Source organism: Streptomyces sp. NPDC086077, assembly GCF_040686175.1.
Classification (GTDB): Bacteria; Actinomycetota; Actinomycetes; order Streptomycetales; family Streptomycetaceae; genus Streptomyces.
Map to the genome: position 1 here is coordinate 1 of NZ_JBFBJT010000025.1, position 56,953 is coordinate 56,953.

Annotated in this window: 47 protein-coding genes and 3 pseudogenes (1 of these 50 cut by a window edge); 23 read left to right on the forward strand and 27 right to left on the reverse strand. The window is 72.4% G+C overall.

All coding sequences use genetic code 11. From position 1 onward, the window contains the following. Positions 1 to 285: pseudogene (locus tag AB0O67_RS10270) on the forward strand (ribosome biogenesis GTPase Der); the annotation flags it as partial. Between the two features lie 38 nt (positions 286 to 323). Here the strand turns inward: AB0O67_RS10270 and AB0O67_RS10275 are convergent. Together AB0O67_RS10275 and AB0O67_RS10280 are read right to left on the reverse strand one after the other, a co-directional pair. Beyond that, on the reverse strand, positions 324 to 701 hold the full coding sequence (locus tag AB0O67_RS10275) for a hypothetical protein (protein ID WP_365448225.1): 378 nt from the start codon (positions 699 to 701) through the stop codon (positions 324 to 326). A 132-nt stretch (positions 702 to 833) separates the two neighbouring features. Beyond that, positions 834 to 1,616: a hypothetical protein gene (locus AB0O67_RS10280; protein ID WP_365448227.1), complete on the reverse strand. Its 783-nt coding sequence runs from the start codon at positions 1,614 to 1,616 to the stop codon at positions 834 to 836. Between the two features lie 546 nt (positions 1,617 to 2,162). On the opposite strand from AB0O67_RS10280, the gene AB0O67_RS10285 reads away from it, so the two are divergent. The 4 genes from AB0O67_RS10285 (at position 2,163) to AB0O67_RS10300 (ending at position 7,054) form a co-directional block, all read left to right on the forward strand. Then, positions 2,163 to 2,810, forward strand: coding sequence for a transglycosylase family protein (locus AB0O67_RS10285; protein WP_365448229.1), 648 nt, complete (start codon positions 2,163 to 2,165; stop codon positions 2,808 to 2,810). 165 nt (positions 2,811 to 2,975) lie between these two features. Next, positions 2,976 to 3,578 carry a transglycosylase family protein gene (locus AB0O67_RS10290; protein ID WP_365448231.1) on the forward strand — a complete coding sequence of 201 codons (603 nt, stop codon included), beginning with the start codon at positions 2,976 to 2,978 and terminating at the stop codon, positions 3,576 to 3,578. Positions 3,579 to 3,842: 264 nt separating this feature from the next. Next, complete coding sequence (locus AB0O67_RS10295; protein WP_365448331.1) at positions 3,843 to 5,999, forward strand: acyltransferase family protein; 2,157 nt, start codon at positions 3,843 to 3,845, stop codon at positions 5,997 to 5,999. Between the two features lie 11 nt (positions 6,000 to 6,010). Continuing rightward, positions 6,011 to 7,054, forward strand: coding sequence for a YafY family protein (locus AB0O67_RS10300; RefSeq protein ID WP_365448233.1), 1,044 nt, complete (start codon positions 6,011 to 6,013; stop codon positions 7,052 to 7,054). Here the strand turns inward: AB0O67_RS10300 and AB0O67_RS10305 are convergent. Then, positions 6,996 to 8,006 (reverse strand): annotated as a pseudogene (locus AB0O67_RS10305) (cbb3-type cytochrome c oxidase subunit I); the annotation flags it as partial. The gene AB0O67_RS10300 and the pseudogene AB0O67_RS10305 overlap by 59 nt on opposite strands. A 486-nt stretch (positions 8,007 to 8,492) precedes the next feature. Here AB0O67_RS10305 and AB0O67_RS10310 point away from each other — a divergent pair. Next, the gene (locus tag AB0O67_RS10310; RefSeq protein WP_365448235.1) at positions 8,493 to 8,702 is read left to right on the forward strand and encodes an I78 family peptidase inhibitor; all 210 of its coding nucleotides are present in this window, start codon (positions 8,493 to 8,495) and stop codon (positions 8,700 to 8,702) included. A gap of 90 nt (positions 8,703 to 8,792) precedes the next feature. On the opposite strand, the gene AB0O67_RS10315 is transcribed toward AB0O67_RS10310, so the two are convergent. Together AB0O67_RS10315 and AB0O67_RS10320 are read right to left on the reverse strand one after the other, a co-directional pair. Then, a complete protein-coding gene (locus AB0O67_RS10315) occupies positions 8,793 to 9,833 on the reverse strand; it encodes a phosphatase PAP2 family protein (RefSeq protein ID WP_365448236.1) in 1,041 nt (346 codons plus the stop codon). A gap of 240 nt (positions 9,834 to 10,073) precedes the next feature. Beyond that, positions 10,074 to 11,315 carry a hypothetical protein gene (locus AB0O67_RS10320; protein WP_365448238.1) on the reverse strand — a complete coding sequence of 414 codons (1,242 nt, stop codon included), beginning with the start codon at positions 11,313 to 11,315 and terminating at the stop codon, positions 10,074 to 10,076. 262 nt (positions 11,316 to 11,577) lie between these two features. Between AB0O67_RS10320 and AB0O67_RS10325 the strand changes: the two genes are divergently transcribed. Continuing rightward, entirely contained in the window at positions 11,578 to 13,224 is a 1,647-nt protein-coding gene (locus AB0O67_RS10325; protein ID WP_365448240.1) for an MFS transporter, read from the forward strand. Positions 13,225 to 13,324: 100 nt separating this feature from the next. Next, the gene (locus tag AB0O67_RS10330; protein WP_365448242.1) at positions 13,325 to 14,515 is read left to right on the forward strand and encodes an acyl-CoA dehydrogenase family protein; all 1,191 of its coding nucleotides are present in this window, start codon (positions 13,325 to 13,327) and stop codon (positions 14,513 to 14,515) included. A gap of 35 nt (positions 14,516 to 14,550) precedes the next feature. Here AB0O67_RS10330 and AB0O67_RS10335 read toward each other — a convergent pair whose 3' ends face one another. Beyond that, complete coding sequence (locus tag AB0O67_RS10335; RefSeq protein ID WP_365448244.1) at positions 14,551 to 14,988, reverse strand: cell division protein SepF; 438 nt, start codon at positions 14,986 to 14,988, stop codon at positions 14,551 to 14,553. A gap of 335 nt (positions 14,989 to 15,323) precedes the next feature. Here AB0O67_RS10335 and AB0O67_RS10340 point away from each other — a divergent pair, with 335 nt between their 5' ends. The 3 genes from AB0O67_RS10340 (at position 15,324) to AB0O67_RS10350 (ending at position 19,523) form a co-directional block, all read left to right on the forward strand. Further along, the gene (locus AB0O67_RS10340) at positions 15,324 to 16,478 is read left to right on the forward strand and encodes a DUF5685 family protein (protein ID WP_365448246.1); all 1,155 of its coding nucleotides are present in this window, start codon (positions 15,324 to 15,326) and stop codon (positions 16,476 to 16,478) included. Positions 16,479 to 17,095: 617 nt separating this feature from the next. Continuing rightward, positions 17,096 to 18,001, forward strand: a complete 906-nt coding sequence (locus AB0O67_RS10345; RefSeq protein WP_365448248.1) for a S1 family peptidase — start codon at positions 17,096 to 17,098, stop codon at positions 17,999 to 18,001. A gap of 439 nt (positions 18,002 to 18,440) precedes the next feature. Then, complete coding sequence (locus tag AB0O67_RS10350; protein ID WP_365448250.1) at positions 18,441 to 19,523, forward strand: S1 family peptidase; 1,083 nt, start codon at positions 18,441 to 18,443, stop codon at positions 19,521 to 19,523. A 73-nt stretch (positions 19,524 to 19,596) separates the two neighbouring features. Here the strand turns inward: AB0O67_RS10350 and AB0O67_RS10355 are convergent, their stop codons facing one another. Continuing rightward, complete coding sequence (locus tag AB0O67_RS10355; protein ID WP_365448252.1) at positions 19,597 to 20,052, reverse strand: AAA family ATPase; 456 nt, start codon at positions 20,050 to 20,052, stop codon at positions 19,597 to 19,599. 392 nt (positions 20,053 to 20,444) lie between these two features. Between AB0O67_RS10355 and AB0O67_RS10360 the strand changes: the two genes are divergently transcribed. The 4 genes and pseudogenes from AB0O67_RS10360 to AB0O67_RS10375 all read left to right on the forward strand — a co-directional run bounded on the left by AB0O67_RS10360 (position 20,445) and on the right by AB0O67_RS10375 (position 26,297). Continuing rightward, positions 20,445 to 24,044, forward strand: coding sequence for a DNA polymerase III subunit alpha (locus AB0O67_RS10360; protein WP_365448254.1), 3,600 nt, complete (start codon positions 20,445 to 20,447; stop codon positions 24,042 to 24,044). Beyond that, positions 24,041 to 25,015 carry a hypothetical protein gene (locus tag AB0O67_RS10365; protein ID WP_365448256.1) on the forward strand — a complete coding sequence of 325 codons (975 nt, stop codon included), beginning with the start codon at positions 24,041 to 24,043 and terminating at the stop codon, positions 25,013 to 25,015. The genes AB0O67_RS10360 and AB0O67_RS10365 overlap by 4 nt, the downstream gene beginning before the upstream one ends. 74 nt (positions 25,016 to 25,089) lie before the next feature. Further along, positions 25,090 to 25,287 (forward strand): annotated as a pseudogene (locus AB0O67_RS10370) (MarR family transcriptional regulator); the annotation flags it as partial. A 146-nt stretch (positions 25,288 to 25,433) separates the two neighbouring features. Next, positions 25,434 to 26,297, forward strand: coding sequence for an alpha/beta fold hydrolase (locus tag AB0O67_RS10375; RefSeq protein WP_365448258.1), 864 nt, complete (start codon positions 25,434 to 25,436; stop codon positions 26,295 to 26,297). A gap of 64 nt (positions 26,298 to 26,361) precedes the next feature. Here AB0O67_RS10375 and AB0O67_RS10380 read toward each other — a convergent pair whose 3' ends face one another. Continuing rightward, the gene (locus AB0O67_RS10380; RefSeq protein ID WP_365448260.1) at positions 26,362 to 27,423 is read right to left on the reverse strand and encodes a lytic polysaccharide monooxygenase; all 1,062 of its coding nucleotides are present in this window, start codon (positions 27,421 to 27,423) and stop codon (positions 26,362 to 26,364) included. A 190-nt stretch (positions 27,424 to 27,613) separates the two neighbouring features. Continuing rightward, complete coding sequence (locus AB0O67_RS10385) at positions 27,614 to 27,751, reverse strand: hypothetical protein (RefSeq protein ID WP_365448262.1); 138 nt, start codon at positions 27,749 to 27,751, stop codon at positions 27,614 to 27,616. Positions 27,752 to 27,890: 139 nt separating this feature from the next. On the opposite strand from AB0O67_RS10385, the gene AB0O67_RS10390 reads away from it, so the two are divergent. Then, positions 27,891 to 28,520, forward strand: a complete 630-nt coding sequence (locus AB0O67_RS10390; protein ID WP_365448264.1) for a class I SAM-dependent methyltransferase — start codon at positions 27,891 to 27,893, stop codon at positions 28,518 to 28,520. A 3-nt stretch (positions 28,521 to 28,523) separates the two neighbouring features. Here the strand turns inward: AB0O67_RS10390 and AB0O67_RS10395 are convergent, their stop codons facing one another. Both AB0O67_RS10395 and AB0O67_RS10400 read right to left on the reverse strand, forming a co-directional pair. After that, a complete protein-coding gene (locus AB0O67_RS10395; protein ID WP_365448266.1) occupies positions 28,524 to 29,039 on the reverse strand; it encodes a DUF402 domain-containing protein in 516 nt (171 codons plus the stop codon). Further along, positions 29,020 to 29,946, reverse strand: a complete 927-nt coding sequence (locus AB0O67_RS10400) for a GNAT family N-acetyltransferase (protein ID WP_365448268.1) — start codon at positions 29,944 to 29,946, stop codon at positions 29,020 to 29,022. Before AB0O67_RS10400 ends, AB0O67_RS10395 begins: the two co-directional genes overlap by 20 nt. An 85-nt stretch (positions 29,947 to 30,031) precedes the next feature. Here AB0O67_RS10400 and AB0O67_RS10405 point away from each other — a divergent pair, with 85 nt between their 5' ends. Continuing rightward, the gene (locus tag AB0O67_RS10405; protein WP_365448270.1) at positions 30,032 to 30,421 is read left to right on the forward strand and encodes a GntR family transcriptional regulator; all 390 of its coding nucleotides are present in this window, start codon (positions 30,032 to 30,034) and stop codon (positions 30,419 to 30,421) included. Positions 30,422 to 30,454: 33 nt separating this feature from the next. Here the strand turns inward: AB0O67_RS10405 and AB0O67_RS10410 are convergent, their stop codons facing one another. Both AB0O67_RS10410 and AB0O67_RS10415 read right to left on the reverse strand, forming a co-directional pair. Beyond that, a complete protein-coding gene (locus AB0O67_RS10410) occupies positions 30,455 to 31,228 on the reverse strand; it encodes a DUF72 domain-containing protein (protein ID WP_365448272.1) in 774 nt (257 codons plus the stop codon). Between the two features lie 37 nt (positions 31,229 to 31,265). Beyond that, on the reverse strand, positions 31,266 to 32,360 hold the full coding sequence (locus AB0O67_RS10415; RefSeq protein WP_365448274.1) for a DUF5925 domain-containing protein: 1,095 nt from the start codon (positions 32,358 to 32,360) through the stop codon (positions 31,266 to 31,268). A gap of 168 nt (positions 32,361 to 32,528) precedes the next feature. Here AB0O67_RS10415 and AB0O67_RS10420 point away from each other — a divergent pair, with 168 nt between their 5' ends. Beyond that, complete coding sequence (locus AB0O67_RS10420; RefSeq protein ID WP_365448275.1) at positions 32,529 to 33,941, forward strand: xylan 1,4-beta-xylosidase; 1,413 nt, start codon at positions 32,529 to 32,531, stop codon at positions 33,939 to 33,941. A 4-nt stretch (positions 33,942 to 33,945) separates the two neighbouring features. Here AB0O67_RS10420 and AB0O67_RS10425 read toward each other — a convergent pair whose 3' ends face one another. The 6 genes from AB0O67_RS10425 to AB0O67_RS10450 form a co-directional block, all read right to left on the reverse strand. After that, positions 33,946 to 37,611: a lipopolysaccharide biosynthesis protein gene (locus AB0O67_RS10425; RefSeq protein WP_365448277.1), complete on the reverse strand. Its 3,666-nt coding sequence runs from the start codon at positions 37,609 to 37,611 to the stop codon at positions 33,946 to 33,948. Continuing rightward, positions 37,604 to 38,404 carry a polysaccharide deacetylase family protein gene (locus AB0O67_RS10430; RefSeq protein WP_365448279.1) on the reverse strand — a complete coding sequence of 267 codons (801 nt, stop codon included), beginning with the start codon at positions 38,402 to 38,404 and terminating at the stop codon, positions 37,604 to 37,606. The genes AB0O67_RS10425 and AB0O67_RS10430 overlap by 8 nt, the downstream gene beginning before the upstream one ends. Beyond that, positions 38,397 to 39,395: a glycosyltransferase family 2 protein gene (locus tag AB0O67_RS10435; RefSeq protein ID WP_365448281.1), complete on the reverse strand. Its 999-nt coding sequence runs from the start codon at positions 39,393 to 39,395 to the stop codon at positions 38,397 to 38,399. The genes AB0O67_RS10430 and AB0O67_RS10435 overlap by 8 nt, the downstream gene beginning before the upstream one ends. After that, positions 39,392 to 40,213, reverse strand: a complete 822-nt coding sequence (locus tag AB0O67_RS10440) for a glycosyltransferase family 2 protein (protein WP_365448283.1) — start codon at positions 40,211 to 40,213, stop codon at positions 39,392 to 39,394. Before AB0O67_RS10440 ends, AB0O67_RS10435 begins: the two co-directional genes overlap by 4 nt. Positions 40,214 to 40,539: 326 nt before the next feature. Next, the gene (locus tag AB0O67_RS10445; protein ID WP_365448285.1) at positions 40,540 to 41,637 is read right to left on the reverse strand and encodes a GNAT family N-acetyltransferase; all 1,098 of its coding nucleotides are present in this window, start codon (positions 41,635 to 41,637) and stop codon (positions 40,540 to 40,542) included. 1 nt (position 41,638) lies between these two features. After that, complete coding sequence (locus AB0O67_RS10450) at positions 41,639 to 42,073, reverse strand: hypothetical protein (protein WP_365448287.1); 435 nt, start codon at positions 42,071 to 42,073, stop codon at positions 41,639 to 41,641. A 257-nt stretch (positions 42,074 to 42,330) separates the two neighbouring features. Between AB0O67_RS10450 and AB0O67_RS10455 the strand changes: the two genes are divergently transcribed. Then, positions 42,331 to 43,134: an SGNH/GDSL hydrolase family protein gene (locus AB0O67_RS10455; protein ID WP_365448289.1), complete on the forward strand. Its 804-nt coding sequence runs from the start codon at positions 42,331 to 42,333 to the stop codon at positions 43,132 to 43,134. A gap of 3 nt (positions 43,135 to 43,137) precedes the next feature. Here AB0O67_RS10455 and AB0O67_RS10460 read toward each other — a convergent pair whose 3' ends face one another. The 4 genes from AB0O67_RS10460 to AB0O67_RS10475 all read right to left on the reverse strand — a co-directional run bounded on the left by AB0O67_RS10460 (position 43,138) and on the right by AB0O67_RS10475 (position 49,558). Then, positions 43,138 to 44,760: a serine/threonine-protein kinase gene (locus AB0O67_RS10460; RefSeq protein WP_365448291.1), complete on the reverse strand. Its 1,623-nt coding sequence runs from the start codon at positions 44,758 to 44,760 to the stop codon at positions 43,138 to 43,140. 58 nt (positions 44,761 to 44,818) lie between these two features. Continuing rightward, positions 44,819 to 46,432, reverse strand: coding sequence for a nickel transporter (locus tag AB0O67_RS10465; protein ID WP_365448293.1), 1,614 nt, complete (start codon positions 46,430 to 46,432; stop codon positions 44,819 to 44,821). Then, a complete protein-coding gene (locus AB0O67_RS10470; RefSeq protein WP_365448295.1) occupies positions 46,429 to 47,934 on the reverse strand; it encodes a tetratricopeptide repeat protein in 1,506 nt (501 codons plus the stop codon). The genes AB0O67_RS10465 and AB0O67_RS10470 overlap by 4 nt, the downstream gene beginning before the upstream one ends. 100 nt (positions 47,935 to 48,034) lie before the next feature. After that, positions 48,035 to 49,558, reverse strand: coding sequence for a DUF4331 domain-containing protein (locus AB0O67_RS10475; protein ID WP_365448297.1), 1,524 nt, complete (start codon positions 49,556 to 49,558; stop codon positions 48,035 to 48,037). A 204-nt stretch (positions 49,559 to 49,762) separates the two neighbouring features. Here AB0O67_RS10475 and AB0O67_RS10480 point away from each other — a divergent pair, with 204 nt between their 5' ends. The 3 genes from AB0O67_RS10480 (at position 49,763) to AB0O67_RS10490 (ending at position 51,551) form a co-directional block, all read left to right on the forward strand. Continuing rightward, positions 49,763 to 50,305, forward strand: coding sequence for a sigma-70 family RNA polymerase sigma factor (locus AB0O67_RS10480; protein ID WP_365448299.1), 543 nt, complete (start codon positions 49,763 to 49,765; stop codon positions 50,303 to 50,305). Between the two features lie 43 nt (positions 50,306 to 50,348). Next, positions 50,349 to 51,155 (forward strand): anti-sigma factor, encoded by an 807-nt coding sequence (locus AB0O67_RS10485; protein WP_365448301.1) that lies wholly within the window; start codon positions 50,349 to 50,351, stop codon positions 51,153 to 51,155. Between the two features lie 126 nt (positions 51,156 to 51,281). Then, on the forward strand, positions 51,282 to 51,551 hold the full coding sequence (locus AB0O67_RS10490; RefSeq protein WP_365448303.1) for a hypothetical protein: 270 nt from the start codon (positions 51,282 to 51,284) through the stop codon (positions 51,549 to 51,551). 42 nt (positions 51,552 to 51,593) lie between these two features. Here the strand turns inward: AB0O67_RS10490 and AB0O67_RS10495 are convergent, their stop codons facing one another. The 4 genes from AB0O67_RS10495 to hmgA all read right to left on the reverse strand — a co-directional run bounded on the left by AB0O67_RS10495 (position 51,594) and on the right by hmgA (position 56,440). Next, positions 51,594 to 52,790, reverse strand: a complete 1,197-nt coding sequence (locus AB0O67_RS10495; protein WP_365448305.1) for a CaiB/BaiF CoA-transferase family protein — start codon at positions 52,788 to 52,790, stop codon at positions 51,594 to 51,596. Positions 52,791 to 53,114: 324 nt separating this feature from the next. Beyond that, positions 53,115 to 54,260, reverse strand: a complete 1,146-nt coding sequence (locus AB0O67_RS10500) for a type ISP restriction/modification enzyme (protein WP_365448307.1) — start codon at positions 54,258 to 54,260, stop codon at positions 53,115 to 53,117. A gap of 26 nt (positions 54,261 to 54,286) precedes the next feature. Beyond that, positions 54,287 to 55,036 (reverse strand): GntR family transcriptional regulator, encoded by a 750-nt coding sequence (locus AB0O67_RS10505; RefSeq protein ID WP_365448309.1) that lies wholly within the window; start codon positions 55,034 to 55,036, stop codon positions 54,287 to 54,289. A 27-nt stretch (positions 55,037 to 55,063) separates the two neighbouring features. Then, positions 55,064 to 56,440, reverse strand: coding sequence for a homogentisate 1,2-dioxygenase (hmgA, locus tag AB0O67_RS10510; RefSeq protein WP_365448311.1), 1,377 nt, complete (start codon positions 56,438 to 56,440; stop codon positions 55,064 to 55,066). Positions 56,441 to 56,605: 165 nt separating this feature from the next. Here hmgA and AB0O67_RS10515 point away from each other — a divergent pair, with 165 nt between their 5' ends. After that, positions 56,606 to 56,953, forward strand: the 5' portion of a protein-coding gene (locus AB0O67_RS10515; RefSeq protein WP_365448313.1) for a hypothetical protein. It continues 240 nt past the right edge of the window; 348 of the gene's 588 nt are visible here — the first part of the coding sequence; its start codon is at positions 56,606 to 56,608; the stop codon falls past the right edge of the window.

Below are 56,953 nucleotides of genomic sequence, written 5' to 3' on the forward strand. Positions count from 1 at the left end.
GCGGGCTGGGAGACGCGCGTCCCGACGGGCCGGCTGAACGCCTTCCTCGGTGAGCTGGTCTCCGCCCATCCGCACCCGGTCCGGGGCGGCAAGCAGCCGCGCATCCTGTTCGGCACGCAGGCCGGCACGAAGCCCCCGCGGTTCGTCCTCTTCGCCTCCGGCTTCATCGAGGCGGGCTACCGGCGCTTCATCGAGCGCCGGCTGCGTGAGGAGTTCAGCTTCGAGGGCACGCCGATCCACATCTCGGTGCGGGTGCGCGAGAAGCGCGGCGCGAAGAAGAAGTAGGAACAGCAGGAGGGCGGCCCCCGTCGGGGGCCGCCCTCTCAGATTCCCCGGCGGGGGCCTGGTGGCAGCGCGGGGATGTGATGCGTTCCTGTGGAGTACTGCTGCCCGAGCGTGCCGACCCGCTGCCAGGTCGGCTGCTGCCCACCGCTGTGCCGGGTGGTCTGCGCGCCCGCGCTGTAGGCGCCGTACGAGCCGCTGTGCGCGTCCGAGCCCTGCGGGAGGATCCCGAACGCGGTGAACCCCAGGTGCTCCTCGCCGCGCCGGTCGCCCGGCAGCGCACGGAAGGACTTGACGTACTCGGCGTAGAGCGCGTCGTAGATCGGCGTGGCCGATGGCCCGCAGGAATGATCCTGACCGGACCGAGCGGACGGAATCGGCTGCAAGGACTGGCGGCGGGAAACGTCGTATGCGTGCACGTATGTCCAAACGACCCCGAGCGGGAAGGGATGCGGTCGCGGCACCGCCTCACGGGGCGCGGCGAACGGCGCGCCCGGCCACGGACGACCCGCACCCGGCGACGCTCCTCACCGCCCGGACGAAGCCGGGTGTCAGGTCCCCGCGAGCGGCAGCACGCTCGCGACCAGCTTGCCGCCCGCCGCGGCCTTGTCCAGCGCGTCCCGCAGCAGGTCCTCGCGGGGCTGCCGTCCGATGGAGCCGACCGGCGCGGCGAACATCAGCACCTGCTGGTGCTTGTTCGCGGCCGCCCGCCAGCCCTCGGTGACCTGCAGCGGCTGGTGCGCCTGCCACCATGCCACCGGCTGCCCGCCGTTCATCCCGGGCTGGAGCACCGCGTGCAGCTGCCCCATGGCGAGCAGCACGGACCAGCCGTGCAGCACCGGCGGTACGGAGTTCAGCTCGGTCACCGGCATGAAGCCCTGCTCGATCAGCAGCGGCAGGAAGTCGTCCCCGGCGGCGGTGGAGCCGGGGCGCACGATGGGGCCGGTGGGCTCGACGACCAGGGCCGGGTGCAACTCACCGGCGATCAGGACGAGGCCGCTGGTCACGCCGAGCACCGCCTGCTCGGGTACGAGCTTCGCGGGCTCCAGGTCGGCGGAGTTGCCGCTGATGGACCTCACGGCGCCCTGCAGCTGCTCCTCGGTGACCTGGACGACCTGCGAGGGCAGGCAGCCGGCGTGGGCGAAGGCGAGCACGGCGGTCTCGTCGCCGATGAACAGGACGGTGCTGGTGCGCTCGTGCTCGGAGTCGCCCGGGGTGCGGCAGGACGTGCAGTCGTAACTGCCCGGGGCGTTGTCTCCGGCGAGCAGCCGGTCGGCTTCTTCGTCGCCGATCTCGGCGCGTACCTCGTCGCTGACGTCGAGCATGCGCGGCACGGGTGGCTCCCTCGGGATGCGGTGCGTGGCGAGGCCGGGTGGCTCCCGGCCTGTGGGCCGGGGTGCGTCCCCGGCTCATGAAGAAGACAACGGCCGAGCTGTGGCGGTAGTCACGCTGCTGGGCGAACGGAATCGAACCATCCACCGCACACGGTCACGACCGGCATGAAATCGAACACACTGCGTCAAGTGGTCGTCACCGTAAGGGACTTGAGTCGGTGAGGTGGGTCACAGTGTAGAGGTGGCCGTGGTCGACAAATCCTGAAATCGGCGAATGAAATAGGTGGCCGAAAGTATCCGCTACCTCGGGTAACTGTGAACTGGCCTGGAGCGACGGGCAGTTGGTTGAACCCGGCTCGGCATGCTCCGTACATTCCTGCGCCGTGTGCATCGAGCACCGCTCGGGTACGTCCACCGGCCCGGGCCGGCCGCGTCAGGCCGGTCCGCAGCATCACCTCCGGCGGACGGGGCCGGCGCGACCACCACGCCCTCGCGTGGGAAGCGCGCCCGACCTGGGGGACCCCGGGTACGTGGAGAGGGAATCACATGTCCGAATGTGCCGATACCACCCGCAACGTTCGTAAGGCGCGTACGACGGCGGTTCTCGCCGGGGCGGCCCTGCTGGCACCGCTCGGGCTGCTGGCCGCGAGCGGCACCGCCACGGCGGCGGACGGCGGAGTGTGGGACCGCATCGCCCAGTGCGAGAGCGGCGGCGACTGGCACATCAACACCGGCAACGGCTACTACGGCGGACTCCAGTTCTCCGCCGACACCTGGCGCGCCTACGGCGGCACCGCGTACGCCGCGACCGCCGACCAGGCGTCCAGGGAGCAGCAGATCGCCGTGGCCACCAAGGTCCAGGGTGCCCAGGGCTGGGGCGCCTGGCCGACCTGCTCGACGCGCGCCGGGGCGTACGGCGGAGCGCCGGCCGCACCCGAGGCGTCCGGCGGGAACTCGGCCCCGACGCAGTCCCGGCCGTCCCGGTCGTCGCAGCCCGCGCAGGAGCCGGTGCGCGAGTCGGGGCACACCGACCGGGACGCGTCCCGCGGTGACCACACCGTCCGCCAGGGCGACACGCTGAGCGCCATCGCGGCCCGCAACGGCACCACCTGGCAGCGGCTCTTCGCCGCCAACAAGGACGTCATCGGCGGTGATCCCGACGTGATCGTGCCCGGGCAGCGCCTCGTCCTCTGAGCCGCCCGCCTGACCGTGGCACGGGGCGACGCCCGCGAACGCGGCACGACGCTCCGCCCTTGAACGCAGCACGGGGCTCCGCCCGGTCCGCCGACCGGGTGGGGCCCTGGCGCGTACCGGGCGCGGCTCGGCCGGCCCGCGCGGCACGCCGCCTAGCGTGATCCGATGAACAGAAAATCACTCACGCTCGGCCTCGCCGCCGCCCTGCTCACCGTCCTCGCCCCCGTCGCCGCCCAGGCGGCACCCCCGGCGTCCCCGGCGACCGGGCCGACCACCCTGCGCTCGTCCCTCGCGTGCGCCGACGACCAGTGGCCCTGGGGCTGCGTCGCCAAGTGCGAGAGCGGCGGACGCTGGAAGCTCAACACCGGGAACGGCTACTACGGGGGCCTGCAGTTCTCCCAGCCCACCTGGAAGGCGTTCGGTGGCCTGAAGTACGCCCCGCGCGCCGACCTCGCCACCAGGGCGGAGCAGATCGCCGTCGCGCGGGAAGTGGTCGCCGAGCAGGGATGGCAGGCCTGGCCGGTCTGCGCGCAGCGCTACGGCCTCAAGGGCCGCTGGTACACCGTCAAGCGCGGGGACACGCTGTCCTCGATCGCCGCCGAGTACCGCATCGGGGGCGGCTGGAAAGCCCTCTACGACGCCAATGAACAGACCATCGGGCCTAGTCCCGGGCGGATCGAGGCCGGCATCACTTTGATCATCCCGGGCAGCGCGGCCCGTACGCAGGACGCCCCCGCGGTGTTCGGCCCGCCGCTGCCCGTTCGCTGAGAAGGACCGGTTCTCGAAGCCCTGGTCGCCGGGCGGCGAACCGCGGACGTGCCTCAACTGGTCCGCAAGGCCTAAGGTGTCCAATGCCGTTGGTTTCGATTCAAACCCGGTTCACCTGCTCGTTATGCTGATGTGATGGCAACGTCATGACTCGCGGACCCGGTCGAGGGTAAGTTCGATCGTCCGGCTCCGGGGCGACAACCAGCGCCGGCCGGGTGACGCCCCACGAGCAAGGAGATTCTCACGGTGCCCGTCCGCCGCCTCGTGCATCCCCCGCGGCCCAGTTCCGATGACGTTCCGTCCCTGCCGAGACCACGGGACGGTGCTCCCGGGGACCAAGGGAAGCCGCCGGCTCCGGCGGCGGGCGGTGCGGGACTCAGGCTCGACATCCAGGGCCTGCGCGCCGTGGCCGTCACGCTCGTGGTGCTCGGTCACTCAGGGGTGTCCTCGGTGGCCGGCGGATTCGTCGGCGTGGACGTCTTCTTCGTGATCTCCGGATTCCTGATCACCTCGCTGATGCTCCGCGAGTGGGGCCGCGACGGCCGGATATCCCTGGGCCGTTTCTACGCCCGCCGCGCGCTGCGCCTGCTGCCCGCCTCCACCCTCGTGGTGCTGGCGACGCTCGCCGGTTCCTGGCTCTTCCTGGGGCCGCTGCGCTTCGCGGACTACGCCAAGGACGCCATCGCCTCCGCCTGGTACGTCGTCAACTTCCGGCTGGCCGAGGTCGGGACGGACTACTTCAACACGGACGTGCCGCCCTCTCCGTTCCAGCACTTCTGGTCGCTGGCGGTGGAGGAGCAGTTCTATCTGATCTGGCCCATCGTGCTGATCGTCGGGCTCAAGCTGTTCCGGCGCCGGGTGCTGCTCGCGATCCCGTTGCTCACGCTGGCCGTCGCCTCCTTCGCCCTGAGCCTCCACCTCACCGAAACCTCCCCGTCCTGGGCCTACTTCGGTTCGCAGGCGCGGATCTGGGAGCTCGCGGTGGGCGCCCTGCTGGCTCTGGCGGCGCACCGCCTGGACGACATCCCGCGCCCCGTCGCGGCAGTCGTCAGCTGGGCCGGTCTGGCCGCCATCGCCTACGCGGCCGTCTCCTTCGACGAGAGCACCCCCTTCCCCGGCTACAACGCCGTGATCCCGGTCGCCGGTGCCGCCGCCGTCCTCGCCGGAGGAGCCGCGGCCGGCCGCTGGGGCGCCGGCGCGGTCCTCTCCCTGCGCCCCGCCGTATGGATCGGCGGGATCTCCTACGCCTGGTACCTCTGGCACTGGCCACTCATCATCATCGTCCCGGCCGCGGTCGGGTTCGGCGAGAACGACGGACCGTTGCGGCTGATCGCGGCGCTCGGCGGCATCGTCCTGGCCTGGGCCACCCTCCACCTCGTGGAGAACCCGATGCGCTTCCACCGCGCGTTCAAGGCCCGGGCCCGCCGCGGTCTGTCACTGGGTCTCGGCCTGTCGGCCACGGCGGCCGCGGCCGCGGTGCTCGCCGTGCAGTTCCCGCCGACCCTGAGCGAGGGCGTGGCCCGGCCCGACACCAAGGAGACCCTCGCCAGCGCGTCCGACCCCCGTGCCGCGCTGACCGAACTGCTGCGGCAGCCGGTGGAGAAGCTCCCGTCCAACCTCACGCCGAGCATGCGGGACACGGCCTACAAGCGGTCCGCGGTCTACACCGACGACTGCGCGCTGACCATGACCGGGACGGTGCAGACGCAGCCCTGCCTGTACGGCGACACCGACGCCGAACGCACCGTGGTCCTCTTCGGCGACTCGCACGTCGCGCAGTGGTTCCCGGCGCTCGACGCGATCGCCCGCAAGCACCACTGGAAGCTGTACTCGCTCACCAAGAACGCCTGCAAGATCTCGCAGATCACCATCGAGTGGAACGGCGGCCCGTACTCGACCTGTGACGACTGGCGTGCGGTCACCATCGAGAAGATCCGCAAGATGAAGCCCGAACTCGTCATCACGTCGAGCTCCAACTCGGCGAAGCTGTACGGCGAGGGCGACATGGCCGAGGTCTGGGGCAAGGGCCAGGCCGAGACGTACCGGATGCTCCAGGAGGGCGGCACCCGGGTGCTGACCGTGCTGGACACCCCTTGGCCGAAGAACAACGCCGTGGACTGTGCGGTGGCGCACCCGGACACCCTGAGCGACTGCGCCCGGCACCGTTCGCAGGCCGACCGCAAGCCCGAGGTCACCCAGGCCATCCGGGAGGCGGCCGCCGCCGAGGACGTGACGATCCTCGACCCCTACGACTGGATCTGCGCCCCGTCCGGCACCTGCCCGACCGTGGTCGGCAACACCATGGTCTACCGCGACTTCGGTCACCTGGCGGACGGCTATGTCGAGGCGCTCACCCCGGTGGTGGAGGACTACCTGCTGGAGCTCTACGGCGAGGACCTGAGCCGGCGCCCGGGTGCGTGACCCTCGTCCCCATGCTGGAAACCTCCGCCCGTCTGCTGCGCCTGCTGTCCCTCCTGCAGGCCCGCCGTGACTGGTCCGGCGCCGAGCTCGCCGCACGCCTCGGCGTCACCCCGCGCACCGTGCGCCGGGACGTCGACCGGTTGCGCGAGCTCGGCTACCCGGTCGACGCCAGCCCGGGCACGGGCGGCGGCTACCAGCTGGGCGCGGGTGCCGAGCTGCCGCTGCTGCTGGACGACGACGAGGCCGTCGCGGTCGCTGTCGGCCTGCGCACGGCCGCCGGGCAGGGCATCGAGGGCATCGGCGAGACCTCCGTGCGGGCGCTCGCCAAGCTGGAGCAGGTGCTGCCGAACCGGCTGCGCCCCAGGGTGAGCGCGCTCCACGCCTTCACCGTGCCCATGCTCAGGGGCCCGCGGGCCGTCGTCGACCCGGCCGTGCTCACCGAGCTGGCGGGACTGTGCCGGGACGCCGAACGGCTGCGCTTCGCGTACCGCTCGCACGACGGCACCGTGACCCGCCGCACCGTCGAACCCCATCGCCTGGTCTGCACCGAGCGCCGCTGGTACCTGGTCGCCTGGGACCTCGACCGGGAGGGCTGGCGGACGTTCCGCGTCGACCGCCTCACCCCGAAGCCGCCGCACGGCCCGCGCTGCACGCCCCGTACGCCGCCCGCCGAGGATCTGGCCGCCTACGTCTCCCAGGGCGTCTCCACACGCGCGTACGCCACTCAGGCCGTCGTACGGCTGCTGGTGCCCCTCGCGGAGGCGGCCGAGCGCATCTCGCCGTCCGACGGGACGCTGGAGCCCGACGGTGACGACGCGTGCATCCTGCGCACCGGGGCGGCGAGCCTGGACGTGATGGTCATGCACGTGATGCTCATGGGCTTCGAGTTCGAGGTGCTGCGGCCGGCGGAGCTGACCGAGGCCCTCACGGCCGCCCGCGACCGCCTGAGCCGGGCTCTGGAACGCCCGGCCTCTGAAGGACATGACGCTCGGCGTACTCGGGATGGTGCAGGTCGAAGGCCGGGGAGTCGGAGCGGATCCTCGGCAGCGCCGTGAAGTTGTGCCGCGGGGGCGGGCAGGAGGTCGCCCACTCCAGGGAGCGGCCGTAGCCCCAGCGGTCGTCGACCTCGACCTTCGTGCCGTACTTGGCGGTCTTCCAGACGTTGTGGAGGAACGGCAGCGTGGACAGGCCGAGCAGGAACGATCCGATCGTCGAGACGGTGTTCAGGGCGGTGAAGCCGTCGGCAGCCAGATAGTCGGCGTAGCGGCGGAGCATGCCCTCGGCGCCCAGCCAGTGCTGCACCAGGAACGTGGTGTGGAGCCGACGAACAGCGTCCAGAAGTGGATCTTGCCGAGCCGTTCGTCGAGCATCTTCCCGGTGAACTTGGGCCACCAGAAGTGAAAGCCCGCGAAGATCGCGAAGACGACGGTGCCGAACACCACGTAGTGGAAGTGCGCCACCACGAAGTACGAGTCCGTGAGGTGGAAGTCCATCGGCGGCGACGCCAGGATCACCCCGGTCAGCCCGCCGAACAGGAACGTCACCAGGAAGCCGACCGACCACAGCATCGGCGTCTCGAAGGACAGCGAGCCCTGTTGAGGGGCGCGTAGGCGAACCAGCCGAAGGCGGCCGGTCCGTCCGGCACGAGCAGCGAGCCCAGCACGATCAGCCCGCCGAACAGGAACAGCAGCAGTAGGAGAGCATGTTGAGCCGCGGGAACGCCACGTCGGGCGCGCCGATCTGCAGCGGCATCAACTCGTTGGCGAAGCCCGCGAAGCTCGGCGTCGCGAACAGCAGCAGCATGATCGTGCCGTGCAGCGTGAACAACTGGTTGAACTCGTTGTTGCTCACGATCTGCAGTCCCGGCCGGGCCAGCTCCGCGCGCATCACCAGCGCCATCGCCCCGGCGATCAGGAAGAAGGCGAACGACGTGATCAGGTAGAGATGCCCGATCTTCTTGTGGTCGGTGGGAGCACGGCATGCGGACGGAGACCGTACCGGCGACAGGACGACCCGTGGCGGCCCGGCGGCCCGGCCGGGTGATCGTCGACTGGCTTACCCGCCCCTACACCCCATGACATCCCGGGCCCGCCGAGCCCGCGCCACGGGTGCCCGCGAGCCTGGGCCATGACGCTCGCGCCGCCGCGGCAGCGACAGGGGACGTATGGGGATCGTGTGCGGAATGCATGTGTTTCCTGTGCCGTTCCGCCGTCTCGCGGACCGGGCCCGAATCGGAAAGGAAAGGCGCTCGCCGGACCGCACAGGGCCAGTCCTTCGCGAGCTTTCCGCCGGCAATTCGGAGTGCCGTGCCGACACGCGGGAATTGCGTTCGAATACGTGCGTAAGGCGTACGGAACCGCCCGTCCGTGTGAGGAAGTCGCACGGAAACGCATGTCGTGGTCCTGTGACAGAAGTGTGACCGGAGGGGGACCAGTGACGGACGGTGCGCGGTGCGCACTTCCCCGCCCGCCGCACAGCGCCTAGCGTGGCGGTATGGCACCGTTCTCGACATCCGAACCCGATGACGACCCCGAGACCTACGTCGGCCTCGCCCAGGCCGACGCCGAGGCACGTGCGCGTGGGCACGGCTGGACGACGGTGCGCTCGCTGCCGCCGGGGGCGATCATCACCATGGAGTACCGGGTGGGCCGGCTGAACTTCGAGGTGAAGGACGGCACGGTGGCGCGGGCCTGGAAGGGCTGACCGGGAGACGGCCACGGACACGGACACGGCGAAGGCCCCGGCTCCCTGAGAGGGAACCGGGGCCTTCGGCCGTGCGTCCGTCCGTGCCGGTCAGCCGCCCGCGACCGGACGGGCCGCCGGTGTCGAGCCGCGTGTGACGCGCTCGGGGTGCGGGGGGCGGCGGCTGCCCGCCGGGGCACCCGGCGTGCGCTCCGAGCGGGTGGTGTGCGGGTTCGGCGTCCGGAAGATCGACGCGCGCGGGGCGCGAGCCGTCGCCTGGGAGACGGTCTCGCGCGACGGTGCCTCCTCCTCGGCCGCCGCGAGCGGGGTGACCACGACCGGCGCCGTGGCGGGCACCGCCGTGGGCCGCGGTGCTGTCCGGCGCGCACCCGCGAGCAGGCGGTCGCGCACCTCCAGCAGCCAGGCCTCGGCTTGGGCGATCGGCGGCTCGAACCATGGCAGCCCCAGCAGGATCAGCAGCCCCGCGGCCCAGCCCAGCAGTACGTCGCTCAGCCAGTGCGTACCGAGGTAGACGGTGGTCAGGCCGACGCTGAGCGAGAGCACGGCCGACAGGGCCGACAGCCAGCGCCGGGCCCGCGGCGAGGTGGCCAGGTAGGCGAGGATGCCCCAGGTCACGACGGCGTTCGCGGTGTGACCCGAGGGAAATATGTCACTGCCGGCTTGGAACCAGTGCCACATCTCGTTGGAGCCGACCTCGGTCGCGTAGTGCGGGCCCGAGCGGCCCAGGCCGTACTTCACGGCGCCGACCGTCACGTTCAGCAGCAGCAGCGCCGCACCGAAGGCCAGCAGCGGCCGCACGGTGTGCTGCCGCCAGGAGCGCCAGCCGAGCCAGGCGGCGACCATCACGGCGGTCGGGCCGCGCTGGCCGAGGACCACCCAGTAGTCGAGGAACGCGTGGATCCCGGGCCACTGCTGGTACGGCCGGAAGAGCATCGCCTGCCAGTCGAACCGGACCAGCCACGAGGAGGTCACCACGGCCAGGACGATCGTGAGGTAGAAGGCGAGAGTCGCGCCGAAGAGCACCACCCGGTGCCGCGTCATACGCGGCACGTCGAGGGCCGGCCGCTCGGGTTCACGGTCCAGCCGGGCGAAGATCCGGTCTAGCCGGGTCAGCTTTGGTTCGGTACGCACTCAATCGACGTTACAGCGAGTGAGCTCAGTTCCCCGACGAATCACCTGGGTTGTAATGACGATGTGATGTGGGATTGCTCTCAGGAACGGGTTTATCTCCAAGGAATCCGGCAATAGGCAGGTCCGCTTCCCTTCATTTCCTTTGATCATTCCAGTGGGGGGGTTTTAGGCCGCTTGTGTAATCGTTCACCCGAACATCCGAAGGAATTCTCCATGGGCTCACCGACCGCCCGAAGCGGCTCACGGCGGACCGGAACCGTTCAGCCAGAACGCGCCGTACACCGCGGAGGCCGCCGCGACGCCCCCGACGACCAGTGCCGACGCGGTGGTGCGCAGCCGGGCCAGGGCGAGGGCGAGCGGCAGCAGCAGGGGGAACGCCGGGAGCAGCAGGCGCGGCTTCGAGCCGAAGTAGCTCGACGCGCACAGGGCGAGGGCGGTGACGACCCCGGCGTAGACCAGGAGCGGGAGCGGCTGGCGCTGCCGGACGCAGACGACATAGAGCCAGATCACCAGGGCCACCCCGATGATCAGCCCCACGGCGGCCAGGGCCGAGGGGAACGACGTGAACTTTTCGGCGATGAAGCGGGCGAACGCGTATCCGCCGTCGAAGCCGTTGCGCCAGCCCGCCTGGACGTCGAGATAGCCGAGCGGACCGGCGCCGGTGCGGTGGCCGACCCACAGGACGTACCCGGCGGTGCCGAGGGGCGCGAGCAGCATGCCGAGGGCGCGTCGCCAGGCCCGTGCGCCCTCCGGGGGCGGGTGGTGGGTGGGGGAGGGGGCGTGTCCGTCCGGGAGCGCGCCGGGTTCGGGCGCCGTGCTCCGGTGGTGCGCGGATGGAGCAGTGCCGGCGCGCTCCCGGAGGAAGGCGGCGATGGCTGCCGCCCAGACCGCCGCGACCACCGCGATGCCCACCGGCCGGGTCAGGCCCGCCAGCAGAGCCAGGGTGCCGGCGGTGAGCCAGCGGCCGGTGAGGACCGCGTACAGCGACCAGGCGGCGAGCGCGGTGAACAGGGACTCGCTGTACGCCATCGACTGCACGATCCCCACCGGGAGCACCGCCCACAGCAGCACCGCGCAGAGGCCCACCCGTCGCCCGTACAGACGGGCGGCGACCGCGAAGATCCCCCAGGCCGCGGCGAGGGAGGCGAACAGGCCGACGACGAAGCCGGCGCCGGCGTACGACAGCGGGGTCACCGCGTGCAGCAGCCGCTCCAGCCAGGGCAGCAGCGGGAAGAAGGCGAGGTTGGAGTGGACGTCGCCGTTCGGCAGCCGCACCTCGTAGCCGTATCCCAGCTCCGCGACCCGGGTGTACCAGAGGGAGTCCCAGCGGGCGGTCAGCAGGGTGAACGCGCTCTTGTCGCGCGCGGCACTCCAGACGGCCAGCACCACCAGGCCCAGGGCGCGGACGGCCGCGTACCCGAGCAGGGCCGGGGCCGCTCCTGCGAGTCTCCGGGGGGCCACGCGTGTCTCAAGATCGGTCACGGGCTCGATTATCGACGGCGGCCGGAACCGGCCCGACGGCCCCGGCGTGGTGGACGGGGAGAGTAGTGGCGCACGCCACACCGTTACGCCAAATGTATGAGAGGTCCGCCACGCGACCCCGGCGGGAACTCGCGTACGCTGACGTGTCACTCGCCGTTCGTTGCGCGGGTCGGAGAACACCGCTCCTCTCCGGCCGAGTCCCGGGAGGTCCCCCGCCCCCGTGAGCCCGCCGAACGCGAGGGAACATCTGGGAGGTACGTACATGTCCGGGACGACCACGGCCGCCGTCGGGCTGCGCCGTCGGGCGGCCGGGGCCGGTGCCAACCGCTGGGTCGTTCTCGTGGTCCTCTGCACCAGCCTGCTGCTGGTCGCGGTCGACGCGACCGTGCTGCACGTGGCGGTGCCCGCCGTCACCGAGGATCTCCGGCCCAGCGCGATAGAGCTGCTCTGGATCGTCGACACCTACCCGCTCGTCTGTGCCTCGCTGCTGATCCTCTTCGGCACCCTCGGCGACCGGGTGGGCCGCAGACGGATCCTGCTGCTCGGATACGCCCTGTTCGGTGTCGCCTCCGCGATGGCGGCCGTCGCCCAGGACCCGCAGCTGCTGATCCTGGCCCGGGCGCTGCTCGGTGTCGGCGGCGCGATGATCATGCCCGCGACGCTGTCGATCCTGCGGCAGGTCTTCCCCGGCCGGCGCGAGCGGGCGCTCGCCATCGGCATCTGGAGCGCGGTGGCCGCGGTCGGCGCGGCGGTCGGGCCGCTGCTCGGCGGCTTCCTCCTGGAGCACTTCTGGTGGGGGTCGGTCTTCCTCGTCAACATCCCGCTGATGCTGGTCAGCCTGCCGGTGGGGCGGCTTCTGCTGCCCGAGTCGACGGGCAGCGGGGACGGGCCATGGGACGTGGTCGGCGCGCTGATGGCGGCGGCCGGCCTGTTCGGCATGGTGTTCGGGGTCAAGCGGCTGGGCGGCGGGGAGCCGGCCGGCAGCGTGCTCACCGTGGTGCCGCTGCTCGTGGGCGGGGCCCTGCTCGTGCTGTTCGTACGGCGACAGCGGCGCCGCAAGCATCCGCTGGTGGACCTGCGGATGTTCGCGCGGCCGGCGTTCAGCACGTCGGTCGGCTGCATCGTGCTGGCGATGCTCGCCCTGGTGGGGCTGGAGCTGATCGCGGCGCAGTACCTGCAGCTCGTGCTCGGGCTGTCGCCGCTGGAGACGGGACTGAGACTGCTGCCGCTGACCGTGGCGGCGATGGTGGCGGGACTGTTCGGGGCGCGGATGCTGCGGCGGTTCGGGCCGCGGCGGATGGTCTGTGCCGGGTTCTGCCTGACCGCGCTGGCGGTCATGCTGCTCACGGCGATGGGTCGGGAGGACGACGCCCCGTTGATGCTCGCCGGGTTCGTGCTGCTCGGGTTCGGGCTGGAGACGACGCTGTTCGGTGCGTACGAGTCCATGCTGAGCGAGGCCCCGGCGGAGCAGGCGGGCGGCGCGGCGGCGATAGGGGAGACGTCGTACCAGCTCGGGGCGGGGATCGGGATCGCGCTGCTCGGCACGGTGATGAACGTGGCGTACGCCCCCGGGTTGTCCTCCGTGCCGGGCGTCCCGGCGGCGGCGTCGGCCGCGGCGGGGCATTCGCTGGGCGAGGCGTACGACGTGGCCGGGGACCTCGGCGGCTCCGCCGGGGTGGCCCTGCGGCGGGCGGCCCGGGACAGCTTCGTGCACGGACTGCATGTGACGTTGCTGGTCAGCGCGGGGTTGCTGCTGCTGGGGGCGGTGATGGCGCTGCGGTTGCCGCGCCTCATGCACTGCGACACCGTCGCCGCGGAAGTGCCCTCGCCCCGTACCGCCCCCCGGCCCGCCGCCCCCGTGCGCCCGGTGCCCCTGCGCTCCGAGGTGGACGTCGCCCGCCGGGGTTGATCGGCACCGTCGGCCGAGGGATGGTTGCTCCGCGACACAAGGGCGTCGTAACGTCAGCCCGAGTCCGTGACTAGCGCTGCTAGTTTGAGCTGCCCGGAGGATGCCCGTGTCCCCGAAACCGCCCCCCTTCGACCCGTCGGATCCGCTCGGGATCGACGACCTGCTGGAGCCCGAGGACCTGGCCGTCCGGGGCACCGTGCGCAGCTGGGCCGAGGATCGCGTGCTGCCCTTCGTCGCCGATTGGTACGAGGCGGGGGAGCTGCCCGGGATCCGGGAACTGGCCAAGGAGCTCGGGGGGATCGGCGCCCTCGGTATGTCGCTCAGCGGCTACGGGTGTGCGGGGGCCAGCGCCGTGCAGTACGGCCTCGCCTGCCTGGAGCTGGAGGCCGCCGACTCCGGGATCCGGTCGCTGGTGTCGGTGCAGGGCTCGCTGGCGATGTACGCCATCCACCGGTTCGGCTCCGAGGAGCAGAAACAGCGCTGGCTGCCGGACATGGCGTCCGGGGACGTCATCGGGTGCTTCGGGCTGACCGAGCCCGACCACGGGTCCGACCCGGCCTCGATGCGGACGTACGCCAAGCGTGACGGCGGCGACTGGGTGCTCAACGGGCGCAAGATGTGGATCACCAACGGGTCCGTCGCCGGGGTGGCCGTGGTGTGGGCGCAGACCGAGGACGGGATCCGCGGGTTCGCCGTGCCCACGGACGTCCCCGGGTTCTCGGCGCCCGAGATCAAGCACAAGTGGTCGCTGCGGGCGAGCGTCACGAGCGAGCTGGTCCTCGACGACGTGCGGTTGCCCGCCGATGCGGTACTGCCGGAGGTGTCCGGGCTGCGCGGACCGCTCAGCTGTCTGTCGCACGCGCGGTACGGCATCGTGTGGGGGGCCATGGGGGCGGCGCGGGCCAGTTTCGAGGCCGCCGTCGACTACGCGAAGACCCGGGAGCAGTTCGGGCGGCCCATCGGGGGGTTCCAGCTCACCCAGGCCAAGCTCGCCGACATGGCGGTCGAACTGCACAAGGGGATCCTGCTCGCCCATCACCTGGGGCGGCGGATGGACGCGGGGCGGCTGCGGCCGGAGCAGGTCAGCTTCGGCAAGCTCAACAACGTGCGGGAGGCCATCGACATCTGCCGGACGGCCCGGACGATCCTCGGTGCCAACGGGATCTCCCTGGAGTACCCGGTGATGCGGCACGCGACCAATCTGGAGTCGGTGCTCACCTATGAGGGCACCGTCGAGATGCACCAGCTCGTGCTGGGCAAGGCGCTCACCGGACTCGATGCCTTCCGCTAGCCCCCGCGGGGGCGGCTCCGGTGAGCGGCCCTGCCTCAGCTCTGGTTGAAGAACCCGTCCGTCCGGTGGGCGGCGGGGTCCCCGTTGACGATCTCCGTGTCGGAGGGGGTCAGCAGGAACACCCGGTTGGACACGCGGTCGATCGATCCACGCAGCCCGAAGATCAGGCCGGCCGCGAAGTCCACCACGCGCTTGGCGTCGGCGGCTTCCATCGCCGTCAGATTCATGATGACCGGGACGCCGTCCCGGAACAGCTCGCCGATGGCACGGGCGTCCCGGAAGCTGTCCGGAGTCACCGTGGCGATCCGGCGCTCCTTCTGCTCGGCCGTGTCCGCGGCCACCTTGACCCGCGGGTCCGTGACCCAGGCGTCGCCGGACTCGGTCCCCTCGGAGTACTCGTCGTCGTAGTAACGCTCGTCATCGTTGTCGTCGACGAGGCCGAGCCACGCACTCGCCTTGCGCACCGATCCCATGGACGCCTCCTCTCACAGCAATCCTTCTTGCTTTCCGCATCCCTATGGTCATCCATGATGCGGACGGCGCGCCAAGTGGATAGACGCCGCGCGGGGGGTTTGTGACGGTACTGGTGCACGGCGGATACGTCGAGAGCCCGGATACCCCAAGGGTGTTGCCATACACAGCTGCTGACTGTGAGTGAAATATGATTCTTACTGGCGTATGGGTGAGCGGCGGGGCGTACGGGTGAACCGGAGCGGTCGAACCGATGTGAAAATCGGCCGATACGAAGAAGTGTCTGACGTCGATACGATGCCGCCGCTCAACATCGCGCGTATCACGGGGGATCAACATGTTCGGAATCGTCAGGCCGTGTCGGCACCGGCTGGGAGAGCGGCTCAAGACCGAGTGGATGGCGCATTTGTGCGGGCTGTGTCTCGCGCTGCGCAGCGACCACGGGCAGTTCGCGCGCGTGGTCACCAATTACGACGGGCTGCTGGTCTCCGTTCTGACGGAGGCTCAGGCGCTCGCGCGGGACGGCGGAGAGCTGCGGCGTACGGCCGGGCCGTGTCCGTTGCGCGGAATGCGGAGCGCGTCCGTGGCCCAGGGCGAGGGGGCACGGCTGGCGGCCGCGGTCTCGCTGGTGCTGGCCTCGGCCAAGGTGCGTGACCACGTGGCCGACGGGGACGGGCTGCTGGCCCGGGCGCCCGTGGCGGTCGCCGCCCGCCGGGTGGCGGACCGGTGGGGGCGTGCCGGGGCCCGGGGCGGGGCCGGCGTCGGCTTCGACACGGCGGTGCTGGTCGACGCCGTGGACCGGCAGGCAGGCGTCGAGGCGCTCGCCGGGCCCGGGACGCCGATCCTGACGGTCACCGAACCGACGGAGACCGCGACGGCCGCCGCCTTCGCCCACACCGCCGTTCTGGCCGGACGGCCGGGCAACGCCGAGCCGCTCGCCGAGGCCGGGCGGCTCTTCGGACGGCTGGCGCATCTGCTGGACGCCGTGGAGGACCGGGGAACTGACGCCGCGTCGGGTGCCTGGAACCCGCTCACCGCGACGGGCACCTCGCTCACCGAGGCCCGCCGGCTCGCCGGTGACGCCGTGCACGGGATCCGGCTCGCGCTGCGTGAGGTGGACTTCTCCGACGGGCGGCTGGCGCACCGGCTGCTCGTGCACGAGCTGCCCGCCTCGGTCGACCGCGCTTTCGGCACCGCCTCGTGCGGGCACCGGTCCGAACTGGCCGGTCCCTACGCCCCGCCCGGCGGACCCGGCGGGCCGCTGCCGCCCCGGCCACCGCGCCGCGACCGGCGCGGGCTGCTCGCGGGGTGCCTCGTCTGGGCAGGCCTCGCCTGTACGTGCCAGATGTGCTGCGGCGAGTACGAGGACCCGTGGACGCGGGAGCCCAAGGAGGGCCTCTGCCATCGTTGCGACGACTGTTCCGACTGCTGCGACGGCTGTGACTGCTGCGGGAACTGCTGCGACGGCTGCTGCTGCGACTGCAACTGCTGACCCGGGGGAAAGGAGTCCGGCCCGGCCGGCCCCGCTCGCGCTCACCGCCACCACCGGCTCCACGACCATCCGGAGGGGCGACTTCCGGACATCCCGGGTCCTGCGCGGCCGACGGCGGCGGTCCAGGGTGGTGTGCGGCGGGCGCGGGCTGGTCGCCCTGGTCCGTGAAGGGGCCTGAGGTGTACGCGGCTTCTCCCCGGTGCGAGGCGCGTCGGCGGGGGCCAGGGCTCGGCCGTGAGCCGGCCTTCGTGCTGGACGGGGAGCTGTCGCAGTAGGTGTCCGTGCAGGAGGACGACTCGTCGTGAGCGGTGGTCGTGGACGTCGGCAGCGGGGAAAGGGCAGGCGCTTCGCTGCCCCCGTGCGCCTTCGCCGACCACTTCAGCCGCGTGATCCGACGGCTTCCGACGGGGGGGACGGCGGGCCCGTTCTGATCCATCGTTCAAATGTTGACGGCCGAAAGGCGCCCTTGCGCGCGTCGGCCGTGCGGCCGAATACTCCCCCTCAGCGCTTGTCAGGGGCACGACGGGTTCGGGATCCGGACACCGATGCCGCTGGCTGCGCCTCACCGGGCCCCGACCCCACGCGGGCCCCCTACTTCCCATGTGGAGGAACGAGAAGTGAGGATCAAGCGCACCACCCCCCGCAGCGGAGTCGCGAGACGGACCCGGCTGATCGCCGTTTCCGCCGGCCTCGTGGCCGCAGCCGCGTTCACGGTCCCCAGCGCGAACGCGTCCGACACTCCCACCACCTTCAGCGCCGCCGAGCTCAAGGGCGTCAGCGGCTCCGTGCTGGAGGCCGACGTCCCGGGTACCGCCTGGGCCGTCGACAGCAAGACCAACCGGGTCGTCGTCACCGTCGACAGCACGGTGTCGCAGGCCGAGATAGCCGAGATCAAGCGGCAGGCCGGCGGCGACGCCGACGCGCTGACGATCAAGCGCACCCCGGGCACGTTCAACAAGCTCATCCAGGGCGGCGACGCCATCTATGCGAGTAGCTGGCGCTGCTCCCTCGGCTTCAACGTCCGTGCCGGCAACGGCACCGAGTACTTCCTGACCGCCGGGCACTGCACCGACGGCGCGGGTACCTGGTACTCCAACTCCGGCCGCACCACGGTCATCGGCTCGACAGCCGGCTCCAGCTTCCCCGGCAACGACTACGGCATCGTGCGGTACTCCGGTTCCGTGAGCCGGCCGGGCACCGCCAACGGCGTCGACATCACCCGTGCCGCCACTCCGAGCGTGGGCACCACCGTCATCCGTGACGGTTCCACCACCGGTACGCACAGCGGCCGGGTCACCGCGCTCAACGCGACCGTGAACTACGGTGGCGGCGACATCGTCTCGGGCCTCATCCAGACCACGGTCTGCGCCGAGCCCGGCGACTCCGGCGGCCCGCTCTACGGCAGCAACGGCGTCGCCTACGGTCTGACCTCCGGCGGCAGCGGCAACTGCTCCTCCGGCGGCACGACGTTCTTCCAGCCCGTCACGGAGGCGCTGAGCGCGTACGGCGTGAGCGTGTACTGAGCTCCTCGCCGATGACGGTCGTGGGCGGCTTGCGCGTCGTCCGTGGCTCGTCGCGGAATTCCCCGCGCTCCCAGGGGTATTGGTTTGGTCGACCATCAAGTGAGCCCCCGCACGCGATTCGCGTGCGGGGGCTCACGCCTGTCCGGGGTCCGACCCGATCCGGCCCGAGGGGCGATTTCAAGACAGGACTAGACCTCACGGACCGACACAGGTTACTCGCACGTAGTGTTTGCAGTGCGAAGAACCTCGGTGCTGACCGTGAACAGTCAAGCTTGTACAAGCAGTAAGGGGCGCACGTCAGTTGTCGTACGCGCGTCCTGAAGTCGACCTTGTGTGCTCCCTGTGGCTCTAGGAATAGTGGTCGCCCAGTCCACAGACCTTCTGATCCGGTAAGGCCCCCACAGCCTCTCCGGATCAACCCCCCACAGGAGGACGTGAGTTGAAGCACCGACGCATACCCAAGCGGCGGGCCGCCGTGGTAGGTGCGGGCATCACCGCACTGGTTGCCACGGGAGTGACCTTCCAGAGTGCGAACGCCAGCGAGACCCCGGCCACCCCGGAGGTCAAGACGCTGTCGGCCCTCGCGGCCGGAAAGCTCGCCTCGACGCTCGGTCAGGACCTGGGCACCGACGCCGCGGGCACGTACTACGACGCCAAGGCGAAGAGCCTCGTCGTGAACGTGCTCGACGAGGCCGCCGCCCAGCTGGTGCAGGAGGCCGGCGCCAAGGCGAGAATCGTCGAGAACTCCCTCGCCGAGCTGAAGAGCGCGCGGACCACGCTCAAGCGGGACGCGACCATCCCCGGCACCGCCTGGGTGACCGACCCGACCACCAACAAGGTCGTGGTCACCGCCGACCGCACCGTCTCCGCGGCGGAGTGGAAGAAGCTGAGCCAGGTCGTCGAGGAGCTCGGCGGCACGGCCGAACTGCAGCGGTCGAAGGGGGAGTACAAGCCCTTCGTCGCCGGTGGTGACGCGATCACCGGTGGCGGCGGTCGCTGCTCGCTCGGCTTCAACGTGGTCAAGGGCGGCGAGCCGCACTTCCTGACCGCCGGGCACTGCACCGAGGGCATCTCCACCTGGTCCGACTCGGCCGGCACCGTCATCGGCGAGAACGCGGACTCCAGCTTCCCGGACAACGACTACGGTCTGGTGAAGTACACCGCGGAGGTCGACCACCCGAGCGAGGTCAACCTGTACAACGGCTCGACCCAGCAGATCTCGGGCGCGGCCGAGGCGACCGTCGGGATGCAGGTCACCCGGAGCGGTTCGACCACGCAGGTGCACTCCGGCACGGTCACCGGCCTGGACGCCACCGTGAACTACGGCAACGGCGACATCGTCAACGGCCTCATCCAGACCGACGTCTGCGCCGAGCCCGGCGACAGCGGCGGCTCGCTCTTCTCGGGCGACAAGGCGGTCGGCCTCACCTCCGGCGGCAGCGGTGACTGCAGCTCCGGCGGTGAGACGTTCTTCCAGCCGGTGACCGAGGCGCTGTCGGCGACCGGTACGCAGATCGGCTGATCCCGCCGCGCAGCCCGTGCTGGTGCGAAGTCCCGTCCCGCGCGCGAGGGGCGGGACTTCCGCATGTGCCCGTTCACCGCTTCGGCCAGTGCCACAGCGGCTCGTCCAGGGGGCCCTCCCGGCCCGCCACCTCCGTCTGCCCGAACTCCTTCACCAGCTCCGTGGAGTTGACGTCGAGACGGTGGCGCACCGCTCCCTTGGCGAGTGCCTCGGCGAGCGGGCGGGCGTGGGTGACCACGACGATCTGGGTGTCCCGGGTGGCGGTGAGGATCAGGTCGGCGAGGTGGGGGACCAGATCGGGGTGGAGGCTGGTCTCCGGCTCGTTGAGGACGAGGAGGGACGGGGGCCGCGGGGTGAGCAGTGCGGCCGCCCAGAGCAGATAGCGCAGGGTGCCGTCGGAGAGCTCGGCGGCGGTCAGGGGGCGCAGCAGGCCGTGCTGGCGCAGGGCGAGCTCGAAGCGTCCGCCGTGGCCGGCGACCGTGACGCTGCTGCCCAGGAAGGCCGCGTCCACCGCCCGCCCGTCTCCCACCACCACCCTCAACCGAGGCCCTGGCGGGCCGCTCCTCTTGTTTGTCCAGCGCGTCGGCGTCGCCGGTCTCGCGGATCGTCTGGAGCGCGGCCGCCCAGCCGCAGGCTGACCGGGCCCGAGCGGACCGTGCCCTGCACGGGGTGGTGCCCCTCGCGCACCGCGCGGCTGGTCCTCTCCGGGCCGGCCCACAGCACCGAGGGCAGGCCGCCCTCCTGGGCCAGCGCCGCGATCACGCCGCCGCGCCCCACCGTCCTGCGGAGCGCGTTTCCGCAGGTGAGGCATGCTCGAACGGATGTCGCACACATGTTCGGAAATTGGTCTATGGTGGGGGTGGGAGAGTTGGGAACTGATGTTCGAGAGCTGATTCGGGCTCGCGAGTGCGGGAGGTGCGTGTGCCGGGTTTCACGCATCTGCACACCGTCTCCGGGTTCTCCCTGCGGCACGGCGCCTCGCACCCGGAGCGGCTGGCGGAGCGCGCCTCCGAGCGGGGCATGGACGCCCTCGCGCTCACCGATCGCGACACGCTCGCCGGCTCCGTCCGCTTCGCCAAGGCCTGCGCGAAGGCGGGCGTCCGTCCGCTGTTCGGGGTGGAGCTGGCGGTGGCGGAGTTCGAGCCCGAGCGCGAGCGCGTGCGGCAGGACCGGCGACGCCGCGCCCCCGTGCGCGGGGGTGCCTTCATCGATGAGTCGACACCGCGCGTCACCTTCCTCGCCCGGGACGGCGCCCGCGGCTGGGCCGGCCTGTGCAGAATCGTCACTGCGGCGCAGCGGGGCGAGGGCACGCCCCTGCTGCCCTGGGCCGCCCATCACGCCGACGGCCTCACCGTCCTGCTGGGCCCCGACTCCGATGTCGGTCGCGCCCTCGCCGCGGGCCGCCCGGACCGCGCCGCGAGGCTCCTCGTGCCCTGGCGGGAGGTCTACGGCGACGCCCTGCGCCTGGAGGCCGTCTGGCACGGCCGCGAGGGCACCGGCCCCGGCTCCCTGCGCCTGGCCGCCCGTACCGTCGGCTTCGCCGCCGAGCAACGTGTGCGGCCGGTGCTCAGCAACGCCGTCCGCTACGCCGACCCCGGCATGGGCCCGGTCGCCGACGTCCTGGACGCCGCCCGCCGCCTGGTGCCGATCGACCCGGCCAAGGAGCTGGACTCCGGCGAGGCCTGGCTGAAGGACGCGGGTGCCATGCTCGGGGTGGCGGAGCGGGTCGTCGAGGCAGCGGGTTTCCGGCGGGACACCGCGCACCGGCTGCTGGAGCAGACGCAGGCGACCGCCGCCGAGTGCCTGGTCGACCCCGAGGACGACCTCGGCATCGGCACCGTCCACTTTCCCGAGCCGCACCTGGTCGGCGCGGGCCGGCGCAGCGCCCAGCGGGTGCTCGCCTCCCGGGCGGCGGCGGGGATGGTGCGGCACGGCTACGCCGGCCGGCGCGCTTACTGGGAGCGGATGCACGACGAGCTGGACATCATCGCCCACCACGGCTTCGCCTCCTACTTCCTGACCGTCGCCCAGGTCGTCGACGACGTGAAGGACATGGGCATCCGGGTCGCCGCGCGCGGCTCCGGCGCGGGCTCCCTCGTCAACCATCTCCTCGGCATCGCCCACGCCGACCCGGTCGAGCACGGACTGCTGATGGAGCGCTTCCTGTCCAAGCGCCGCCTGGTGCTGCCCGACATCGACATCGACGTGGAGTCCGCGCGCCGGCTCGAGGTCTACCGGGCGATCATCGACCGCTTCGGTGCCGAGCGGGTCGCGACGGTCGCGATGCCGGAGACGTACCGCGTCCGCCACGCCATCCGTGACGTGGGCGCGGCCCTGTCCATGGATCCCGCCGACATCGACCGCATCGCCAAGTCCTTCCCGCACATCCGCGCGCGGGACGCCCGTGCCGCCCTCGACGAGCTGCCCGAGCTCAAGCGGCTGGCGGGGGAGAGGGAGCGCCACGGGAAGCTGTGGGAGCTGGTCGAGGCCCTGGACGCCCTCCCGCGCGGGGTCGCGATGCACCCGTGCGGTGTGCTCCTGTCCGACGCCTCCCTGCTCTCCCGTACGCCGGTCATGCCGACCAGCGGCGAGGGGCTGCCCATGTCGCAGTTCGACAAGGACGACGTCGAGGACCTCGGGCTGCTCAAGCTGGACGTGCTCGGGGTACGGATGCAGTCGGCGATGGCCCACGCGGTCACCGAGGTGCAGCGGGCGACGGGGGAGCGGATCGACCTCGACGCGGTCCGCGACGGCGATCCGGCGACGTACGGCCTGATCCGCACCGCCGAGACGCTGGGCTGCTTCCAGATCGAGTCGCCGGGGCAGCGGGACCTGGTCGGGCGGCTGCAGCCGGCCACCTTCCACGATCTGGTCGTCGACATCTCGCTCTTCCGGCCCGGGCCGGTCGCCGCCGACATGGTGCGGCCGTTCATCGAGGCGCGGCACGGGCGGGCGCCGATCCGCTATCCGCACCCCGATCTGGAGGGGCCGCTGAAGGAGACGTACGGGGTCGTCGTCTTCCACGAGCAGATCATCCACATCGTCGACATCATGACCGGCTGCGGGCGCGACGAGGCGGACCGGGTGCGGCGGGGGCTGTCGGACCCGGAGTCGCAGGGGCGGATCAAGGTGTGGTTCGCCCAGCACGCGACGGCGCGCGGATACGACCCGGAGACGATCCGGCGGACCTGGGAGATCGTCGAGGCGTTCGGCTCGTACGGCTTCTGCAAGGCACACGCCGTCGCCTTCGCCGTACCGACGTACCAGTCGGCGTGGCTGAAGGCGCATCACCCCGCCGCCTTCTACGCGGGGCTGCTCACGCACGATCCCGGGATGTACCCGAAGCGGCTGCTGCTGGCGGACGCGCGGCGGCGGGGGGTGCCGATCCTGCCGTTGGACGTGAACAAGTCCGGGGTCGCACACAGGATCGAACTGGTGTCTGAATCGAAGGTGTGGGGACTCCGGTTGGCCCTCTCCGACGTGTACGGCATCAGCGAGGCCGAGGCGGCGCGGGTCGCGCACGGGCAGCCGTACGCCTCACTGGTGGACTTCTGGGAGCGGGCGCGGCCCAGCCGGCCGCTGGCGCAGCGGCTGGCCCAGGTCGGTGCCCTGGACTCGTTCGGTGCCAACCGCCGTGATCTGCAACTGCACCTGACCGAGCTGCACCGGGCCGCCCGGAGCGGGGGCGGGGCCCAGCTCCCGCTGTCCGGCGGGCGGCAGACCGCGCCGGCCGGGCTGCCCGACCTGTCCGCGGCGGAGCGGCTCAGCGCCGAGCTGGGGGTGCTGTCCATGGATGCCTCGCGCAATCTGATGGACGACCACCGCGCGTTCCTCGACGAGCTGGGCGTGGTGTCGGCGCGGCGGCTGCGCGATGCCCGGCACGGCGAGACGGTGCTGGTCGCGGGTGCCAAGGCGGCCACGCAGACGCCGCCGATCCGGTCCGGCAAGCGGGTCATCTTCACCACGCTGGACGACGGGACGGGCCTGGTCGACCTCGCCTTCTTCGACGACTCGCACGACGCCTGCGCGCACACCGTCTTCCACTCCTGGCTGCTGCTGGTGCGCGGAGTGGTGCAGCGGCGCGGGCCGCGCAGCATCAGCGTGGTGGGGGCCGCCGCCTGGAACCTCGCCGAACTGCAGGAGCTGCGCCGGGAGGAGGGGCTGGAGGGCGTCGCGGCCCGACTCGCGGACGCGCGCGGCACCGGTCCCGGATCCGGCGGGGACGGCGACGGACAGGGCCCGGCGCGCCGCCGGGTGGCCGGCTCCGACGGGCTGCCCGCGCCGGCCGGCTCCGCGGCCCGCGACCCGATGGAGGGCCGGAAGGGAGCGGGGGAGAGCCGGCGGGAGACGGAAGGGGCGGGGGAGACGGAGGACGCCGGGGACCGGGAGGGTTCGGGGGGCCGGAAGATCCGTATGCCCACGGGGTACGAGATGCACCCCTGGGCAGATCTGCGCCCTGCGGGCGAAGGGCCCGCGGTGGGAAGGAAGTTGTGGCACCAGAGCCCGGGGAGTGCGGGATGACCATCCTCTGCGTACGTTTCCAGCTGCCGCCGATGTACGAGGCGGCCCTGCCCCGGTTGCTGGGGCTGCTGGAGGAGTTCACGCCGGTCGTCGAGGCGTTGCCGCCGGACGGGGCGCTGGCCGACCTGCGGGGCGCCGAGCGGTACTTCGGGCGCGGTGCGGTGGAGCTCGCGTCGGTGATCCGGGTGCGGGCGCTCGCCCGTCACGGGGTCGACTGCGCGATCGGCGCCGGGCCCGGACCGCTGCTCGCCCGCGTGGCGCTGCGGTACGCCCGGCCCGGCGTGACCTGTGTGGTGCCCGAGGAGCCGGACGCCATCGCCGAGTTCCTCGCCGACAAGCCCGTCGCCGTACTGCCCGGTGCCGGGACCGCGACCGCCCGCACCCTGTGCGAGTACGGCCTCGACACCCTCGGTCGGGTGGCCGGCGCGCCGCTGTCCACGCTCCAGCGGCTGATCGGCGCTAAGACGGGCCGGGAACTGCACGAGAAGGCGAACGGCATCGACCGCGGGCGGGTGGTCCCGAACGCCGTGTCGCGGTCGCTGGCCGCCGAGCGCCCCTTCCCGCGCGACGAACTGGATCCCGAGCGGCACCGCCGCGCGCTGCTGTCGGCCACCGAGGAACTGGGCACCCGGCTGCGCGCCGTGGAGAAGGTCTGCCGCACCCTGACCCTCACCGTCCGCTACGCCGACCGCTCCTCGACCACCCGCAGCCGCACCCTCCAGGAACCGACCGCGCACTCTCCGGCGCTGGCACGGGCGGCGTACGGGATGTACGAGGCGCTCGGCCTCCAGCGTGCCCGGGTCCGTGCGATCGCCCTGCGCGCGGAGGGGCTCACGTCCGTCGAGCTCTCCTCCCACCAGCTGACCTTCGACCCCGTGGACGAGAAGGTCCGCCGGATCGAGGAGGTCGCGGATCGCGTGCGGGCGAAGTTCGGCCCACGGGCGGTGATTCCGGGGTCGCTGGCGGCGTAGGTCCTTCGCGCGTCGTTCAGTTGGCCCGGGGACCCCGCTCGCCCCGGACGGGCGACCGCCACCGATACGTCGTACGCCGGCCGCATCCGGATGCCGCGCGGGAGCGGCTCGTCGTGCTGACCGGGCGGGGGGGGGGAGTGCGCGCGGGCCGCGGAGGAGGCGGCCGCGGAGGCCGTGCGGGCGTGGGGGGGCTCGGGGAGGCCGAGGTGCGGGCGCTGCGACGGCAGTTGCCGCGCCTCGGGCCCCACGGGCCGGTCCGGCCCTCCTGGTGACTGGTTATCACTGGAAGTTTTTACTGACGCGTAACTTCCCCCTTGAACTACTCACCCGTAACTTGACGGGTGAACAGCATCCTCGTGATCCGGGTCACAGGGCGTAAGGCCATCGCAACTCCCTTGAGCCGCAAGGAGATCACCCGATGCTGCCCTGGAAACGACTGCTCAGACCCGTGGTCGCGCTGCTGCTGACCGCCACCGTCGCCACGCTTCCCGCCGCCACCGCCCAGGCCGCCACCAGCGCCGTCAGCAGTGGTTGGAACGACTACTCCTGCAAGCCCTCCGCCGCCCACCCCCGCCCCGTCGTCCTGGTCCACGGCACGTTCGGCAACTCCGTCGACAACTGGCTGGGACTCGCCCCGTATCTGACGAGCCGCGGCTACTGCGTCTTCTCCCTCGACTACGGCCAGTTGCCCGGCGTCCCCTTCTTCCACGGCCTCGGCCCCATCGAGAAGTCGGCCGGACAGCTCGACGCGTTCGTCGACAAGGTGCTCGCCGCGACCGGCGCCGCCGAGGCCGACCTCGTCGGCCACTCCCAGGGCGGCATGATGCCCCGCCACTACCTCAAGTTCCTCGGCGGAGCGGCCGAGGTGAACGCCCTGGTCGGCATCGCCCCCGACAACCACGGCACTACCCTCTCCGGCCTCACCCGACTGCTGCCGTACTTCCCGGGCGCCGAGGACCTGCTCTCCACCGCCACCCCGGCACTCGCCGACCAGATCGCCGGCTCCGCCTTCCTCACCCAGCTCAACGCGGGCGGCGACACCGTGCCCGGCGTGCGCTACACGGTCATCGCCACCAAGTACGACCAGGTGGTCACGCCGTACCGCAGTCAGTTCCTGAACGGGCCGGACGTGCGCAACGTGCTGCTCCAGGACCTGTGTCCGGTCGACCTCTCCGAGCATCTGGCGATCGGACTGTTCGACCGGATCGCCTTCCACGAGGTGGCCAACGCCCTTGATCCGGCGCGGGCCAGGCCGACCACCTGCGCGTCCGTGTTCAGCTGACGCCCGCGCCACGACGCCGGGGCCCGACCGGCCTGAGCCGCCGGTCAGGCCCCGGAGTACCGGATCAGCGGCCGTGCCGGCCGCTGCTCGCCGCCCGCCGGCGGACCGACGCGAACAGGGTCGCCGAACCGAGCGCGAGCGCGGCCGCGCCGCCGACGGCGAGGTAGGTGGTGCCGCTGTCACCACCGGTCTCGGCGAGGTTCTCGGTGGCCCCGGCGGCCGCGACCCGCGGCTGGTCGGCCGTGGGTGCGTCGTCCGGGCCACCGTCCTGCGCGGCCGGCTCCGCGGACGTGCCGGGGTCGTCGTCGCCGTGGCCGTGGTTCTCCACGGTGGAGTGCTCGGCGCCGGTTTCGATCTGCTCGTCGCTGGGGGCGGAGGCGCTGGGGGCGGGCGCGGTCGAGCCCTCGTCGCCGCTCCGGCCGCCGCCCTCGCCGCTGTCACCGGCGTCGGTGCCGGTGCCGGTGTCCGTACCGGTGCCGCCTCCGCTGCCGCCGCCGAAGCTGACGTCCGAGCAGGAGTAGAAGGCCTCCGGACTGTCCGAACGCTGCCAGACCGCGTACAGGACGTGCTTGCCGGAGCGCTCCGGGAGCGTGCCGGAGAACGTGTAGAAACCGCCGGACGCGGCCGGGTCGGTGACCGTCGCCACCGGGTTCACCAGGTCCAGGTCGTCCCAGCCGAGCGCCTTGGCGGAGTCGAAGCCGGGCTTGGTGACATAGACCTTGAAGGTGCCCTTGTGCGGGGCGGTCACGCGGTACTTGAAGGTGTACGAGCCACTGCTCACGGATGTGGCGGGCCAGTCGGCGCGGGCCAGGTCGAGGCCCTTGAACGCCTCGTTGTTCGCGCTGCACAGCTTGCCGTCCGGGATGAGCGCCTCGTGCTGCCCGGCCGCGTTGCCGATGCGGATGCCGTTCCAGTCGTACAGCGCCTGGGTGCCGCCCGCCGCCACCGCCGCCTTGCACGCCTGCGAACCGGGGCTCTCCGGTCCCTCCGCGTAGCACTGGGAGACACGGCTGACCGGGTCGCCCATCGAGCCGTGCGCGGACGCGGGCGCGGTGGACAGCACGGTCAGGGCGAGCGGGGCGATGCCGACGGCGGCGACGGTGGCGGCCTTGCGGCGTGCGGGCATGGGGGAACTCCTCGTAGCGGTCACCTGAACGGATCCCGGGGCTCGATCCCGAGGGGGATCCCGTGGGGGGCGTTCAGAAGCTAGCCCGAGAAGACCGCGAAATCTCCTGCTGAAGGCGGTGGGAGGAGATCCTTATGGTCCCTTTAAGGGACCGCTCAGACTGCGCTGAGGTAGGCGCGGCGGGTCAGAATCAGTTGGCCGGCCACCAGGTGCGGGCGATGTCCTTGCGCACCTCGGGCCGGCGTTCGCAGGTGGGCTCGTCGGTCTCCTCGCGGAGTCTTCGTGAGTCCGTCTTCCGCGGGGGCCTGTGCACTGTGACTCGGCGCATGGCTGCCTCCTTCAGTGCCTACCGTGTTCCGCGTTCTCGCGGAGGTAGACCATTTCGGGGAGAGTTCCTCATCGCTGCCGATATGTCTGTGGCGGCCGTCACCATTCGGCTGTCAGTGGTGGCTGTCACCCTGTGTGTCATGACGGATCACAGGGTGGATCACAGCCACGGGCTGACCTCGGCGGACGGAGTGGACTGGGATGCGCGGGCCGCCGCCTTCGACGACGAGCCGGACCACGGACTGCGCGATCCCGGAGTGCGGGACGCCTGGGCGCGGCGGCTGCGCTCCTGGCTGCCGGGCGCGCCCTGTGACGTCCTCGACCTCGGCTGCGGCACCGGCAGCCTGTCGCTCCTCGCGGCCGAGCAGGGACATCGCGTCACCGGCGTCGACCTCTCCCCGGCCATGGTGGACCTGGCCCGGGCGAAGCTCGCCGGACGGGACGCGGTGTTCCTGGTCGGTGACGCGGCGGCACCGCCGGTGGGCCGGCGGCGGTTCGACGTCGTGCTCGTACGGCACGTGCTGTGGACGCTGCCGGACCAGGGCGGGGTGCTGAGGCACTGGCGGGGGTTGCTGCGGCCGGGCGGACGGCTGGTGCTGGTCGAGGGCGTCTGGGGGACGGTCACGCCGGTGGGCCTGGCCGCCGGCCGGCTGCGGGAGCTTCTCGCGCCGCTCGCCGGGTCGGTGCGGGTGGAGCGGTTGTCGCAGGACGCGGCGCTGTGGGGGAAGGCCGTGGACGACGAGCGGTACGCGGTCGTCGCCCTGACGTGACGTTCAGCTGCCGAGCAGGGCCTCGAAGCCGTCGCCGCGGGCCAGTGCCTCCAGTGCGTCCAGAGCTGCCACGGCCGCGGCGGCCGCCTCCGGGTCCGACGAGGTGAGGCCGCTCTCGGCGAACTCGTCCTCGTCCAGTCGGCGTACGTCCGTGCCGTCGGCCGAGCGCCACAGGTCCAGGTCGAGGTCCTCGACGACCAGCTCGGTGCCGGAGAACGCCGCCGGTCGGGCGATGTCGCAGTACCAGCCCTTGAGCACGCCGGCCGGGTCGCGGACCTCCATCACGGCGTACCAGCGGTCCCGCCAGTAGTACTCGGTGAAGACGTCACCGGGCTCGAAGCGCACGAAGCCGAAGTCGCGCACGCCGGCGCCCGCGAAGGGGGCGCGGACCACGATCCGGGTGCCGTCGTCCTGGAGCAGTTCGGCCGGGTACCGGATCTTCGTCCGGCCCGCCTTGAGCAGGACGACGTCCACCAGGGTCTTGGGCTCGGCCTCGGGTTCAGCCGACTTGCCGGGCATGGCGCACCTCCGTCGCGCAGATGTCGTACCCGAGCCACTTGTTGATCGCGAGCATCGGGCCGTTCCCGGTGTCGTTGCCCGTGAACGCCTCCGTGTACCCGGCGGCGCGGGCGCGGTGCAGGGAGTCGTTCTTCGCGAGCTTGGCCAGGCCCCGGCCGCGGAAGGCGCGGGCGGTGCCGGTCATGGCCGTGCTGTAGCGGGTGCCGTCCGTGTAGGCGACGCTGAAGGCGGCCGGCCGGCCGTCGACGACCACGACCGAGGTCAGTGAGAGGTCGAGGAGCGGGTGCTTCCACGTCTCCTCGATCCATGCCTCGTAGTCGGTGAACTCCGTGGCGACGTCGCTGGGTTCGTCGGACGCCGTCTCCGCGTCCAGTGCGAACATCGGCCGCGGGTCGTCGGCGTAGTCGGCGGCCGTGCGCAGTTCGACGCCGGGCTGCGGGTCCTGGAGCGGTGGCAGGGTGCCGTGCGCCAGGTCCAGGCGGAGGAAATGCGCGGAGCGGCTCGCGCGGTAGCCGTGCCGCTCCGCGAAGGCGCGGTTGGCGGGCCCGTCCAGTACCCAGGAGAAGAGCTTGGCCGCCCCGTGGGCCGCCAGGTGCTCCTCGGCCGTGCGCACGAGCAGCGAGCCGGCGCCGTGCCGGGTCCGCTCCGGGTGCACGTAGACGTTCAGCGAGCCCTGGCCCGGCTCAGGGCTCTGGTGCGCGAGGCCCACCTGCGCGGTCCCGATCACCTCGCCGTCCAGCTCCGCGACGAGGGAACGGAAGTGGGCGTCCGGATGGCTCCGGGTGACGTGATGGACGACGGACTCCGGGCTGACCAGGATGAACGGCAGGGCGAGCCGGCGGACACGGGCGAAGCCCTCGATGTCGGCCCGGACGTCGGGGCGGAGGTCGCGCACGATCACTGTCATGGGGCGCACGCTACGCGGGGCGAGGAGACGGACGCCTCTCATTTTCCTGCCGCTCGATGTCCCGCCGGTGGGGGAGAATCGGGCCGTGACCTTGAAGATCCACATTGATGAGGGCGCCGCGGAGGCGCCGTACGAGCAGGTTCGGGCCCAGATCTCGACGCAGGCGCGGTCGGGGACGCTGCCGGTGGGGTACCGGCTGCCGACGGTTCGGGGGCTCGCCGAGACGCTGGGGCTGGCCGCGAACACCGTGGCGAAGGCGTACCGGGCGCTGGAGACGGACGGCGTGATCGAGACCCGGGGGCGCAACGGGACGTTCGTCGCCGCGGCGGGACCGGCGGCGGAGCGGGAGGCGGCTGGGGCCGCGCAGGCCTACGCCGAACGGGTGCGCAGGCTGGGGCTCGGTGCGGAGGCCGCGCTGGACGCCGTGCGGGACGCGTTGCGGGCCGCGTACGAGGAGCGGGAGCCGAGGGGCTGACCCGCTTCCGCGCTCACCGGGCATCCGCCCGCCTCACCGCCGGGTCACCGGCACCCCGGGCGTCCGCGTCACCCTGCGCCCCGCCCGCCCCGCCAGCTCCGCGAAGGCCACCGCGTCCTCCACCGCCGCCCCGCCCGGGTCGTTGTTGAAGTACGCGAACACGTCGTGGTCGTCGGGGAAGGCGGCCGTGATGCGGTGCAGCCAGGTCTGCAGGGACTGCCGGCCGTAGTGGGGCCAGGGCCGGGCGCGGCCCTGGTGGAAGCGGACATAGCCCCAGCCGGTGGTGCGCCACAGCGGCGTCGCGGGCCGGGAGCGGACGTCGGCCCAGCACAGGGCCGCCCCGCGGGAGCGCAGCACCTCCTCCACCTCCGGCGTCCACCAGGAGTCGTGCCGCGGTTCCACCGCGATCCGCGTGCCCGGGGGGAAACGGGCCAGGCAGGCGTCCAGCAGCCCGGGATCCGCGCGCAGGTTGGGCGGGAGCTGGAGGAGGACCGGACCGAGACGTCCGGCGAGCCCGGACGCGTGGGTCATCAGGCGCCGCACCGGCTCCTCGGGGTCCTTCAGACGTTTGATGTGCGTCAGATAGCGGCTGGCCTTGACCGCGACCACGAAGTCCGACGGCACCCGGTCCCGCCACGCCTCGAAGTTCTCCCGCGACGGCAGCCGGTAGAACGCGTTGTTGACCTCGACCGTCGCGAAGGCGGCGGCGTACTCCTCCAGCCACAGCCGCATGGGGCAGTCGCCCGGGTACAGCAGCCCCCGCCAGTCCTTGTACTGCCAGCCCGACGTGCCGACGAACAGGGTCATACGTCCATCAAAGCACCGGCCGGGACCGGGCGGCCCGCTACAGGTACAGCCCCGCCTCCGAGCCGCCGCGCGGCTCCGGCAGCGCCGTCGGGGAGGTGCCCCGGCGCAGTGCGTACAGCTCGGCCAGCGTCGCCCCCTCCCGGCCGACGCCCTCCTCGGTGCCCAGCCAGCTGATCGCCTCGCGCCGGGTCAGCGGCCCCACCTCGATGCGGGCCAGGCAGCGGCCGGGGCGGACGACGGCCGGATGCAGGCGCTCCAGGTCCTCGTTGGTCGTGACGCCGACCAGGACGTTGCGGCCCTGGCCCAGCAGCCCGTCCGTCAGGTTCAGCAGCCGCGACAGCGCCTGCCCCGCCGTGTGCTTGGCCTCGCCGCGGATCAGCTCGTCGCAGTCCTCCAGCAGGAGCAGCCGCCAGCGGCCCTTGCCCGCGGCGTCCTCCTCGCCGATCGCGATGTCCGTCAGATAGCCGACGTCGCTGAAGAGCCGCTCCGGGTCCAGGACGCAGTCCACCTGGCACCAGTCCCGCCACGAGCGGGCCAGCGTGCGCAGCGCCGAGGTCTTGCCGGTGCCCGGCGGGCCGTGCAGCAGCAGCAGCCGGCCCGCGATGTCCTCCGGCGTCGTCTTCATCAGCCGGTCCATGGCCTGCGCGACCGGCTCGGTGTAGTTGGCGCGCACCTCGTCCCACGTGCCAGCCGAGATCTGCCGCGTCGTACGGTGCGGGCCGCGCCGGGGAGAGACGTACCAGAAGCCCATCGTCACGTTCTCCGGCTGCGGCTCGGGCTCGTCCGCCGCGCCGTCCGTCGCCTGGTCGAGGACCTTCGTGGCCAGGTCGGCGCTGGTCGCGGTCACCGTGACGTCCGCGCCCCGGTTCCAGCGGGAGACCAGCAGCGTCCAGCCGTCGCCCTCCGCGAGCGTGGCGCTGCGGTCGTCGTCGCGGGCCACGCGCAGCACGCGCGCGCCCGACGGCAGCAGCGTCGCCCCGGAGCGGACACGGTCGATGTTCGCCGCGTGGGAGAACGGCTGCTCGCCCGTCGCGAAGCGGCCGAGGAACAGCGCGTCGACGACGTCGGACGGCGAGTCGCTGTCGTCGACGTGGAGCCGGATCGGCAGAGCGTCGTGTGGGTTCGCAGACATGCCGCCATGATCGGGCACACGGGCGCCCCGTGCACCCGCTTTCCGTGGTGCGCGCGGAGTGTCGGCCGTGTGCCCCTCGTTCCGCTGTGCCCCGGTCCATCCGGTTGCCGGGTCGTACATGTGCGACATCTGCCCCAACCGCGGTCCCCGCGGTTACTGTTGCCCACGATGGGACGTCATGAGTGGCACACGGGGGCACGGCGGTGGCGGCTCACCGCGCTGCTCGGCGTGTCGGCGGCCGTCGTGGCGCTGGTGGTGACCCTGCTCGGCACGCTCCCCGGCGACGGCGCGAGCACCGCCGGTACCTCACCCGACGGCGACAAGGTGCACGGCACGCCCGTCGCCCCGCCCGGGCAGCCGCGCCCCGACGTCGGCTGGGGCTTCACCCACACCCAGTTCAGCGCCGACGAGGGCGCAGCCGCGGCCGTGGGCCGGGTCGGCGGCCGCCTCGAACGGTCCGGGCTGCCGCAGAACCAGCACATCATGGGCTGGGGCGCCGACAACCCCGAGCCGCTGAAGGGCCGTTACGACTTCGCCGCCCTCGACCGCCGTGTCGACTTCGTCCGCGCCTCCGGCGGCACCCCGGTCATCACACTGTGCTGCGCCCCGGACTGGATGAAGGGCGGCACGGCCGGCGCCGGCAACACGGACTGGAGCCAGGACGCCCTGGAGACCGCCCCGCGGCCCGAGCACTACGCCGACTTCGCGGCCCTCGCCGCGACCGTCGCCAAGCGCTATCCCGACGTACGCCACTTCATCGTCTGGAACGAGTTCAAAGGCTTCTGGAACGACGCCGAGCAGCGCTGGGACCACGAGGGCTACACCGAGCTGTACAACCTCGTCCACAAGGCGCTGAAGGACGTCGACGAGGACATCATGGTGGGCGGGCCCTACCTGGTGATGGACAGTGTCGACCCACGGCAGACGGAGATCGCCTCCACCACCCTCCAGGGCCCCTGGGGCGCCCTGGACCAGCGTGTCCTCGACGCCTTCACCTACTGGAACGAGCACAAGGCGGGCGCCGACTTCGTCGTCGTGGACGGCTCCAGCTACACCAAGGACGACGAGCTGCTGCCGGACGAGTTCGCCGCCACGGAGAAGTTCACGGCCGTCGGGCAGTGGGTGCGGCGGCAGACCGGCGGCGAGCTGCCGCTGTGGTGGGCCGAGTACTACGTCGAGCCCGCCGACGGCAACGACGACCGGCACGGCTGGTCCGAGCCCCACCGCCGGGCCGTCCAGGCCGCCGCCATGATCGCGATGGTCGGCGGCGGCGCCTCCTCCGGCTTCTACTGGAACCCGGAGGAGGAGACCGGCCCCGACTGCCCCGGCTGCCTGTGGTCGCCGACCGGCACCGAGGACGGGGGCGCCGCGTTGCCCATGTACGACCTGGTCGCCCGCTTCGACGCCGAGTTCCCGCCCGGGACGGACTACGAGGGCGTGGCCGCCCCGGCCGGCGTGCGTGTCCTCGCCACCGCCAGGACCCTCCTGGTCGTCAACACCCGCGACCGGGCGGTCCGCGCCGAGGTCGACGGCAGGCGCCTCGAGCTGCGGCCGTACGAGGTGGAGTGGGTCGAGCGGTAGCGCGTCACTTCATCGTCAGGAAGCGCTGCGCCAGCGCCGCGCCCAGCACCGCCAGCAGTGGCAGGGAGAACCAGAAGCTGCCCTGCAACCAGCGCAGTTGCCGCACGCTCGGCCGCGTCGCCACCCGGATCACCTCCCGTGCCGACAGCAGCACCATCAGCGCGACGGCCGCGAGGGCGCCCACCACCGACCAGGGGGTCCAGGTCACCAGCGGTCCCGGTGGGCCGGGATCGGCCTCGGGGACGGGGCCGGCCGGTTGCCTGGCCAGGGTGTAGATCGTCACGTCCGCGTTGGCGAAGACCCGCCGCAGCTCCGGCCGCCCGTCCAGGTTCCGGATCAGCCGGGGCTCCCAGGCGGCCGCGTAGCCGACATCCATGCGGAGATAGGTGACCTGACCGCTGTTGATCATCAGATACGCGTGAGGGCCGGCGTCCTTCAACGCCTTGACCAGCCCTGACACCAGCGCCGGGTCGGCCGGCGCCTGCGTCGGCACGTACTCCACCTTCTCCATGTCCCGCGCGCCCCACGGCATCGCGGGCGTCACGGTCTCCAGCGGGTCGTCGCTGAGCCACAGCAGCCGCACGCTCGGGTCGTCGTGCGCGTACACGAACTCCATGGCGGCGACCTCGCCGGGCCGCACCCGCTCGAACGGCTCGTTGCCCCACCGGGCCACCAGGAACCCGCCCATCAGCACCAGCCCCGCCGTCAGCGCGGCCAGCGGGGCGAGGCTCGCACGGTAGCTGTTCCGTGTCCCGGCGGGCAGGCCGGCGCGCGGGAAGAGCGCGAGGCCCGCCAGCAGGGCAGCGCCGGGCAGCGCGAACAGGAAGACGCGCAACGCCATCTCGCCGCCGTAGGACTGCATGCCGAAGCCGAGGAACGGCACGAAGGTCAGGACCAGCAGCGACCGCTCGCGGTACCTGTGCGCGCGCCGCCGCCACCAGCCCCAGCAGGCTAGGGCCAGCACCCCGCCGGCCAGCGCCACGCGCGCGTACAGCACGAGTTTGTGGGTCGAGCTCCCGCCCTCGATCCGCCCGGACACCGACGACGACACGTTGCCGCCGACGCCCCCCACGCCGCCGAACAGCTCGTCGAAGTGCCCGGACCAGTACGGCTCGGCCATGAAGCCGATCCAGGACACGACCATCACGCCGAACAGGACGGGCAGCCCACGCAGTTCGGACACGTGGAGGAGCACCAGGACAGTGACCACGCCCAGCATCACGAAAGGCGTGAGCTGGTGGGCCGGAACGGTCGCCGCGAACAGGCCGATCACGACGAGCAGCAGCACCGCCCGCTGCCGCCGGCCCGCCGGCTGCACCTCCGCCTCGCCGGGGCAGAGCCTCGTCCAGATCACGCGCGGGGCGCGGAACCAGACCAGCAGGACCGCCACCAGGACGAGATACAGCAGATAGGTGAAGCCCTGCGGGGAGAAGTAGTCCTGGCCGACCCAGCCGCTGAGTACGAAGATCCACACGCCGGCCCACCGGGCGCGCCAGCTCGCCCGTAGTGCGCGGGTCAGCAGGAACAGCGGTGCCAGGTAGAGCAGCTGGACGGTCAGCGGCCACCAGCGGATCACCTCGGTGAAGTCGCCGACCCCACAGGCCTGGGCGACGAAGGCGGCCACCGCGAAGAACCCGGGCCAGCTCCAGCGCGCGTCCAGGTCGGGTACGGCCGTGCCGGTGCGGTCGATGTGGTCGAGGAAGCCGAGATGCTGCCAGGCCGTGGCGAACCGGGGCTCGGTCTCGACGACGGCGGGCAGCGCGTGCAGCGACACGACCGTCGCCAGCAGCGTGACCAGCAGCAGCGTCCGGTGCTCACGGCCGGGCCACAGCAGCGCGGCGAACACCACGACCAGCAGCGCGGCGCCGATCAGCGTCGGCAGGGGCAGGACGGAGACCAGGCCCAGCCCGCCCATGCGGTCCAGGTCGGCCTCGCCCAGGCCGGACGCCGGAACCCAGTAGAGCAGCAGCGCGGCGGCCAGCAGACAGCCGAGGACCACACCTAGGGGGGTGGGCATCAGCCGCTGCCGCCAAGGGACCCCCGCACGCGCGTCCCGCGTCGCCGTGCCCGCGACGGGCTCCGGCTTCCTTGCCGGGACCGGCGCCTCCACCACACTCACCCCCGTGGGCGGCGTCCCCGGCCCCGGCCGTACGTCCGGCCGCCGTTCCTGATGGTCGAAGTCGACCGGGGGGCCCAGCACGAGGGTGTCGCTGTCCAGCGCCCAGGCCGGTCCGTGCCTGCGCCCCGCCGGCCCGGGGGTCACCGGTACCTCGCGCGCCCCCAGGTCGGCCAGGTCCCCGTCGGGTGCCGCGCCGGGCGGGACGTCGGACGCGGCGCCCCGGACGGTGCGGTACAGCCTGGGCGCGGCGATCGCCACGATCACCGAGAGACTGACGATCTCGGCGACGCCCGCCCCGGTCAGGCCCATCCGCGGCAGCAGCACCAGCGTCAGGCCGAGCACCAGCGCGCACAGCAGCCCCTGCAACCAGGCCAGCCCCGCGGTACGGCTCTGGGCGCGCAGCACCGCGAAGTACGTCTCCATCACCACCCGCAGCACCGCCCCGGCGGCGAACCAGCGCAACAGCGGCGTGGCCGCCTCCGCGTACCCGGCGCCGAAGACGCCGAGGATCCAGGGCGCGCCGAAGAACAGCACCGCGGCGACCGGCAGCATGATCCGGGCCATCCGCCGCAGCGCGGCCCGGGTGTTGGCGGCGAGCCGGCCCGGGTCGTGCGAGCCCTCGACGGTCAGCGAGGCACCCATGTTGATGGCGAGCAGGTTGACCGTGCCGCCGATGGTTGCGGTGATGTAGAAGTACGCGTTGTCCTCGGCGCCGACCCGCGCGGCCACGATCACCGGCACCAGATAGACCACGGCGAGCGAGAACAGCGATCCCGTCCAGTCGCCCGCCAGGAAGCGGCCGACCTCCCGCAGCGCCGGCGTGCGCGCCTGGTCCTCGGTCACCCGCACGTGCCGGGGCACCAGCCGCCGGAACACCAGCCAGCCCAGCGGCAGCACCGAGGTGGCGATGGCCGCGACCCAGGAGACGAAGACCCCGGCCATCGGGATCGCCACCGCGAACGCGATCAGCAGCCCCAGCTTCACCGCCGAGAAGACGGTGTTCCCGACCGGCACCCACAGCGCGTTGCGCAGTCCGGTGAGCACCCCGTCCTGGAGGGTGAGCAGGTTCCAGGCGACGACGGCCACCACGAAACCGGCGGCGGGCAGCGGCGCATGCAGGAAGCGGTACGACGGTCCCCACGCGTCCAGCGTCAGCAGGAACACGCCTGCCGCCAGTGCCACCACGAGCGAACTGCCCGCGTACGTCCGGAAGATCAGCCGTCCGGTGCCACGGCCGGCGACCGGGATGAACCGGGCCAGGGCACCGGTGAGCGTCACCGCGGTGAGCCCCGCGAGGAGCTTCATCGCGGCGATCGCGGCGGACCCCTGCCCGACCGCCGCCTCGGAGTAGTGGCGGGCCGCGAGCAGCCAGTAACCGAGGCCGAGGACGGCGGAGATGCCGGTGTTCAGCATCAGGGCGTAGGCGTTGCGCAGCAGCTGGCCGCTGCCCGGCGACCGGCCCAGCCCCGGCAGTCGCAAGCGGCGCCGGGGCTGCTCGGTGGGCTCCTTCCCGGTCGGTGCGGCCTGTGTGGTGGTGGTCGTGTCAGACACGGTTACGGGTGGCCTTCCGGCGAACCTGACGTGCTCTGCGGACCATCGCGTAGCCCTTGGTGAGGGCGCGGTCCCTGACAAAGGTGCGGGTGATCGAGCGGCCCTCGACGAGCCGCTCGAACTCCTCGATCCCGGTGCCGCGGCGCACGGTGACACGGCGCAGGGCGTACGGCCCCTGGGCGGGGCGGGCGAGGTCGTTGCCGACTGCGAGCGCCTGGCCGTACCCCGTCGCCCGCACCTCCTGGCGGACCCGGCGGCTGGAGTAGCCGTACGGGTAGGCGAACGACGCGGGCGGGGCGCCCAGTTCGGCGGCGACGATGTCGCGGCAGCGGCTCAGCTCGAAGCGCAGGGCGTCGTCGCCGAGCTGGTCGAGCTGCGGGTGGCTGTGGCTGTGACCGCCGATCTCGACGCCCGAGGCGGCCAGTTCGCGCACCTGGTCCCAGTCGAGCATCCGGTCCAGGCCGCCCCCGGTGTCGTGGGCGCCCGCGATCCAGCCGGTGGAGACGAACAGCGTGGCCGGGAAGCCGTGCTCGGTGAGCACGGGCAGGGCGTGGCCGTGGACCCCCTCGTAGCCGTCGTCGAAGGTGACCAGGACCGGGCGCGGCGGCAGCGGACGGCCGGAGCGCCAGCGCCCCGCGAGCTCGGCCGTGGTGAGCGGGGTGAGCCCCAGGTCGCCGATGACCTCCATCTGCTGCGCGAAGGCCTCGGGAGTGACCGACAGGGCCCGGGTCGCGTCGTTCGGTTCGGACGCGACCGCGTGGTACATCAGTATCGGCACACGCGTGTCAGTCACGTCCGCTGCCCCCGATCGGCGCCACCGCGAACGCCGTGCCGCTCCTGCGCGCCCGCACGCTGCCCACGACATAGCCGCCGGCCGCCGCGCACACGCCCGCGACGATCGCCCCCGCCCTGCCCGCGCCGCCCGGCCGGGCCAGCACCGCGTCCCGCAGACCGCGCGCCACCCCGGCCGGCAGCACACGGGTCGTGTAACGGCGTTCGGACTCCAGCCCCTTCTGCGCGCCCACGCTCCGCGCCACCAGCGCCTTCGACAGGCCCTCGGCGTACGTGCGGGTGCGGAAGTAGCCGAACCGCTCGCGGCCCGACGGCACCCGGTGGTGGATCACCGCGCGGTCGTCGATCAGCAGCACCGCCTCGGGCACGGCGCGGGTCAGACGGATGCACAGCTCCGTCTCCTCGCAGCCCAGCGGGCGTTTGTCGCCGTCCCGGCCGATGCCGGTGGCGAAGCCGCCCGCCGCGTCGAACGCCGTGCGCCGGAAGGACGCGTTGCCGCCCAGCACGTTGCGGACCCGGACCAGGCCGGGCGGCAGGCCCCGGTAGGTGCAGCCGACCACCCAGTCGAACTCCTCCGGGAACCAGACAGGCCGGCGCCCCGAGGCCCAGACGGGCAGCGTACGGCCGCCGACCGCCATCACGCGCGGATCGGCGTAGGACGCGGCGAAGTGCCGCAGCCAGTCGCGTTCGGCCACGGCGTCGTCGTCCAGGAAGGCGATCACGTCACCGTGCGCGGCGGCGATGCCGGTGTTGCGGCCGGCGGACAGGCCGCGGGGGCCCGCGTTGGCGAGCACCCGCACGGCGGCGTCCTCCTCGGACTCCTTGTACTCCCGGGCGAGTCGGTCCAGGAGCGCCGCGTTGTGGTCCACGACCAGGAGCGTCTCCAGGGCCGGCCGGGACTGCGCCCGTACCGAGTCGACGGCCGCGAGGATGTCCTCCCAGCGGTCCTCGGTGTAGACGCAGATCACGACGGAGATGCCGGGATCGCTCAAGAGATCTCTCCCCGCGACGAGTCGAGCATCGGCGAGGGGTGGTTGCGGCGGCGCAGCGCGCGCCGGTTCGAGCGCTCCCGCAGGATCACCTTCAGCACCCGCAGCCCGTCGCGCACCGCCCTGAGGTTGCTGGTGCCGTGGATGCGGAGGTACTCGTGGCTGGGGATCTCCTGCACCTTCAGCCCGGCCTTGACCACGCGGATGTTCATCAGCGTCTCGACCTCGAAGCCGGTGCAGTCGAGGTCGATCTTGTCGAGGCAGTGCCGCCAGAAGGCGTTGTAGCCGTAGCACAGGTCGGTGTAGCGGGCGCCGAACTTGCGGTTGACGACCGCGCACAGCGTGCGGTTGCCCATCTTGCGGATGAAGGTCATGTCGTCGGTGCCGCCGCCGTTGGCGAACCGGGACCCCTTGGCGAAGTCCGCGCCGGAGACCAGCGCGGAGACATAGCTGACGATCTCGTTGCCGTCGGCCGAGCCGTCCGCGTCGACCATCACGATGATGTCGCCGGTGCACGCCTCGAATCCGGTGATCAGCGCGTCGCCCTTGCCCCTTCCGCGCTGTTCGACGACCTTCACGTCCGGCCACAGCCCACGGGCGACCTCTACGGTGTCGTCGGTGGAATTGCCGTCCACCAAAACCACTTCGTGGATCCAGTCCGGAAGGGTCTTGAAGACGTACGGGAGATTCTCCGCCTCGTTCATGGCGGGAATCACCACGCTCACCGGCGGTGTGATCGCCAGGTGCGTGGATATCGGCCGGTAGGCGCCGGCCGTCGTCGGATTCTGGTCGGCTGTCGCCGAGCCCAGAACAGAGCTCATCAGTTGGTCCCTCTCGTCCGGTGGACCGCCCACCCCCGGGCGGCCCGGCTCTTTGTCCGGTTCGAAAGGGGGGTTTGTACTGGCACAGCTCACCAGCCGCCGGAAATGGCAGCCGGTTGCGCGGAACGGCTCGGGCACACCGCAGGCGTCTCCGAGCACGGCACCCCCCACCGCGCGCCGCTCCGGCACAGCACCACGGCCCCTGAGCCCTCCCCTGGGTCCCCTGTGGTGATGGTCCGGTGCGGATGAGATGTATGACGGTATTGACGAATCACTCCTTATGGCAAGACCTGGGACCTCCCCTCACCTTTTAGTTGGTATGGCCGTTACCGGCGGCCTGGCCGGATCTTGCCCATTTGCTTCAGCAGTTTGTCCGCCGGCTGGAACAACTCCGGTCTCGCCACCACGGCATTGCGCAGTGCGCGCACCGGCGCACGCCGGGCTCGATGCCCGAACGCCACAGGATGACGTCGCGTCACCCACCCTTCGGAGACGAGAATTTCCCGTGTCTTCAGGGAATCCTTGTATTCTTTCGGTCCCCGCCCGAGATCGAGATAGGAGATCCCGTCGGCGGCGGCCCCCTCGGCCATCCGCAGATGCAGGACCAGTCCCGGGGAGTATTTCGAGTACGCCGGGTCGTACGCCGGGAACCAGCAGGCGAGCACCCGTTCGGTGCGCAGCCCGAAATGCGCGGCGATCGGTCTGCCGCCCGCGTACAGCACCGACAGGATCCCCGCGAACGGCTCCGAGCGGGTGTGGAACAACTGCTCCACCAGCCGGGTGATCCACTCGTGCGCGAAACGGTCGCTGCGCCCGGTCCTGCGGTACTGCGCGGACTTCCACTCCATCAGCGTGCGCAGCGCGGCCGGGTCCCGCTCGTCGTGGACGTACACGACCTCGCCTGCGTCCCGGCCGAGCTTGCGCTCCTTGGCGAGGGTGGACCTGGTGAACTTCGGCGACTGGCCGCGCAGCCGGGTCAGATACGCCTCGTAGCCCTGGTCGACGTCGATGACCGGGGACGGGAAGGTGCCGGAGGCGTGCGCCTCGAACGGGCGCTGGCCTTCCACCAGGTGGTCGAACTCCCATACGGCGAGCCCGCAGGCCCGCAGCAGCTTGCGGGCGTCCCAGGTGAACCCGGGGCGGTGCACCACGCCCTGTGCGTCGGAGACGCCGAGTCCGACGGCCCGGCCGACCCCGGCGGCGGTTCTCTGGAACGGGAGGAAGGCGGCGGGCTCGCCGTCCTCGCGGGCCACCGCGATCCGTACGCCCCGTCTGCACCGGCCCACGGCCAGCGCGAACTCCGGGGACAGGAAAGGGTTCGCCAGTTCGGGCGCATCGTGCAGATGGGCCTTGGCCTGCATCGCCGTCCAGGCCGCCCGGTCGGCGGCGGTCAGCTCGCCCGGGCGGTACACACTGATGTCCACGTCACAGGCCCTGTCTTCTCGCGGTGCGGCCACCGAGGCGCCGGACCAGAACCAGCAGGAGGGTGAGGGCGCTGAGAGCGGTCACGGCCACGATGCCGCCACGTACCGACCACAGGTGCAGGGCCAGCAGGCCCTGGGCCACCAGCATGTCGACGGCGATCGCGCCCGCCAGCGCCACGATCGCGCGGCCGAGCGGATCGAGCCCGTCGAGTGCCGCGGCGATGGCCGTGGCCGGCGCCGCCAACAGGAAGAACAGCGTGAACGGACCGCGCAGTGGCGAGTCGGACTCGATGAGCGCGAGCAGCGCGCCGATCCCGCCGACGGCGGTCGCCGCGCCCGCGAGCGCGAGAGCCAGGTCCCTCCCCGAACCGGGCCGTGTCCGCTCGGCGCCGTCTGACGCGTCTGATGCATCTGTCTTCGCACGGATGGTCTGCATTGGCGACTTTGCCCCCTGAAGCGCCGGATGCCGGGCTTCAATGTCGCGCAGCCCTCAGGGAGCCGTCAAGACGCGGAATGCGCTCTCTGCGATCCGAAAAAACGTTCCCCGGAGAGGGCCGGTCCGCCTCCGGGTGATGACCTGTCACATGGGGCCCACCGGTCTCACGGCCGGAAAAGTTTTGGCATGGACACTTCCATTCAACACGCGTAGTTGGTACCACGGTTGAGGCAGAGATCCTGCTAAACGGAGGTTCCATGAGACGTTCCCGACTTGTCGTGTTCCTCGGCTCACTCCTCCTCGCCGCCACGGCCGCCCTCACCGGCGCCGCCTCGGCGCAGGCGTCGGAAGCCGCCGCCACCAGCTATGTGGCGCTCGGCGACTCCTACTCCTCCGGCGTCGGCGCGGGCAGCTACATCAGCTCCAGCGGCGACTGCAAGCGCAGCACGCGGGCGTACCCGTACCTCTGGGCCGCCGCCAACTCACCCTCCACGTTCCACTTCACCGCCTGCTCGGGCGCCCGAACGGATGAAGTTCTCGCCGGTCAACTGGCGCCCGTCAACGCCAGCACCGGCCTGGTCTCGATCAGCGTCGGCGGCAACGACGCCGGCTTCGCGGACGTCATGACGACGTGCGTGCTCCAGTCCGACAGCGCCTGCGTCTCCCGTATCAACACCGCGCGTGCGTACGTCGACACCACGCTCCCCGGCAAGCTCGACAACGTCTACGCGACGATCCGCAGCAGGGCCCCCTCCGCCCACGTCGTCGTCATCGGCTACCCCCGCTTCTACAAGCTCGGCCAGGCCTGCCTCGGTCTGTCCGAGACCAAGCGCAGGGCCATCAACGACGCCTCCGACCTCCTGAACACCGCCATCGAGAAGCGCGCCCTGGACCACGGCTTCACCTTCGCCGACGTCCGCACCACCTTCACCGGCCACGAGATCTGCTCCGGCTCCTCCTGGCTGCACAGCGTCAACTGGCTCAACATCGGCGACTCGTACCACCCGACGGCGAGCGGGCAGTCCGGCGGCTACCTGCCGGTGCTCGACAGCGTCGCCTGACCCTCAGGGAGCAGGCGTAGCAGAAGGTGAGGAGGAGACCCCGCCCGTCGGGGTCTCCGTCACGCAGGTCACGGAGAACGCCACGGCGTCGGACGTGACCCGCACCGGCTCCCGGACCTCGACGCCGAGTGCGTTCTCGTACGTACCGCTCTCCTCGTACGTCGTCACGATCACCCGGTCCTGCCGGGTCCGCTCCCCGCCCTCCGGGAACGACAGCGTCCGCCAGCCCGGGTCGGTCACCTGGCCGTCGCGGGTGACCCACCGGTAGTCCACCTCGGCCGGGAGCCTGCCCACCGTGAAGGTCGCCGTGAACGCGGGCGCCCGGTCGTCCGGCGGCGGGCAGGGGCCGGAGTAGTCGGTGCGGGAGCCGGCGATGCTGACGGTCACCGTCTGGGGCGGGGGAGTGGACGAGGGGGGCGCGCTCGGCGTCGGGGTCGTGGCCTCGCCGCCGGTGGTGGTCTCCTCGTGCGGCGTCGATTCCGTCGGCCCCGTCGCCTCCGGCGCGGACGTGTCGGTGTCCCCCGCCGTCCGGCCGTCGCCGCCGTCGCCGTTGTCGTTGAGGAGCGCGTAGGTCAGCCCGCCGGCGGCGAGCGCCAGCGCAGCGATCCCCGCCATCAGTGCGGTGACGGCGCGACGGTCGCGGCGCGGCTCGGTGGTCGTCGCGGTGGCGGCGGCCGGGACCGGCCGCGGCGGGGTGGGGGACGGCGGCTGCCGGTGCTCGGCGATCGTGGGGGGATACGGGGTGTACGGCGTCGTGGGCGCGGTGTCCGCACGCCGGGTGCCTCCGGCGGAGGGGGCGCCCCCGGCAGCGACCAACCGCAGATCCTGCCCGGCCTTTTCGGGCGACAGCCGCTCGGCCGGGTCCTTGCGCAGCAGCCCCTCGATCACCGGGGTGAGCGGGCCCGCCCGGTGTGGGGGCGGCGGCTCCTCGTCGACGATCGCGCGCAGGGTGCTCAGCGGGGTGTCGTGCCGGAACGGGGAGTGGCCCTCGACCGTCGCGTACAGCAGCACGCCCAGCGACCACAGGTCGGACTCCGGCCCCGGCGTGCGGCCCAGCGCCCGCTCCGGTGCCAGGAACTCGGGCGAGCCGACGACCTCGCCGGTCATGGTCAGCGCGGAGCTGCCCTCGACCGTCGCGATGCCGAAGTCGGTGAGGACGACCCGGCCGTCGTTCGACAGCAGGACGTTGGCCGGCTTCACGTCCCTGTGCAGCACCCCGGCCTCGTGCGCGGCGCGCAGCGCGGACAGCACCTCGGCGCCGATGTGCGCCGCGCGCCGCGGCGGCAGCGGGCCCTCTGCGTCCAGCTGGTCCGCCAGCGAGATGCCGCGGACCAGCTCCATCACGATCCAAGGCCGGCCCTCCTCCGTGGCGACGTCGTAAACGGTCACGACGTTGCGGTTGGCGACCCGCGCCGCCGCCCAGGCCTCGCGCTCCAGGCGCGCGTACATCCGCTCCACGTCGGAGGCCGCCAGCCCGGCCGGGGCGCGTACCTCCTTGACGGCGACCTCGCGGTTCAGCACCTCGTCGCGGGCGCGCCACACGGTGCCCATCCCGCCCTCGCCGAGCGGGGACAGCAGGCGGTACCGGCCGGCGATCACGCGTTCACTGCCCGGTTGCACGGACACGGGCGCCCCCATTCGCAGCCGCGAGTGATGTGTCGTCTGATTTCTCCCCAAAAGTAGCTCACCCGAATGCCGTTGCCGCCCCCCTGAGCACCAATCCGGCGCCCAGGGCCACGACGACGAAGGCGGAGCCCACCGGTGCGCCGCGGCGGACCAGCGCGGCCAGGGGGTTGGCGGTCCAGCGCGGCCGCCGGACCAGCGCGCGGCTCACACCGGCACCGAACTTCACGACGGCGAAACCGGCGGCGGTCAGGGTGAGCGCCAGGCCGGCGCCGTAGGCGACGACGAGCAACAGCCCGAACCAGGCGTGTCCGAGGGCCGCGGCTCCCACGAGCACGACGACCGCGGAGGGACTGGGGACCATGCCACCGGCGAAGCCCATGAGGATCGTGTCGCGCAGGGTGGGGGCGACGGGGTGGGAGTGGGTGTGGCCCCCGTGGGTGTGGGTGTGCGCGTGAGGAGCGGCAGAGGTGTGGTGGCCGGGGTGCGGGTGGTCGTGTCCTCCGTGTTCGTGCGGGTGGTCGCCGTGGTCGTGCGGATGGTCGTGTCCCCCGTGATGGTGTGCGTGGTCCCGGTGGTCGGCCGCGTGTGCGTGCTCGTGGCCGTGGTGGCCGTGCTCCCGACCGTGTTCGTGCACGTGAGCCGGGCCGTGCCCGCGGTTCCGGATCGCCCGCCGGACCAGGCCCGCTCCCGCCAGGGTCACCAGGACGCCGCTCCCGATGCCGAGCCAGGCGACCACCGAGGGTGCGGCCGCGGAGCCGCCCGTGACCAGGAGGCCGAGGGCGACCACGCCGAGGGTGTGGGTGACCGTGACGGAGGCGGCCAGGGGCAGGACGTCCTTCATGCGGGCCCGGCCGCCGTGGGCCGCCGCGGTGGCCGCCATCAGCGTCTTGCCGTGTCCCGGTGCGAGGGCGTGCAGGGCGCCCAGACCGGTCGCGACGAGCAGGGCGAGGGCGGCGAAACCGGCTGTGAGGTCCTGGCGGGCGACCAGCGAGTCCAGGGCCCTGGTCCAGCGGTCGGCGCCGCGCGGCAGGACGGACGCGGCGGGCGCGTCGCCCCGTTCCTCGGCCAGGGCGGGACCGCCGGGCCGTATCCGCAGGGCGGCGGAACCGGTGTCGGCCGGGGACGACAGCAACTCCTCAGGATAGGCGGTCAGTTCGCGCGACACCGACTCCTCCGGCACGTCCGACGCGGTGAGCGTCGTACGGCTCCCGCGTGCGGTGATCTCCCGCCAGCCGGGCCCCGAGCCGGCACCGGCGCTACGGAATCCGACGGTGGCGGGGTCGCCCTCGGGAAGGGGAGCGGTCAGTGCGCACTCCAGCCTGAGGGTGTCGAGCCCCGCCTGACCGGGCCGCACGCGCGCCTGGCCGCCGGTGACCCGGAGGGGGACCGCGCGCCCGTCGACGGTGACCTCGCTGTCCCGGGCGGCGGCGGCGCACCGCTGCCTCGCCCACCCGCTCAGGCCGAGCCGCTCGACGTCGGGTGCGGCCTGGGTCGCGGGGATCTCGGCGAGGTCCTCGACGTGGTCGACGCGGAGTTCACCGGGGGCGGCCACCAGGCCGTCGTAGTGGTTGACGGTGAAGTTGCCGAGCGGGTGCGCGGACGCGGTGCCGGCGGGGACGAGAAGAAGGGCGCCGGTGGCGGCCAGGACGGCGAGGAGACGAGGGAGCTTCACCCGGCCGCCTCCAGGGACTTCAGGGCCGTACGGGCCTCGCGGGCGCCCAGCGGGGAGAAGCCGGGGTTCAGTTTCAGGGCCGTCGTAAGGGAGGCGCGGGCCTGCTGTGCGCGGCCCGTGGCGAGCTCGATCATGCCGCGGTGGTACAGGAAGGCGGCGTTGCGGTAGCCGGTGGCGGTGGCCCGGCGGGCGTACGGCAGGGCCTCCTCGTGACGTCCGTTGACGTGCAGCGCCCAGGCGAGGGCGTCCGCGGTGTGCACGGTGCGGCGCCGGTCCCACTCGGCGCGGGCGGCCTTCAGGGCGAGCTTCGCGCCACCGTGGTCGGCGGCGGCGAGCGCGGTGTCGAGGTCGGCGTTGACGCCACTCGCGCGCGCGAGGGCGGTCCAGGCGTGGACGAGGGCGTACTGCGCACGGGCCTTGGCCCGTTCGCCGCCCGCCTCGTACAGCTCGCCGAGAGCGACGAGCGCACCGGGCAGCGGGGCGCGGGCGACGACCGCCTCCATGCCCCGGACGGCCCCGGCACGGTCGCCGCCCGCCGCCTGCGCGCGGGCCCGCCCCTCCAGGGCGGGGAGGTAGCCGTCGTCGGCGGCGAGGGCGCGGGCGTAGTGCCGCAGGGCACTCGCGTGGTCGCCCTGGTTCCAGGCTAGTTGGCCGAGCGCGGTGGCGACGTAGGCGGTGTCGGCCGGTGTGGCGGCGGCGTCGAGGGCCTGCTCGAGGACCCGGCGGGCGGTGCCGACGTCGCCGCGCAGCTCGCGCACGTAGGCGTACCGCGTGAAGACGGGGATGCCCGGCCGCCGGGCGTCGGCGGTGCGGGCGGCCCTCGCCGCCTGCTCGTACCGGCCGAGTTCGAGCAGGGCGTCGATACGGCTGCACAGGGCGCGTTCGTTGTAGGGGTTCTCCTCGAGGGCCCGGTCGGCGTGGTCCAGGGCGCCGGTGAAGTCGTGGCGGGCGGCGGCGAGAGCGGCCCGCCCGGCCAGCGCCTGGTCGTTGCGGGGGCGCAAACCGAGCGAACGGTCCAGCGCCTTGTCGGCCTGCGGATAGCGCGAGGGGTCGCCGTCGACCCTGGCCTGTTCGACGTAGCCGAGCCCGAGAGCGGCCCACGCGCCGAAGTCGCGCGGCTGCGCACGGAGATGGGTCTGGAGCCCGGAGACGGCCGCATCCAGGTCGCCCCCGCCGAGCAGGGCGGCGGGGGACACCCCGCTGCCCGTCGTGGCCAGGGTCCTTCCGTCGTCGGCCCGCGTGTTGCCGACCGCGATCGACGCTCCGGTGAGCGCCACGGCCAGCAGTACGACGCAGCCGGCGATCTGGGCCCGGCGCCAGTGCCGTCCGTGTGCCGAGACCCGCCGCAGCGCGGCCACCCGCTCGTCGGTGTCCCCCGCCGCGGACGCGGTGCCGCCGGACGGGTCCGGGGCGCCGGCGCCCGCCGCCACCCCGCACTCCCCGGCGTCCGGCCTGCGGCCGCGCTCGCTCTGCGGCTCTTCGTCGTTGGTACGCGCGACCATGCCTCTCCTCGGTGTGCCGGCGGGTGGGACGTCGATGGGGAGGCGCGGCCCGCGCCGTGGGGGATGGGAGGGGTACGGGCCGCGCCGTTCGGTGGGGGCGTCAGTACGCGCGGCCCCGCATGCGGCGCCACCACATCAGGGCCGCGCCGATCAGCAGGATTCCGCCCGCACCCGCGCCCGCGGAGGCGGCGATCAGGGTCGTGTCGTCCGAGCCGGCGGGCTGGAGGGCGTCACCGATCTGACTGCGGACGTCGTTGCCGCCCGAGGTGCCCTTGGCCAGCGGGCCGCGCGAGCCCTCCGTCGGCAGGGCCAGGTACGGGAAGGCCTTCTCGAACTCCTTGTCGTTCTTGTCCACCGCGTCGCCCAGGTCGTTCTTGGCGCCGAGCAGTTCGCCCTCGACGACCTGGAGGGAGGCGTCGATCACGTCGTCCGTGAGACGGCGGCCGTTGGGGAAGCCCGCGTTGTCGCCGTCCAGGACGCCGAGCCGCTTCGGTGTCGCGGCCGGCTTGACGGACGTGTTCAGGCGCAGCATCTCGGAGGGCGTCACATGGGGCGGCTGGTTGAGGTCCTTCACGCCCTTGAGGAAGACGTCGACCAGGTCGTTGCGCGGCTCGGCGGGCGCCGGGATCTTGTAGATCGCCTCGATCAGCCCGGGCAGTTCGGGGTGGGTGACGTTCTCCAGGAACTGGGCGTCGTCCCAGGGCCCGGACGCGTTGAAGGTGTCCTTGTCCTCGATCGGGTTGACGACCTCGTTGACCAGCGGGTTGCCGAGGCGCGAGACCTGCCGGAAGTGCCCCTGGGCGTTCTTGCGCTGGGTCGTCGACCAGATGCCGACGACGGGCTGGTGGGTGGACTCCTGGATCAGGTGGTTGGGCACCTGGAGGGCGATGGAGTTGACGTTGTAGCCCTTGAGCGTGTCGTTGCCGACCTCGGAGAGGTTCCCGCCGTAGAGCAGGTCGAAGACCCGCAGGTCCAGGAAGAACGGGTCGTCGGCCTGACCGGCGAACGTCGTGGCGCCGCCCGCCAGTTCGTGCACCGCCGCCTTGCGCAGCGCGGCGTAGTCGGGCATGGACGCCTTGCCGACGTTCGACGGCGCGACCGGGACGTCGGCCGCGATCTTCGTGCGGGACACCAGTCGCTGCTTCTCCAGCCGCAGCAACTCGATGTCGTAGGTCTGCGTGACGTTGAGGTCCTTGTCGTCCAGGGTCTCGACGGGACCGGTGTTGTAGAGGAACGTCTTCTTGTTCTTGACGTGCGTCCTGAACGTGTAGCGGAACAGCAGCTCGCCCTGTCCGTCACCGTTGTTGTCGATGTGGAGGTCGTACTGGGCGTCCTCGGCGAACGTGAAGAAGTTCGGTCCGCCGGCCGGCTCCTCGAACGGGATCCAGTTAGCGATGATCGTCGTCGTGTCCGGCTTGTCCGGGCTGACGAACGCGTACACGTCGGTGTTGTCGTATTGCGGGGTCCCCGATATCAGCGGGGCCTCCCGGTGACTGGAGGCGGCTGCCGCCCCCGGTTCCAGTGCCGTCACGCCGGCGGCCGCGAGCCCTCCGGCGGCCAGCGCACCACAGACGAGGGTGGCGACGCTCCTGAGTCCCGCGCCGCGCTTGGAGATAGCTGTCATGCCGTCCGTCCTCAGTGCCAACTTGCCTGACGCCGGGGATTCGAAGCCGGGGGTGGACCGGATTGGTCGGTCGGGAGATTGTTTTCCCGGCTGCCCGACCCGCGTTTTCGGCGCGCTGATCCGTAACCCCATCCGGAGGTGCGTGCGTTGCGAATGTCTGGTGTGACGGGGCGGCCGGGGTGCGGTCGCGGAAAGGGGGAGCGCGTGGAGGCGGACAGACTGCTGATCCGCGTCGCGGGCGGGGACCAGATGGCGTTCGAGGAGCTCTACGCACTGGTGTCCGGGCCCGTGTTCGGGCTCGTCAAGCGAGTGGTGCGGGACGCGGCGCAGTCCGAGGAGGTGGCCCAGGAGGTGCTGCTCGAACTGTGGCGGTCCGCCGCCCGTTTCGACCCCGCCCGTGGCAGCGCCCTGTCCTGGGTCCTCACGCTCGCCCACCGTCGTGCCGTGGACCGGGTGCGCAGCGCCCGCGCGGCCGGCGAGCGCGAGCAGCGCGAGGCACTGCGCTTCGGGACGCCCGCCTTCGACCAGGTCGCCGAGGAGGTGGAGGCCGGGCTCGAGCGCGAGTGGGTGCGCCGGTGCCTGAACCGGCTCACCGCCCTCCAGCGGGAGTCCGTCACCCTCGCCTACTACGACGGCTACACCTACCGTGAAGTGGCCGAACGGCTCTCGCTGCCGCTCGGCACGGTCAAGACCCGGATGCGCGACGGACTGACCCGGCTGCGCGAGTGCCTCGGAGGAGTCGCGTGAGTTTCCTGGACCGTCCGCACCCCCAGGGCCGAGGGGGTACGGCATGAGCCTGCTCGACCGGCTGCGCGGCCGCGCCGACCTGCACAGCCTCGCCGCCCCCTACGCGCTCGACGCCCTGGAGCGGGACGAACGCGTCCGCTTCGAGGAGCACCTGGCGGCCTGCGAGCGCTGCGCGCGGGAGGTACGGGTGCTCTCCGAGGACGCCGTGCGGCTCGCCTGGTCCACGGCGGCCCCCGCGCCGGCCGCCCTGCGCGACCGCGTGCTGGCCGCCGTACGCACGACCCCGCAGGACCAGCCGCGCGCGCGTGAGGCGGTGCTGCCTCCGCACGTGTGGGGTACGCAGCCCGCCCCGGCGCGTGCCCGTACGCCCAGGACACGCCCCCTGTTCGTCCCGTTCGCCACCGCGACCGCCGCCGCGGCCCTGGTCGTCGCCGCCCTCTTCGCCGTCCAGGCGAACCGGACGGGCGACCAACTGGCCGCCGAGCGGGACAGATCACGTGAGATAGCCCACGTCCTGGCCGCTCCGGACGCCCGTGCGGCCACCGGACGGGATGCCGGGGGAAGAACGATCGGAGTGATCGCCTCCGCATCGGAGGGGCGCGCGGTCGTCACCCTGAACGGGTACGACAAGCTGCCGGGCGACCGTGTGCATCAACTGTGGCTCATGCGCCCCCAGGCGCAACCACGCTCCCTGGGCCTCCTGGACGGCGACACGCCCTTCGTCGCGGACGGCCTGGACAGAGCGGCGACGTCACTCGCTGTGACCGTCGAGCCCGCCGGGGGCTCACTCCGGCCCACCACGCAGCCGGTTGTCCAACTCGCCCTGGAATCGGTTGGATTCGGAGGGTGATCGAAGAGGGATGGTCAACCCCCTTACGGGGAAGGTGAATCCTGTGACCGCGATACACGCGTGCCCCAAGGGGGAGATAGGGTTACCCTGCCCGGGCCGGGTGGACTCGTACGGGTGGGGAGTGACATGGAACAGATAACAGTGCGCAGCAGGGCCAGGGTCCCTGCGATCACCTGCGGGAGCAGCGCGACCAGTTCGCGTCTCGACCGCCATCTCTCGGTGCTGGCCGGCCCCGCCGTCCCGCAGCGCGAGGCGGCCGAGGCGACCTCGCTGATGCGTGAGATAACTGCACGTGACACCTCGCACGAGCGCAGCGACCGGGTGTCCCGGGTGCGCCGGGTCTCGCTCTTCGCCCCGCTGCGTCGCCTGCGCCGTTCGCTGTTCGGCGGCCGCTGACCCGCACGAACGTCCCCCGACGCACTCTTCGAGGGCCCGCGCTCAGGCAGCCACACCGTCCCGGCGCAGCGCTGCGATCTCGCCGTCCGTCATCCCCACGGCACGCAGCAATGCTTCGGTGTGCTGCCCGAGCGCGGGTACGTCTCCGCTCCGCGCCGGCTCCCCACCCGGCCAGGTGATCGGGGGCAGCAGCGCCTTGAGCGGCCCGGCGGGCGAACCCACCTCCCGCCACCGCTCCCGGGCCGCCAGCTGTGGATGCTCCGCCACCTCCCGTACGTCCCGCAGCCGGGCGCACGCGATCCCCGCGGCCTCCAGCCGGGCCTGTGCCTCGTCGGCGGTCAGCGCCGCCAGCGCCCGCGCGACCCGTGCGTCCGTACGTTCCCGGTGCACCACCCGCGCCGCGTTCGTCGCGAACGCCGGATCACTTCCCAACTCCGGTTGCCCGAGGACCTGTTCGGCGAGCCGCCGCCACTCCCGGTCGTTCTGCACCGACAGCAGCACCCGCCCGCCGTCCGCCGTGGCGTAGGCGTCGTAGGGGGCGATGACGGCGTGCGCGAGGCCTGTGCGCGCCGGTGGTGCGCCGTCGTGCATCACATGGTGCAGCGGATGCCCCATCCACTCGGTGAGCGCCTCCAGCATCGACACCTCCACCGGCCCGCCCCGCCCGGTGGCGCCGCGCCGCACCAGCGCCGCCAGCACACCCGAGAAGGCGTACATGGCAGCCGCGATGTCCGCCGCCGGGATCCCCGCCTTCACCGGCTGCTCGGGCGTCCCCGTCACCGACACCAGGCCGGCCTCGCACTGCACGAGCATGTCGTACGCCCGCTTGTCCGCGTACGGTCCCGACGCCCCGTAGCCGGAGATGTCCACGGCGATCAGCCGCGGGTGCGCGGCGCACAGCGTGGCCGCGTCCAGCCCGAGCCGCGCCGCCGCCCCCTGAGCGAGGTTCTGCACGAACACGTCGGCCTCCGCCACCAGCCGCCGTACGGCGTCCAGCCCGCGCGGGTCCTTCAGGTCCAGCGCGATGGATTCCTTGCCGCGGTTGCACCACACGAAGTGCGAGGCGAGGCCGCGGGCCGCGGTGTCGTAGCCGCGTGCGAAGTCGCCGCCGTCGACCCGCTCCACCTTGACGACCCGGGCGCCGAGATCGGCGAGCTGCCGGGTGGCGAAGGGGGCGGCGACGGCCTGTTCGACGGCGACGACGGTGATGCCCTCCAGGGGCAGGGGGAGACGGTCCATGGGGTGGATCATGTCCCGAGCGTGCCCGCCTTGTCAGCGGGGCCGGTCCTCGGCCCTCGCCGCGGCGGCCGTGCGGATCGCGGGCGCCGAGGGCAAGTCACGGTCTCGATGCGGCGGGTCGCCGCCGAGCTGAGCTGCGGCACGGTGTCCCTGTACAGCTACGCCGGCCACCGCTGAGCGCACGGGGTCGCCGCCGTGCTTGGAGGAGCAGGGGCGCGCCGTACGGATCGCCTACCCGAGCCGGCGCCCAGGGCGAGGCCGGCCTGCGGATCCGCCGGGCCCGGGTGCCGGACTGCTTCGCGCCGGAGCGGCAGGTGCCGACGGCTAGAGCAGGGCGAACTGGCCTTCCGGTCCCTCCTCGTGGTGGTCCAGGACCGAGGCGGGGCGGCGAGCCGGGGCCGGGACCGGCAGGACGCCGGCCGCGCGCAGCTCGGTCGCGGTGAGGGTCGACTCCGTGTCCAGCGGGGGAAGTTCGGCCAGCAGCGTGAGGACCGTGATCAGCTCCAGCAGCTCGGAGGTCCACGTCTGGGGCCAGCTCGCCGGGCGGATCGCGAGGAGCGTGCCGGGGTCGCCCTCGGCCGTCCGGGCCGCGAACCACTGCTCCAGGACGCGGACACCGCCCGCCTCGAAGTCCCAGGCCTGGGGCGGGACGGGGGAGACGCGGCCCTCGTCGAGGTGCAGGGCCTCCTCGTCGCGGTCGTAGTGGAGCGTGCGCGGCCGGGCGGGGAGCGGGGCGCGGACGTAGGGGCGGCGGCCGCCGGGCAGTTTGGGGCGGTCGCCGTCGCGGCGCAGCAGCCAGAGCATGCGCCGGCCCCGCTGCACGCCCGTCGACCAGAGCGCGGGGTCCTCGGTGAGCGGCACCGTGAGGTCCGCCCGCACCGCGCTCAGGATCCACGCCAGGACGTCGACCGGGCCAAGGGTCTGACCGAGGCGGCCGCCCAGGTGTTCCAGCAGGCCCGGGGCGAGGTTCGGCTCGGCGCCCGCGGGGCGGCGGTACAGGGGCCGTACCCGGCCGGGACGGAGCAGCGGGACGAGGGACGTGGCCAGCAGACGGGGGCCGCCGCCCTCGGGGTTCTCGACCACGAACACCTGCTGTTCGTCTGCCACCCGCCACAACTCCGGCCGCGCCGCGTCGATCAGCCGGTGGTCCGGGATCAGCCACTGCTCGTCGAAGGGCGCCGGCAGCACGCGGACCGGCTCCGGGCAGGGGCCCTGCGCGCGCAGCAGCTTCTCCGTGCCGGTGGAGCGGCCGGGCAGCTGCCCGACCGCCGAGTGCAGTGTGCGGGAGCGCGAAGGTTCGAACAGGGCCTCGCGGTCCGCGCCCTCGGCCTTCATCAGGGTGTCCCAGCGCGCCTTGAGGGTGGACGGGTCGGGGGCCGTCGGCCACCCCCGGCCGATTCGCGGCGGTGCGACGGACCACGGCATGAGGTCCGCGAGCAGCGGAGCGTCGTCATGCGTCACGCCCGGCATCGTACGACGGCCCTCCGGCGCGTGGGTCAGGTGGCGTCCAGCGTCACCGTGAAGGAGAAGCGGTCGCCCCGGTAGTGGATGACGGCGACGTCCAGCACCCGCCCGTCCCCGTCGTACGTCACGCCCGTGTAGTGCAGGATCGGGCTCAGTAGCGGCACGTCGAGCAGGCGCGCCGTCTCCGGGTCCGCGAGCCGGGCCTCCACCGTGTCCGTGATGCGGCTGATGTCCGCCCCGACCACGTCCCGCAGCACCTTGGTCATCGGCCAGCGGCCCAGATCGTCCAGGACGATCCGGTCCGCCACCTCCGGGCGCACGTAGTTGTGGGCGTGATTGGTCGGCTCACCCGTCTTCTCGTCGCTGCGCAGCCGGTGGTACGTCGCCACCTCGCCGAGGTCCGGGAAGTACTCGGCGAGGCCCGCGGGCACCGGCGCGTGGCCGTGGTCCAGCAACTCGGCGGTCATGCCGGACTGCTGGGCCACGATCGCGTCCACCGAGCCCAGCAGCCGCACTGGGGCGCCCCGCCGCGCGCTGGGCTCGATGAACGTGCCGCGCCTGCGGTGCCGGCTGATCAGGCCCTCGTCCTCGAGCTCCTTGAGCGCCTGCCGCATGGTCAGCACGCTCACGCCGTAGTGCCCCGCCAGTTGCTCCTCGGTCGGCAGGCGCAGCGGGTCCCGGGGCGAGCGGCCGAGTATCGAGGCGCGCAGCGACTGCGAGACCTGGTACCAGAGCGGCAGCTTGCGGTTCAGGACGATCGAGTCCGGGGCGAAGGAGGTCACGGGGCCATCCGTACCGGCAGGATTCGGTCAGTGCAAGGGGCGGAAGTGCCGCTCCATGCCCTGCCACACGTCGTCGTAACGCTGTTGCAGGTGTTCCGCCTGCTCCGCCTGCGGTGTCAGGGTCATCGGCCAGCGCGTCTCGAACATGAACGCCAGCCCGTCGTCCACCCGCTGCGGCCGCAGCTCGGCCGCGCTCGCCCGGTCGAACGTCTCACGGTCCGGGCCGTGCGCCGACATCATGTTGTGCAGCGAGCCGCCGCCCGGCACGAACCCCTCTGCCTTCGCGTCGTACGCGCCCTCGACGAGCCCCATGTACTCGCTCATCACGTTCCGGTGGAAGTACGGCGGCCGGAACGTGTCCTCGCCCACCAGCCAGCGCGGCGCGAAGACCACGAAGTCCACGCCCGCGAGGCCGGGGGTGTCGGACGGGGAGGTGAGGACCGTGAAGATCGACGGGTCCGGGTGGTCGTAGGAGATGGTGCCGATCACATTGAAGCGGCGCAGGTCGTAGACGTACGGCACATGGTTGCCGTGCCAGGCGACGACGTCGAGCGGTGAGTGGTCGTACGTCGCCGTCCAGAGGTTGCCGCAGAACTTGTTGACGACCTCCACCGGGCCCTCGACGTCCTCGTAGGCCGCGACCGGTGCCCTGAAGTCCCGTGGGTTGGCGAGGCCGTTGGCACCGATCGGGCCGAGATCGGGGAGGCGGAAGGGGGCGCCGTAGTTCTCGCAGACGTAGCCGCGCGCGGCCGGGCCCTGCCCGTCGCCGTACCCCGCGTCCAGCAGCTCCACGCGGAACCGGACCCCGCGCGGGACGAGCGCGACATGTCCGGGCTCCACCGCCAGCAGCCCGAACTCCGTGCGCAGCAGCAGACCGCCGCGCTCCGGCACGATCAGCAGCTCGCCGTCCGCGTCGCTGAAGACACGGTCCATGTCGGCGTTGGCGTGGTAGAGGTGCACGGCCATGCCGGTGCGCTGGGTGACGTCGCCGTTGCCGCCCAGGGTCCACAGCCCGGCCAGGAAGTCGGTGCCGGGCGGCGGTTCGGGCAGGGGGTTCCAGCGCAGCCGGTTCGGGTCGGGGACGGTCTCGGTGAAGGGGGCCGTGCGCAGGCCGCCGTTGGGGGTGCGGGTGAACGCCGGGTGCGCGGCCGAGGGGCGCATGCGGTAGAGCCATGAGCGGCGGTTGTGGGCGCGGGGCTCGGTGAACGCCGTGCCGCTGAGCTGCTCGGCGTACAGGCCGAGGGGGGCGCGCTGGGGTGAGTTCCGGCCCTCGGGCAGTGCGCCCGGGAGGGCCTGCGAGCTGTGCTCGTTGCCGAATCCGGAGAGGTAGGCCAGCCCTTCGGCGGTCTTCCGCGCTTCCCCACGCTCGAACACGCTCGCGCGGGAGGTGCCCCCATCGCTCATGATCACTGCTCCCTTGCACTGCCGATTCCTATGGTTCACCGTAGGATTGCGGTTGCTCCGGCGCAAGGGGGATGTCCGGCCTCCTCTCGACGGAGGACGGAGGACGGCCGAGAACCAGACTCCAGGGGGATTCGGGGTGTCGCACCGGTGTTCTACGCTCGCCGCATGTCGTGGACGCGTCGATCCCGTGCCGCGCTCGCGGTCTGTGCCCTGTTGGTGGCCGCAGCCGTGGGCTGTGGCACCGGCGATGCCGGGGAGCGGAAGAACGCGCAGGCGCCGCCGGCGGTGGGCCGGCTGCTCGACGACACCGACGAGGCCGGGCGCCCCTATCGTGAGGTGCGCGAGGAGGACGCGCCCGAGATCGGCATAGAGGTGCAGCCCGACGCCTCCGGCGCCGGGTGGGACGTACGCCTGCGCCTTGGCGACTTCGGCCTCTCGCCGGTCGGTACGGCACCCAGGGCGGTACCCGGCCGGGGCGTCGCCCGGCTCTTCGTGGACGGTCGCCCCGTCGCC

Bases quoted from the DNA above. Each gene is read 5' to 3' on its own strand.
- AB0O67_RS10290 (WP_365448231.1), top strand. From the start codon at position 2,976: ATGAACAGAAAATCACTCACGCTCGGCCTCGCCGCCGCCCTGCTCACC.
- AB0O67_RS10475 (WP_365448297.1), bottom strand. From the start codon at position 49,558: ATGACAGCTATCTCCAAGCGCGGCGCGGGACTCAGGAGCGTCGCCACC.
- AB0O67_RS10325 (WP_365448240.1), top strand. From the start codon at position 11,578: ATGTCCGGGACGACCACGGCCGCCGTCGGGCTGCGCCGTCGGGCGGCC.
- AB0O67_RS10470 (WP_365448295.1), bottom strand. From the start codon at position 47,934: ATGGTCGCGCGTACCAACGACGAAGAGCCGCAGAGCGAGCGCGGCCGC.
- AB0O67_RS10385 (WP_365448262.1), bottom strand. From the start codon at position 27,751: ATGCGCCGAGTCACAGTGCACAGGCCCCCGCGGAAGACGGACTCACGA.
- AB0O67_RS10380 (WP_365448260.1), bottom strand. From the start codon at position 27,423: ATGCCCGCACGCCGCAAGGCCGCCACCGTCGCCGCCGTCGGCATCGCC.
- AB0O67_RS10300 (WP_365448233.1), top strand. From the start codon at position 6,011: ATGCTGGAAACCTCCGCCCGTCTGCTGCGCCTGCTGTCCCTCCTGCAG.
- hmgA (WP_365448311.1), bottom strand. From the start codon at position 56,440: ATGAGCGATGGGGGCACCTCCCGCGCGAGCGTGTTCGAGCGTGGGGAA.
- AB0O67_RS10420 (WP_365448275.1), top strand. From the start codon at position 32,529: ATGGGACGTCATGAGTGGCACACGGGGGCACGGCGGTGGCGGCTCACC.
- AB0O67_RS10440 (WP_365448283.1), bottom strand. From the start codon at position 40,213: ATGAGCTCTGTTCTGGGCTCGGCGACAGCCGACCAGAATCCGACGACG.
- AB0O67_RS10450 (WP_365448287.1), bottom strand. From the start codon at position 42,073: ATGCAGACCATCCGTGCGAAGACAGATGCATCAGACGCGTCAGACGGC.
- AB0O67_RS10495 (WP_365448305.1), bottom strand. From the start codon at position 52,790: ATGGACCGTCTCCCCCTGCCCCTGGAGGGCATCACCGTCGTCGCCGTC.
- AB0O67_RS10415 (WP_365448274.1), bottom strand. From the start codon at position 32,360: ATGTCTGCGAACCCACACGACGCTCTGCCGATCCGGCTCCACGTCGAC.
- AB0O67_RS10395 (WP_365448266.1), bottom strand. From the start codon at position 29,039: ATGCCCGGCAAGTCGGCTGAACCCGAGGCCGAGCCCAAGACCCTGGTG.
- AB0O67_RS10455 (WP_365448289.1), top strand. From the start codon at position 42,331: ATGAGACGTTCCCGACTTGTCGTGTTCCTCGGCTCACTCCTCCTCGCC.
- AB0O67_RS10390 (WP_365448264.1), top strand. From the start codon at position 27,891: ATGACGGATCACAGGGTGGATCACAGCCACGGGCTGACCTCGGCGGAC.
- AB0O67_RS10490 (WP_365448303.1), top strand. From the start codon at position 51,282: ATGGAACAGATAACAGTGCGCAGCAGGGCCAGGGTCCCTGCGATCACC.
- AB0O67_RS10365 (WP_365448256.1), top strand. From the start codon at position 24,041: ATGACCATCCTCTGCGTACGTTTCCAGCTGCCGCCGATGTACGAGGCG.
- AB0O67_RS10410 (WP_365448272.1), bottom strand. From the start codon at position 31,228: ATGACCCTGTTCGTCGGCACGTCGGGCTGGCAGTACAAGGACTGGCGG.
- AB0O67_RS10400 (WP_365448268.1), bottom strand. From the start codon at position 29,946: ATGACAGTGATCGTGCGCGACCTCCGCCCCGACGTCCGGGCCGACATC.
- AB0O67_RS10330 (WP_365448242.1), top strand. From the start codon at position 13,325: ATGCCCGTGTCCCCGAAACCGCCCCCCTTCGACCCGTCGGATCCGCTC.
- AB0O67_RS10335 (WP_365448244.1), bottom strand. From the start codon at position 14,988: ATGGGATCGGTGCGCAAGGCGAGTGCGTGGCTCGGCCTCGTCGACGAC.
- AB0O67_RS10375 (WP_365448258.1), top strand. From the start codon at position 25,434: ATGCTGCCCTGGAAACGACTGCTCAGACCCGTGGTCGCGCTGCTGCTG.
- AB0O67_RS10310 (WP_365448235.1), top strand. From the start codon at position 8,493: ATGGCACCGTTCTCGACATCCGAACCCGATGACGACCCCGAGACCTAC.
- AB0O67_RS10500 (WP_365448307.1), bottom strand. From the start codon at position 54,260: ATGCCGGGCGTGACGCATGACGACGCTCCGCTGCTCGCGGACCTCATG.
- AB0O67_RS10340 (WP_365448246.1), top strand. From the start codon at position 15,324: ATGTTCGGAATCGTCAGGCCGTGTCGGCACCGGCTGGGAGAGCGGCTC.
- AB0O67_RS10285 (WP_365448229.1), top strand. From the start codon at position 2,163: ATGTCCGAATGTGCCGATACCACCCGCAACGTTCGTAAGGCGCGTACG.
- AB0O67_RS10485 (WP_365448301.1), top strand. From the start codon at position 50,349: ATGAGCCTGCTCGACCGGCTGCGCGGCCGCGCCGACCTGCACAGCCTC.